General features: G+C 34.0%; 33 protein-coding genes and 2 pseudogenes. 32 read left to right on the forward strand and 3 right to left on the reverse strand.

Features of this window, described 5'->3' with window-relative positions; genetic code table 11:
* From CAAU_RS12205 to CAAU_RS12265, 13 genes and pseudogenes are all read left to right on the forward strand, one after another.
* Nucleotides 1–295: RNA-guided endonuclease TnpB family protein (locus CAAU_RS12205; RefSeq protein WP_040306673.1), on the forward strand; the 295-nt coding region annotated here is incomplete at its 5' end.
* Nucleotides 296–419: 124 nt separating this feature from the next.
* Complete coding sequence (gene rsmA, locus CAAU_RS12210) at nt 420–1,265, forward strand: 16S rRNA (adenine(1518)-N(6)/adenine(1519)-N(6))-dimethyltransferase RsmA (protein ID WP_008909744.1); 846 nt, start codon at nt 420–422, stop codon at nt 1,263–1,265.
* Nucleotides 1,266–1,353: 88 nt separating this feature from the next.
* The gene (locus CAAU_RS12215) at nt 1,354–2,337 is read left to right on the forward strand and encodes a hypothetical protein (RefSeq protein WP_008909745.1); all 984 of its coding nucleotides are present in this window, start codon (nt 1,354–1,356) and stop codon (nt 2,335–2,337) included.
* A gap of 171 nt (nt 2,338–2,508) precedes the next feature.
* Complete coding sequence (locus tag CAAU_RS12220) at nt 2,509–2,907, forward strand: hypothetical protein (RefSeq protein WP_008909746.1); 399 nt, start codon at nt 2,509–2,511, stop codon at nt 2,905–2,907.
* 68 nt (nt 2,908–2,975) lie between these two features.
* Nucleotides 2,976–3,679 (forward strand): annotated as a pseudogene (lgt, locus tag CAAU_RS12225) (prolipoprotein diacylglyceryl transferase).
* A gap of 22 nt (nt 3,680–3,701) precedes the next feature.
* The gene (locus CAAU_RS12230) at nt 3,702–4,451 is read left to right on the forward strand and encodes a YhfM domain-containing protein (RefSeq protein ID WP_008909749.1); all 750 of its coding nucleotides are present in this window, start codon (nt 3,702–3,704) and stop codon (nt 4,449–4,451) included.
* 66 nt (nt 4,452–4,517) lie between these two features.
* Nucleotides 4,518–4,706, forward strand: coding sequence for a ferredoxin (locus CAAU_RS12235; protein WP_008909750.1), 189 nt, complete (start codon nt 4,518–4,520; stop codon nt 4,704–4,706).
* A gap of 456 nt (nt 4,707–5,162) precedes the next feature.
* Entirely contained in the window at nt 5,163–7,772 is a 2,610-nt protein-coding gene (locus tag CAAU_RS12240) for a SwmB domain-containing protein (protein ID WP_008909751.1), read from the forward strand.
* A 345-nt stretch (nt 7,773–8,117) separates the two neighbouring features.
* On the forward strand, nt 8,118–8,666 hold the full coding sequence (locus CAAU_RS12245) for a sigma-70 family RNA polymerase sigma factor (protein ID WP_008909752.1): 549 nt from the start codon (nt 8,118–8,120) through the stop codon (nt 8,664–8,666).
* Nucleotides 8,667–8,964: 298 nt separating this feature from the next.
* Nucleotides 8,965–14,481 carry a S8 family serine peptidase gene (locus CAAU_RS12250; protein ID WP_008909753.1) on the forward strand — a complete coding sequence of 1,839 codons (5,517 nt, stop codon included), beginning with the start codon at nt 8,965–8,967 and terminating at the stop codon, nt 14,479–14,481.
* 50 nt (nt 14,482–14,531) lie between these two features.
* Nucleotides 14,532–16,469 (forward strand): Ig-like domain-containing protein, encoded by a 1,938-nt coding sequence (locus CAAU_RS12255; protein ID WP_008909754.1) that lies wholly within the window; start codon nt 14,532–14,534, stop codon nt 16,467–16,469.
* Nucleotides 16,470–16,594: 125 nt separating this feature from the next.
* Complete coding sequence (locus CAAU_RS12260) at nt 16,595–20,938, forward strand: CehA/McbA family metallohydrolase (protein ID WP_008909755.1); 4,344 nt, start codon at nt 16,595–16,597, stop codon at nt 20,936–20,938.
* Nucleotides 20,939–21,083: 145 nt separating this feature from the next.
* Nucleotides 21,084–22,400 (forward strand): D-glucuronyl C5-epimerase family protein, encoded by a 1,317-nt coding sequence (locus CAAU_RS12265; protein ID WP_008909756.1) that lies wholly within the window; start codon nt 21,084–21,086, stop codon nt 22,398–22,400.
* 20 nt (nt 22,401–22,420) lie between these two features.
* Here CAAU_RS12265 and CAAU_RS12270 read toward each other — a convergent pair whose 3' ends face one another.
* On the reverse strand, nt 22,421–23,041 hold the full coding sequence (locus CAAU_RS12270; protein ID WP_008909757.1) for an Ig-like domain-containing protein: 621 nt from the start codon (nt 23,039–23,041) through the stop codon (nt 22,421–22,423).
* Nucleotides 23,042–23,137: 96 nt separating this feature from the next.
* Between CAAU_RS12270 and CAAU_RS12275 the strand changes: the two genes are divergently transcribed.
* The 3 genes from CAAU_RS12275 to CAAU_RS12285 all read left to right on the forward strand — a co-directional run bounded on the left by CAAU_RS12275 (nt 23,138) and on the right by CAAU_RS12285 (nt 28,854).
* On the forward strand, nt 23,138–26,851 hold the full coding sequence (locus CAAU_RS12275) for a DUF5050 domain-containing protein (RefSeq protein WP_008909758.1): 3,714 nt from the start codon (nt 23,138–23,140) through the stop codon (nt 26,849–26,851).
* Between the two features lie 222 nt (nt 26,852–27,073).
* Nucleotides 27,074–27,514 carry a type II secretion system protein gene (locus CAAU_RS12280; protein WP_008909759.1) on the forward strand — a complete coding sequence of 147 codons (441 nt, stop codon included), beginning with the start codon at nt 27,074–27,076 and terminating at the stop codon, nt 27,512–27,514.
* Nucleotides 27,515–27,666: 152 nt separating this feature from the next.
* Complete coding sequence (locus CAAU_RS12285; protein ID WP_008909760.1) at nt 27,667–28,854, forward strand: CD0519/CD1768 family membrane protein; 1,188 nt, start codon at nt 27,667–27,669, stop codon at nt 28,852–28,854.
* Between the two features lie 321 nt (nt 28,855–29,175).
* Here the strand turns inward: CAAU_RS12285 and CAAU_RS14035 are convergent, their stop codons facing one another.
* Complete coding sequence (locus tag CAAU_RS14035) at nt 29,176–30,054, reverse strand: transposase (protein WP_008909761.1); 879 nt, start codon at nt 30,052–30,054, stop codon at nt 29,176–29,178.
* 147 nt (nt 30,055–30,201) lie between these two features.
* Here CAAU_RS14035 and nuoE point away from each other — a divergent pair, with 147 nt between their 5' ends.
* The 16 genes and pseudogenes from nuoE to CAAU_RS14700 all read left to right on the forward strand — a co-directional run bounded on the left by nuoE (nt 30,202) and on the right by CAAU_RS14700 (nt 45,762).
* Nucleotides 30,202–30,681 carry an NADH-quinone oxidoreductase subunit NuoE gene (gene nuoE / locus CAAU_RS12295; RefSeq protein ID WP_008909762.1) on the forward strand — a complete coding sequence of 160 codons (480 nt, stop codon included), beginning with the start codon at nt 30,202–30,204 and terminating at the stop codon, nt 30,679–30,681.
* Between the two features lie 12 nt (nt 30,682–30,693).
* Nucleotides 30,694–31,059, forward strand: coding sequence for a (2Fe-2S) ferredoxin domain-containing protein (locus tag CAAU_RS12300; RefSeq protein WP_008909763.1), 366 nt, complete (start codon nt 30,694–30,696; stop codon nt 31,057–31,059).
* A gap of 10 nt (nt 31,060–31,069) precedes the next feature.
* On the forward strand, nt 31,070–32,860 hold the full coding sequence (gene nuoF / locus CAAU_RS12305; RefSeq protein ID WP_008909764.1) for an NADH-quinone oxidoreductase subunit NuoF: 1,791 nt from the start codon (nt 31,070–31,072) through the stop codon (nt 32,858–32,860).
* A gap of 68 nt (nt 32,861–32,928) precedes the next feature.
* The gene (locus tag CAAU_RS12310; protein WP_008909765.1) at nt 32,929–34,668 is read left to right on the forward strand and encodes an NADH-dependent [FeFe] hydrogenase, group A6; all 1,740 of its coding nucleotides are present in this window, start codon (nt 32,929–32,931) and stop codon (nt 34,666–34,668) included.
* Between the two features lie 79 nt (nt 34,669–34,747).
* Entirely contained in the window at nt 34,748–35,623 is an 876-nt protein-coding gene (locus CAAU_RS14040; RefSeq protein ID WP_008909766.1) for a transposase, read from the forward strand.
* An 88-nt stretch (nt 35,624–35,711) separates the two neighbouring features.
* On the forward strand, nt 35,712–37,076 hold the full coding sequence (locus tag CAAU_RS12320; protein ID WP_008909767.1) for a S41 family peptidase: 1,365 nt from the start codon (nt 35,712–35,714) through the stop codon (nt 37,074–37,076).
* Nucleotides 37,073–37,867 (forward strand): undecaprenyl-diphosphate phosphatase, encoded by a 795-nt coding sequence (locus CAAU_RS12325; protein ID WP_040306679.1) that lies wholly within the window; start codon nt 37,073–37,075, stop codon nt 37,865–37,867. The genes CAAU_RS12320 and CAAU_RS12325 overlap by 4 nt, the downstream gene beginning before the upstream one ends.
* Nucleotides 37,868–38,272: 405 nt before the next feature.
* Nucleotides 38,273–39,010: an ATP-binding protein gene (locus CAAU_RS12330; protein WP_008909769.1), complete on the forward strand. Its 738-nt coding sequence runs from the start codon at nt 38,273–38,275 to the stop codon at nt 39,008–39,010.
* Nucleotides 39,011–39,130: 120 nt separating this feature from the next.
* Nucleotides 39,131–40,405 (forward strand): ArsB/NhaD family transporter, encoded by a 1,275-nt coding sequence (locus CAAU_RS12335; protein ID WP_008909770.1) that lies wholly within the window; start codon nt 39,131–39,133, stop codon nt 40,403–40,405.
* A gap of 16 nt (nt 40,406–40,421) precedes the next feature.
* Nucleotides 40,422–40,898: a hypothetical protein gene (locus CAAU_RS12340; RefSeq protein WP_008909771.1), complete on the forward strand. Its 477-nt coding sequence runs from the start codon at nt 40,422–40,424 to the stop codon at nt 40,896–40,898.
* 77 nt (nt 40,899–40,975) lie between these two features.
* Entirely contained in the window at nt 40,976–42,445 is a 1,470-nt protein-coding gene (locus CAAU_RS12345; protein ID WP_008909772.1) for a response regulator, read from the forward strand.
* 10 nt (nt 42,446–42,455) lie between these two features.
* On the forward strand, nt 42,456–43,568 hold the full coding sequence (locus tag CAAU_RS12350; RefSeq protein ID WP_008909773.1) for a HEAT repeat domain-containing protein: 1,113 nt from the start codon (nt 42,456–42,458) through the stop codon (nt 43,566–43,568).
* Nucleotides 43,569–43,573: 5 nt separating this feature from the next.
* Nucleotides 43,574–44,506: a glycosyltransferase family 2 protein gene (locus tag CAAU_RS15285; protein ID WP_242822590.1), complete on the forward strand. Its 933-nt coding sequence runs from the start codon at nt 43,574–43,576 to the stop codon at nt 44,504–44,506.
* The gene (locus CAAU_RS15290) at nt 44,464–44,976 is read left to right on the forward strand and encodes a glycosyltransferase family 2 protein (protein ID WP_242822591.1); all 513 of its coding nucleotides are present in this window, start codon (nt 44,464–44,466) and stop codon (nt 44,974–44,976) included. The genes CAAU_RS15285 and CAAU_RS15290 overlap by 43 nt, the downstream gene beginning before the upstream one ends.
* 149 nt (nt 44,977–45,125) lie before the next feature.
* Nucleotides 45,126–45,494: pseudogene (locus CAAU_RS12360) on the forward strand (CAP domain-containing protein); the annotation flags it as partial.
* A 124-nt stretch (nt 45,495–45,618) separates the two neighbouring features.
* A complete protein-coding gene (locus CAAU_RS14700; protein ID WP_008909777.1) occupies nt 45,619–45,762 on the forward strand; it encodes a PAS domain-containing protein in 144 nt (47 codons plus the stop codon).
* Nucleotides 45,763–45,826: 64 nt separating this feature from the next.
* On the opposite strand, the gene CAAU_RS14410 is transcribed toward CAAU_RS14700, so the two are convergent.
* The coding region (locus CAAU_RS14410) for a UPF0236 family transposase-like protein (RefSeq protein ID WP_192811224.1) at nt 45,827–46,228 on the reverse strand (402 nt) is incomplete at its 5' end.

The raw sequence follows: 46,228 nt of genomic DNA on the forward strand, positions 1-46,228 counted from the left end.
TTTAGAAAATTTACAGGTAAAGAATATGCAACAAAATCATAAATTAGCCAAAGCAATAACAGAAGTATCATGGGCAGAATTTAGAAGGATGTTAGAATACAAAGCAAGATGGTATGGCAGAGAAATAATAATAGCACCACAAAATTATGCATCAAGTCAAACATGTAGTGAATGTGGATATAAAAATTCTGATGTAAAGAATTTAGCATTGAGAGAATGGAAATGTCCAAAGTGTGGTGCAGTTCATGATAGAGATATAAATGCAAGCAAGAATTTGCTAAAATTAGCCATGTGATTGGTATATATGGGGAAGGAACAGCCCTTTGAGCGTGGGTAATCTGGTAACAGAAGTTACCTTGACCACGAAGCCACCACTTCTATAAGTGGGGGTAGTTCACAAAAAATAGAGGTGAAATTAGATGGGACTAAAGAGTAAAACCATGGAGATAGTTAAATATTTTGAGTTTAAATTCAACAAAAACCTTGGGCAAAACTTTTTGATAGATGAAAATATATTAAAAAAGATTATCGACGCTGCTGAGCTTGATGAAAACTCAACGGTAATAGAAATAGGACCTGGGATTGGAACATTGACTCAGGAGATGGCAAAAAGGTGCAAAAAAGTTGTTGCTGTTGAAATAGATAAAAACCTAATTCCAATCCTTGAAGAAACGTTAGGTAATTTTAAGAACATAAAGATAATCCACTCCGATGCCCTAAAGGTTGATTTTAATAAAATAATTAAAGAGGAAAACTTAGAAAACGTAAAGGTTGTTGCAAACCTTCCCTATTATGTTACAACGCCAATAATTGCAAAGCTTTTAAACGAGAGGGTTAAAATTAGCTCAATGATTATTATGATCCAAAAGGAAGTTGCAGACAGGATCCTTGCAAAGCCAAACACCGACGAATACGGAACATTATCCCTCCTTTGCCAATACCACTGCGATATAAAAAAGATATGCAAAGTATCCCCCAATTGCTTTGTTCCACCTCCAAGGGTGGAGTCTATGGTTATAAGGCTTGATATTAGGGATCAAAAAAGGGTTGAGGTTTTAGATGAAGAATTATTCTTTAACATAATAAAAAGCGCCTTTAACATGAGAAGAAAAACCCTTTCAAATTCACTTAAATCCATTGCAAATGAGGATATCCTTTTAAAGGCCCTTGAAGAGTTAAGTATAGACCCCAAAAGAAGGGGAGAGACTTTGAGCATAGAAGAATTTGCAAAACTTTCTAACATCCTTAGTAAACAAAAATCTTAAATTAAAGTGCCAGGCACTTAATATTAAGTAAATTCAAGTCACCCTTTTGCATATAATATATTGATGAATTTTTTTGGGAGGGGAAAGGGTGACTAATAAAAGGTCATATTCAAGATATTTTATAATCTTCCAAGAGGATGATAGGGGATTTGGGATTGCCATTGACAGACCACCGACGGGCTATGCAAAGATTGAAAATAAAAACGGAAGGGCAAAGATTAACTTTTATGTTCAAAATCTTTTACAAGAAAAGGGCCCCTACACTGCCTGCCTTATCGATGCTACTAAAAATCCCCCTGTCCTTGCAAAGCTTGGGGAAATAAATGTGGACGAAACAGGAAGAGGGGAAGTTTGGTGGGAATATAGGGAGGATGACATTGCCGACACAGGTATCCACATCGACAGGTTCAACGTTGCCTGCGTTATGACGGAGGATCAATACCCCTTATCAGGACAGATTGGCAAGGAGAGAATCGAGTGGAAGGAAAAACTAAAAAATCCCGTAAGGCAGGAAGATAAAGAAGAGGAGCTCGATGAGGAGGCTAAAAAGTTCATAGAATATGAAGAGAGGATCAAAAATGAAATTGAAAAGATAAAGGAAGGGGAAAAAGTAGAAGAAAAAGATGAAGTAAAAGTAGAGGAGGAAGAAATTCCAAGACAATTAAAGGAAGGTGCCTTTGCAAAGGTATTCCATAGAATATTAAAGGACCTTGAGGAGGTTAAACTCAGCACCGAGTTTAAGAATACAAGATGGTGGAAGGTGCCCCTTGAAAGGCCGGATTTCGAACCTAAGTTAATGCCCTACTACTGCATTATTTATCATCTAATATTTGCTTATCCATATGTAAACTACTTTATGTGGATGAGAAGGACGGGCTATTATTACTTTGGATTAAAATATGACGATGAAGGTGAGATTGAATACGTAGTTTACGGAATTATAGGAGAAAACAGCAAAAAAGATCAGCCCTTCTTTGGGGCAACAGGATTTAAAAAATGGATAGAAATCGATGGCAAGGGAATGTGGATTATGATCTACAACCCATGGACTGGAATGGTAATGGTTCCGTAATATAAAGCACGATGTATTGCATTGGCAATATATCGTGCCTTTTTATTTGCTACTTAACTTATCACATGAATTAGGGTATAATAATTAAGTATAATAAAATGTCGGCTTTGTGGAATTTTGTGGAAATGTCAAAAAGTCAAAATGTCAAGTGGCAGGCACTGGAGGTGAAGTATGAAAAAATACATTTTAAAGGGGATAAAGGAAAGTTTAATTTATAGCCTTATTACAGCAGTTTTTGTATCACTTATTGCAACAATTTTTTCCCTTATAAAAGGCATAAATCCTTTAAAATCCATATATATATCCCTTTATGCTGTTGGAATTTTTGCTTCTATTTTTTCAATCCCGCAGCTTTTTAAACGGGATGAGGATCCTAAAATTGCATTGTATAGGAGAAAAAATCCTTTGTTTGGATTTTATAATCTTTTTTACAACCCCTATGCCGAAAGGGCAGAGCTTGAATCAATTGAGGAGTTTAAAGGGGAAGGCTTTTGGAGGGGAATTTTTATAATCCTATATTCCATAACCATTCTTATTATAGCAGCAATTATTGAAAGGATCTATTACTAAGGGGGATTTTTATGCATCCAATACTTTTTAAAATAGGACCAATTACAATTTACACCTACGGCTTTTTAATGGCAGTTGCAATAATCTTGGCAATCCTTTTAACCGCCTATAGGGCAGAAAAAAAGGATATGATAAAAACATAATTTACGACCTCGCCTTTTATGGAGTAATAGGAGGTATCCTTGGTGCAAAGCTTCTTTATATGATAGCCGAAGCCCCAACGGTTTTTAAAAATCCAAAATCAATCATATATATGCTAACCTCAGGTTTTGTAGTTTACGGTGGACTAATTGGAGGGGTTTTGGCAGGATATATATACTGCAAAAAAAGGGGGCTTAATTTTTTAAAGATGTTCGACCTTGCAGCACCATCAATGGCCCTTGCCCAGAGCATAGGAAGACAAGGTTGCCACTTTGCTGGTTGCTGCTACGGAAGGCCAACGGACTCTCCCTTTGGCGTAATCTTTAAAGAGTCGCCCTTTGCACCAAACGGAGTTAAGCTAATTCCAACACAGGAAATATCAAGTCTTGGAAACCTTATAATTTTTCTAATCCTTCTTAATTACTCTAAAAAAGAAAGAAGTGACGGAAAGGTTGCAGGACTTTATATTCTTTTATACAGCGTAGGAAGATTTATCATAGAATTTTTCAGGGGTGACTTTAGAGGGAATGTAGGCCCCCTTTCAACTTCCCAGTTTATAAGCATAATAACCTTTGTAATTGCCCTTATATTTTTAAACCTTGATAAGATAAAGAAACAAAACTCAAACTAAGGGCCTCTTAGGAGGTGATATATTGAAAAAATTTTTAATAATTTTATCCTTGTTCTTTTTAACCTCCTGCACCAGGGTAAATCCTGCTTTAAAGGATAAATTTTCAAATCAGGATATAGAAAGGATAGTCGTAACCAACACAAGATATGCAGGAAGATACACGATAATAGACAAAAAAGCAATTACAAGGTTTAAAAATAAGGTTTTAAGGGCAAAGGAGGTTCAAAGGGATTCAAACTTAGAGCCCGACTTTATATTCGACTTTTACTCCGAAAACAAAAGGGTAGCAACCTTTAAATACATCGCAAAGATAAACGACGAGAATACTGCAAATCTTTATGATGAAGAAGGAAAGCTTTTTAACATTTCAACATCAATTGAAGATGAATTTATAAAACGCCTTTTAAAAACCAACAGAAACCAAAACGTTCCAGATTACTATGTTTCAGTTATAAACCTTATCCTAGACAAAATAGGCAAAAAGGACATAACCGTTGCCATCGACCTTAAAAAGGAGATAATGACTTTAAAGTATTTGACATCAATGGATATAAAAAACATATTTGAAGGAATCAACAGAAATGGCATCAACATAGTTCTTCTTCAGCAGGCAAAGGAGTATGATTATTTGATAGCAATAAACACAAAAAAATATTCAGGAAACAGGGTGGAGGCAGAAATAGCCGTAACAGATCCTAAAGGATTAAAAACAGTTTATGTTATTGAAGGAAATTATAATGGAAAATGGGAATTTTTTATAGCATATAAATAAAGCAAGGTATAAAATTGCCTTCAAGGGCAAAACTAATCCTTAGAAAACTAAAAAGGAGGTTTTACCATGAAGGCAAAAGTAGATCAAGATACCTGTATAGGCTGCGGTCTTTGCCCATCCATTGCACCAGATGTATTTGAAATGAAGGATGACGGCAAGGCCCATGTTATAGCAAATCCAGTTCCAGCAGGCAGCGAGGATGCAGCAAAGGAGGCAGAAGGCTCCTGTCCAGTAAACGCAATAGAGGTTGAATAATTGCTCGGCAAATGCCGAGCAATTTTTTTATCCTTGCGAATGTCTTTTTTTGTCGTTATTTGTTGGAAAGTTTTGCATTGAAATTTGGAACACTTTTATAAAAAAAGAGTCTATATAAATGAAAGCTGATTAAGATATGGCCAAAAAGGAAATGATATAAAAATATAAAACTTTTTTCTAATTTAGCGGAACTTTTCCATAGAAAACAAAGTCAATATTAGTGAATAAGTTGAAAAACAGAAAAATCATTGAAAAATTTACCTAACTTTAGCAGGAATTTTTAAACAAAGGAAGAATATATTATTAAGTGTGATGTAAATTTTATCCTTGAAAATTTTGACTTTTTGGTATATTATATTAAATAGTCACACTTAAATCCAATAAAGGAAAATTTAACTTAGTCGATGATTTTATTCATCATATATAAAATTTTAATTCTCGAGAGGAGGAGAAAATATGGCAAAAGCCAAGAAGATTCTAAGCTTAGCCCTTGCAGCTCTTGTAACATTTGGCTCAATGGGCTTAGCACCAGCGAGTGCGGCTACTAAGAAGGTAGACTACTACCAAATCGCACTCACAAACATCAACAAATATCTAAAGCCACAATTAACAATCACTAAGCAATCACAAAGCGAAGAGGATCTTAAGCTTTTACAAAGCTACTACAGATCACTAAAGATCCACATGAGCAGAATTACAAATCCAAGGCAGAAGGCAGCTATTTCAAAGCAGCTTATGGAATTAAGCCAAGAAATCGTTGCTGTAACAGCACAAGTTAAGGCACAAGTAGCAGCTGCAGATGCTGTTGAAGCATTCGAACTTGCAGCTCTTACAACTCAAGAAGAAATCGCTGCAGCAGAAGCGCTTTATGCAGATGCATTAGACAAGGTTCAAGATATAGCTGACAGAACAGTTAGAGTGGCTTTAATGAACAGAATCAACGACAAGAAGGCAAAGCTTGATGCTGCAAAGAAAGGCTTTGAAAACGTAGCAGCTACATTAAAGGCTGCAGAAGATGCAGTTAAGGCTTATGAAGAAGCAAAGCTTACAACTCTTGATGAAGTAAAGGCTGCAAGAGACCTTGAAAAGAAGGCAACTGACGCAGTTGCAAAGGTTACTGATGCTGATAAGAAGTCAGCTTTAGAAAAGAGAATAGCTGACCAAAAGAAAAAGGTTGATGAAGAAGAAATTAAGTTACTTCCTGTTGCAGTTAAGGAAGTTAAGTCAGATAACTTAATGGAAATATTAGTAGTATTTAATCAAGACGTATGCATGATTGATGACAATACTAATACAAATTGGGCTGCAAGTGCATTAAATACTGCAAACTACAAAGTTAACGGTAATGCACCAACAAAGGTTGAAAAGATAGATAGCAAGACTGTTAGATTAACAGCAGCTGCATTTACAAACGGAAGTTCAGTTGCAGTTGAAGTAAGCGGAATTAAGAACGTAGCTCTTGACAAGACAATGGCTAAGTTCACAACTGCATTTATAGCAGCTGATACAACTGCTCCAACAGCAACAGCTACAGTTGATGCTTTAAGAAAAGTAACAATCACATTTAGTGAACCAATGTCAACTGTTGGAACAGTTTATGTTGGAACAACCCAAGTTACTTTCGCATTAGATTCTTCGTTAAAGAAGGCAACAGCTACACTTGATGCTTCATTTGAAGCTGGAAAGGCATATGACGTAAAGGTATTTGGAGCAAAGGATATTAAGGGCAATTGGATAGCTCCAAACCCAACAGTAGCTACTATAACAATCCCTGTTGACAACGTAAAGCCAACAGTTGTTAATGTTGAACAAGTTTCAGGTGCTAACAATAATACAAAGATTAGAGTTACAATGAGTGAAAGACTAAAGAAAGATGCTAATAATAAGTATGGCGTAGTAGTGGTTAAGGATTTAGCAGGTAATACAATAGGCTCATTTGACTTAACAACAGAAGCAGATGCTGAAAAGTTTATATACGAAACAGCAGAACAAAACTTACTAGGTGGTTATGACTACAGATATGTTAACGTTCAAGTAAACGCTGGTTATGCAGACCTTGTAGGAAATGCAGGAGATGCATCAATTGTATATAGACTATACGTTGAAAAGGATAAGGTTGCTCCAGCATTCAAAGAAATCAAGCTTTCAGAAGACAGAAAGTTCTTAATTGTTGTATTAAGCGAAAAGATAGATGTTGCAACTGGAGCAAATGCTGTTATAGTTGAATATACTGCAAATGATGGTATAGTATATGATCCAGAAACTATATCATTAACACAAGCAAACTTACTTGATAAAGATGGAAAGACTACGGGAGATCTTGTAGCAATCAAGGTTGCTCCAACTAAGTGGTTAAATGATGATGGAACATTAAAGATAGGAACTTATACAGTTAAATTTGCAGCTAATGCAGTAAAAGACTTATCTGCGCAAGAAAACAAGAATGTTGCATTTACAGCAACAATCCAAGTTGGCCCAGCTACAACAACAGTTAAGGATACAACTGCACCTACATTAACATTTACTAAAGTTGGTGAAAGATTGTTTGAAATTACAAGTAACGAAGATTTAACATTACCAACAGTTGCAAACTTTAAGCTTGATGGTAATGCAATGCCAGAAGGAACAAAGGTTTACTTCTACCTCAACAAGAAGACTGTTAGAGTAGAATTACCATATGAATCAATCACATTAACAGCACCAAGACAATTCACTTATTCACTTGCAGATGTTGCAGGTAATGTAACTACTAAGACAGAAGAAGTTACTATAAAAGAAAATGTAAGACCGCAACTAACTTCAGCATTACTTGCTGATCCTAACTTAATAGTAATCACAGCTAGTGAAAACTTAACTGGAACTCCTGCAGTTACAGATTTTGAAGTATACGTAGATGGAACAAAGGTTACTGTAAGCAGCGTAACAGTAAACAACAATAAGATAAACATCAATCTTGCAAATGCTGTTAGCCAGACTGCGGTTGTAAAGGTTAAGTATGTAGGTTCAACATTAGCAGATACTAATGCTAACCCACTTGTAAACGCTGAACTTAATGTAGCAAGATAATAAAAGAAGGGCTTTTGCCCTTCTTTTATGCTTTTGGCTCTATGTCAATAGTTGGGGTGGGCAAAATATTCAGATGCCCGCCCTTGCTAATTTATAGGGCATTTTTGTGAGATTAAGATTATGTTAAGAAAAATTATTAAATTTGGGCATGACAAAAAGGCCAAGCTAAGGTTAGTTTTAGAGAATCTTGTATTGTATCTATTTCTCCACCGAAAAACATTTTTATACTCAAAAAAAAATCATTTTTCATCAATTTCAAAACGGAAAAGCTGCAGTGATGCAATTTTTCCGTTTTTAATTTTTTGCACATCCTCCCGTAAAATAAAGTGCAAGGGAGGGGATAGGATGAAGGATTTAGTGATAAAAGCAAGATATGATGAGGCTGCAAAGGAGAAGATTTTAAAGAGTTTTGAACCACTTTTGAAAAAGTGCTGCAGTTTGTATGTGAAAAATTCGTCGGATTTTGATGATGCAATACAGGAGGGAAGGATTGCCATATTAAAGTGCATAAAAAATTACGATGAAGATTCTAATGTTCCCTTTGAGGCTTATGTGAAAAGGGCAGTTTTAAATTCTATAAGGGAATATGCAAGGAAAATAAAAGAGTATATTAGCTTAGATGAAGATCTAACTGAAGATGGAGAAGATCTTTATGAAATAATTCCAAGCGAGGTTGACATAGAAAATGAAAGGATAAAAAGGGAAGATATAAAAAGATTATACAACGCTATAAATAATTTAAGCCCTAAGCAAAGAGAGGTTATTTTAGAGCATTTTTTTAATGGGAAATCTATGGTGGAAATTGCAAATAACAGAAGATGCCATTACATGGCTGTTGTAAGACTAAAGGATAGGGCAATTGAAAAACTAAAAAGGGAATTTAACAAGGCTTAAAAAATTCAATAATTTTTTGCATTGAAATAAAAATTTTTAGCTTGTTATTGGAAAATTTTGCGATAAATTATGCTTTATTTTTTTGTAAGTTTGGGATATTATTATTCATAAAGATAAATATGGATATTAATAGAAATTAACATAATTGTTACCATTTTGTTACCATAACGATAGTAAAATTAACTAAATTAAAATTAGAATGTTATGCCATTTAGATTCCTCTAAATGGCTTTAACTTAATATAAAGGGGGTGTTTAAAATTAATTCAATCTTTAATCAAAATAAAGGGAGGGGTTTCATGAAATTTAAAAGATTATTAAGCTATGTTTTATCCTTCTTGCTTATTTTTAGCCTATTTAATTTTAATGTAAAAGCACAAAATGGGAAGCTAAATATCGACGTAAAGAAATTTGTAAAGCAAAACCTTGTAAATGTTAAGGATGTTGATGAGCAAAGGGCACTTTATCAGAAGTTTGGCGGGGAATTCAATGACAATATAACAGAAAATAAAATTGACGATAAAGATCTTGTTAGAGTTATAGTAGAGCTTCAAGATCCTTCAGCAGTTGAAATAATTAAAAATCAAAAGCTATCAATGAAGGAGCTTTCAAAGGTTGAAAAGAACGTAGAAAAGAGCCAAGCTGCTGTAATTGAAAAGGCAAAAGCCTATGGTAAGATAAGACATGTTTACAGGAATGTTATTAACGGATTTAGCATGACAGTTGCCTATGGGGAGATTGATGAGCTTAAGAAAATACCAGGGGTTAAAAAGGTTACAGTTGCAAATATCTATTATCCAGATATAAACTATGCAAGGGATATAACAAAGGCAACTCAAGTTTGGCAACAATTTGGCCTTAAAGGCGAAGGCATGGTAGTTGCAATAGTTGATACAGGAATAGATTACAGGCACAAGGATATGAAGCTTACAGATCCAAGTAAGGCAAAACTTAATAAGGAGTTAGTTGAATCATTAGGTGGTCCAGGAAAGTTCTATACTGATAAGGTTCCTTATGGTTATAACTTTGCCGATTTAAACGATGAAGTTATTGATACAACCTCAAGCATGCATGGAATGCACGTTGGTGGAATAGTTGCTGCAAATGGTGATGTTAAAGGTGTTGCACCTGAAGCACAGCTACTTGCAATGAAGGTTTTCTCAAATAACCCAGAACTTAGGGGTGCATATACCGATGACATTGCAGCAGCAATAGATGATTCCGTAAAACATGGCGCTGATGTTATAAACATGAGCTTAGGTTCAACTGCAGGATATATAATGCCTGATGACCCAGAACAAAGGGCAATTAAAAATGCTACAGATGCAGGTGTTGTTGTAGTAGTTTCAGCAGGAAACTCATACTATTCAACATATAGTTATCCAGCATATGCACAGGACCCAGACATCGGTCTTGTTGGTTCCCCAGGGCTTTTCCCAGATACACTTCAGGTTGCATCATCAGAAAATACAACACAAACACTTCCTGCAATGGACTATAAGGCAGGAGAAGAGCAGGGTGTAATAGGTTATACAACTTCTGAAATAGACCCATACGGCGTCTTAAAAGGAGAATATGAATTAGTTTACTGCGGACTTGGGAGAACTACAGATGTTGCAAATCTTGATTTAACTGGAAAAATAGCTTTAATAGAAAGAGGAGCAATAACATTTATAGAAAAGAAGTTAAACGCACAGGCAAGAGGTGCTATTGGAGTAATTGTATATAACAGCGTATCTGGTGGAGACACTTATATAAACATGGCAACTGACCCAAGAGTAGTTATTCCTGCAATATTTATAAAAAGAAGCGATGGATTAAAGCTACTTAATCTTATTCAAAATGGAGTTAAGGTTTCATTTAAGGGTAAGATTGCAAGCACGCCAAATGTAAACGCTGGAAGAATGTCTGGCTTCTCATCATGGGGACTTGCACCAGACCTTACATTTAAACCAGATATTACTGCGCCAGGAGGACAAATTTACTCAACTGTCAATGATAATTCTTATGAAACGATGAGTGGAACTTCAATGGCGGCTCCCCATGCATCAGGTGCAGTTGCTTTGGTTGTTCAATATCTAAAGCAAAATAGTCCGAATTTATCAGGACGAGAACTTGTTGAAAGGGCAAAGATCCTTTTAACAAACTCAGCTATCCAGCTTTTAGACCCATCAACAAAAACTACACCAAAGCTTCCATATCTTCCAAGAAAACAGGGTGCAGGACTTATCCAAATAGATAAGGCTCTTAGCACAAAGGCATACGTTGTTGGAGAAGATGGAAAGGCTGTAATATCCCTTAAGGACTTTGAAGGTAATAGGACATTTAAGATAAAAGTAACTAATTTTGGAACTGAAGCTTTGACCTTTAATGTTAGCGATAAATATGGAGTAATGACAAACTTTAAGTCGAATTCATATATCTATCCTTATGCAATGCCTTTAACTGGTGCTGCATTAACATTTAGCCAAAATGAAATTACAGTAGACCCGGGTGAGACAAAGGAAATTGAAGTTACTGTTAAAATTCCAGAAACTACATCAAAGAATATATTTGTAGAAGGATTTATTACTCTAGAGAGTGCAAATAACCCAACCCTTACAATTCCTTATGTTGGATTCTACGGAAAGTGGGATGAGCCAAGAATATTAGACTCACCTATGTGGGAAGCAGATACTTATTATGGTGAAGCTGCTCTAATAGATGGAGAAGGTTATTACCTCGGGCAAGTTGGAGTAGATAACTATGGACACCCAATAATTGACCCAGAAAAGATTTCAATCTCAACTAATGAAGATGCTATGTTTAGAAGCCTGCTTCCTGTCCTTTCATTCTTAAGAAATGCAAAGGAATTTAAACTCCAGATATTAGATGAAAATAAAAATCTTTTAAGGGAAATTGCAACGGACATTTTCATTAGAAAGAACTATGCATCATCTTCAACAAGAAAGATTTACGCAAACTGGCTCTGGGATGGAATGCTCTATGATGGAAAGGGCAATTTCTATCCAGCAAAGGAAGGAAATTATATCTTAAGGGCAATGGCTAAGGTTGACTACATGGATGCTAAGTGGCAGGAGCTTTTGATCCCATTTAAGATAGATAATACTTATCCAGCATTAAGTGTAAAGGCAAAGAAGATAGATGGTAATTTATTTGAATTCGACTTTACAGGAAGCCAAGATAATGTTGGAATATACCAGTATGTTGTATTTAGAAATGAATATGATCAAAATCCTGTGTTTGTAGAAGGAAGTCAAAGTAAAGTTCAACTTGAATTACCAGGAATTAAAAACGATTGTTTAGTTTTTGCAATAGACTTTGCAGGAAATGTAACAGGCTCTTTAGTAAAGATAGATAACGATGTTATAAGATTTACTGAAGTTCCAAACTTTGTTTCAAATAATCCAAGCCCTACAGTTAAGTTTGAAGTAAATGAGATGATCAGTAACTTAGTTGATCATTTTGAGGTTGAAGTAATAGACAATTTAATAGGCCAAGCTATTGTTGAAAAGAAGTCAATAGAAACTAGCACAGAATATACAGTTGAGTTGCAGGATGGAAACTACACATTAAAGGTTTATGCTTATGATGCAACAGGAAAGGTAATAGGACAAAATGAAACGAGCTTTGTTATCGATACAACAAAGCCAGTTGTAACAATAACAAATGCAGAAGGAAACGTTGTTGTTAACGATACAAGAGAATATTATGATCTTGAATTTAAAGTAAAAGAGCTAACACCATATAAGGTTTACGTAAACGGACAGCTATTTGATGATAATTATACAGGATATGAATTAAGAGAAAATGTTCATGTATATTCAGTCAAACTAAATGAAGGAGATAATAGGGTTGAAATCAAAGTAGTTGATGAGCTTGGTAATGTAGAAACAAAAGAGGTAGTTATAACTAAAGTAATTGAAAGACCTACGATAATAGTTAATCAAGTTAATGGAGGATATCCTGTTTCAGGAAAGACTGTATTGATTACAGGAAAGGTTATTTATAAACAAGGGGAAAAGGTGGCAGTTTTAATTAATGATGAAGTAGCTACAGTAGACGACGAAGGTAACTTTGCAAAGGAAATTACATTGTCTAATTATGGTGTAAATCAGGTAGAAATATTTGCAAAGGTAAAGAATGTAAATACTGTGGAATATATAAACGTAAATGCTTCACCCATTAATTGTGAAAGATATGTTTTATCTAATGCTTCAAATTTAGAATTAAAGGCTAATATATTAGATAAAGAACAAATTACTAAAATAGAAACCTTCATGGATGGAAGAAAACTTGAAGAATATGACGTGATGAGCATGGAAGATAATGCCTTGAATATTTCCTTGAAGGATTTGTTTAAGGGATTAAACAGATTAGATATCATAATTACTATGAAGAATGGAGTTGTTGCAGACTATATAGATATATTAGTAGATAAAGATGCACCATCAGTTACAGTATTTGATGAGTTTGGTAACGCCCTTAAGAATGTTCCGCTTTACAACACAAATACAGTAAAGATTATGGGCTTTGTAGCAGAAGAGGTTAAGTATTTGAAGATAAACGGTGAAAAAGTTGAATTAAAGGATGAATCCTTTGAAAAGATATTGACCTTAAATGAAGGATTGAATAAAATAGCCTTTACATTAGAGGATCTTGCAGGAAACAAGAATGAATATGCATACAGGGTTTACTGCGACACTCAAAAGCCGATCATTGAAATGATTAGTTCAACAAAGGATAAGGTATTAGTTGATGATACATTAGAACTTAAGTTTAAAGCAATAGACAATGTTTATGGATATAGAGTATATGTAAATGGAAACCAAGTTGATACAGTAGAAAGCGAAGTTGGAGATGGCGCAGCTAAGGAGCATACAATAAATGTTAATGCTATAGATGGAGAAGGAAAGGTTATAATAAGCGTTGTTGACTATGCAGGAAATGTAGCGGTTAAAGAAATTACAACCTATAAGAATATCCAAAAGCCAGTTATACTTGAGGATGGGTATTTTGATAGGGCTTTGGCAGAGGATGTTGTAGTTGCTGTAGTATATCCAAAGGAAAACACATTTGAATTACAAAATATTAAATATGGTGAATTACAACTTGAAAAAGACAAGGATTATGTTGTTGATAATGGTCAAATAATTTTAAAGAAGGAATTTTTAAAACAAATGACAAAGGGAGAAAACGAATTTAAGTTAATATTTAACAACGATTATGAATTATCATATAAAGTCGTTGTAGTTGATGCTAGATCAAATAATACTAACTTAAGTTCTATATCCATTAATGGAAAAGCATTAGAAGGATTCAATCCAGAAAAATTTGAATATGTTTATGAAGTAAATCCGTTTAAGACTTATACAGTAGCAGCTCAAGCTGCAGACGAAAAAGCAAAAGTTGAAATTACGCAAGCAGTTTCTATAGAAGGCGAAGCTATAATTAAGGTAATAGCAGAAGATGAAACAGAAGCAGTTTACAAGATCAAGTTCATCATTCCAATACAGCTTACTGTAGAGGATAAAGAATTCAAAGCAGGAGAAGATGCAAAGGTTATTGTAAAAGCAAAAAATAATGGTGTTAATATTAAGACAGTTACATTAATAGTAGGAGTATATGATAAGAACGGAAAACTTGTTCATCTTGTATTTGGAAACTATAATGTAAAACCAGATGAAACAATAGACATGGGTGCTAACTTGTCAACAAAGGCAGAATACAAGGATTACACATTAAAGGTATTTGTATGGGATAATGAAAATGACATGAACCCACTATCAAAGGTATTAGAATATAAAATCAAATGATTGGAAGGTCTCCTTCCAATCATTTGATAATTTAAAAAGGAGGCTTTGGGATGAAAAGAAGGCTGTTCCCCATTTTTCTAATGGTTGCATTTTTAATTTCTAATTTATTTTTGAAAAGTGCAGCTGCAGCACAAACTAAGGTAAATATTACAGGGTTAAATCAGGAGTATGTCCAGGGATCTTCGCCTACGCTTTACTTAACAACTACGGGTGTTAAAGGTAATGTTAGATATAATGTTTTATTAGTGGATTTAGTTTCCGGGAAAAAGATCGATTTAACGAAAGGATATTCAAAACCTATAAAAAGCAATATAAAATATTCAGTTAAACTACCAAAATTAGACAATGGATATTATAGGGTATTTGCCTATGTAAAAGGTGAAAAGAGTAAGACCAAATATGATGGTTATGCTTATAAACAATTTATGGTTTTTGTTAAAGACATGAACATATCTAAGACTGGGAATTATGGTTCAAACAATGAAAAATATTTCCAAACTGTTAAGGGAAATATAAATATAACTGGAAATAATGTTATTTATAATAATGCAGTAGTTTTTAAAGATGTATTTGTAAAAGGAGATAACGTAACTTTAAATAATGTGAAAATCGAAGGTAAACTTGTATTAGATCCGGGAAAATATGGAAAGGCTTATTTAAATAACATTTCAGCAAAAGAAATTGAGGTTTTATCAGGGGCTAGTGAAAGTATATATTTAAACAACGTATTTGCTGATGAACTTAAAGTAGAAGCAGAAAATAAAGTTAGAATTGTGACAGATCAAAAAACAAATTTAAATAAAGTTTTTATTCAAAGTGCATTAATATTTGAAAATAAGGATGCCAATATAGGGAATGTTGAAGTTAATACAATAGATGATAATATTGTTGAATTTAGAGGTAATTTTGATACAGAAGTAAAGGTAACAAGTAGTGCTTATATAAAAACATCAGAAAACTCCTTAATTAAAGAAATTAAATTAGTTCCAGAAAATTCAAAATCAAATATTATACTTGAAGCAAATATTAAGAATTTAACTATATCTAAAGATTCAGCATTAGAAATAAAGAAAAATAGCAACATAGAAGATGCTATAAAGGTTGAGGCAAATGCAACTATAAAGGCGGATAAAGAAGCAAAAATCAATAAAATTGAAATTACTGGTGCAAACAAAAATGTGAAAATAGAGGCAAAAGTTGATACATTAGAGATAAAGGCTGAATCTAAAATTGAACTTGTAAATGTAGAAGTTAAAACATTAGTTGCATCGTCTAAGGGTGAAGTTTTGACAAATAAAGAAACAAAAATAGAAAAGATAGAAGGAAGTAAAAAGGATGAAGTCAAAGTAAGTGGAGAGGGACAATTAGCAAGTAAAGACAAAGACAGCAAGGAGGATAATCAATCAAGCGGCGGAACAACTGGTGGTTCAACTGGAGGAACAACAGGAGGTCCATCAGGTGGATCTACTGGAGGGACAACAGGGGGCACTCCTGTTATAATACCAGTTTCATCAATTGATTTTGATGAGATAGGAGTTGTTTTAAATAAAAATGATGAATTAAATCTTAACTGTATTGTTCATCCATTAACAGCTACAGATAAAAGGATAACATGGGACTCTGATAATATTGACGTTATAAGTGTTTCAAATGGTAAAGTTAATGCAAAGGCAGTCGGAGAGGCCACAATTACAGCAAAGACTTTGGATCAAAAGGTAAAAAAATCTCTAAAGATTAAGGTTGTAGATTCAGGCATATCTTTAATTGTAAAGAAGGAATCAGGAAAAATTTCTTTCTTAGTAAAAAGTGCTTATGATAACGATATTATTACCATGAAAGTTCTTCAGGATGGCAATATAAAATATATAGATCAGATTCAGACAGGTAAAAATTACAGTAAAGTATCTACAATGTTAGATAAGGGTAAATATATTGTTTATGTAAAGGGATTAAACTCTGATATTATTTCAATTGAATTTGAATATTAAAATTTTATATTATATCGACAAATAAAAGATAAAAGGGTGGCAAAAATTCCACCCTTTTTATTCCCTTTTAAATTGTAAAATTAATCTTTTTTCAATTTTTTGAAAATCATGAAAGGTGGGGGAAAATGAGTTTTAGAAAAACACATAAAAATATAATTTCGCTTTTTATGGTAATGCTTTTAGTATTATCAAATTTCAATCTTGCTTTCAAGAATAAAGTCTTTGCCCAAACAGGTCCAGAGCTTTTGATCACAGAGATTATGGTAAGGGCACAATCAGGGACAGACCCCTATGAATTCATTGAAGTTTACAACAACACAAATGTCCCAATCGATATTAAGGATTATAAGTTTAATTATCCTTCATCTGATATCGATGTTTCAAAGATAATACAACCTAAAGAGGTATTGGTAATTTGTTCAACTAGCACAACTACACTGGCTGATTTCAATGCGTTTTACGGAACAAATTTAACAGAAGATCAATTTGTAAACTTTAAGATAACAGCAGGAATAAGTAATACTCCACCAAAAACAATTGTTCTTGCAAAGGATACAGGTGAAGAAGTATGTAGGGCAACATATAATTCCGGAGATTTTGATATAAAACTCAGCACAACATATAAATATCCAGAAACAGGCATTGACATGATTTTACTTGGACAAAAACAACAACCGACACCAGGCTTTGTTTTCCCAAACCAAGTTCCATTGGATCAAAATTCAGATATACAGGCACCAACAATTACACACACGCCTATTACAGAGGCGGATAACACGAATGACCTAATAATAAGTGCGAATATTACAGATGATGTTCAAATATCAAATGCAAAGGTATACTACAGAAAAGTTGGAGACACTGCATATAAGAGTATAAGCATGCAAAAGAATAACGATTTATACACTGCTGTTATTCCAAAATCAGAGCTTTCAACGCAAGGTATTGAGTATTATATAGAGGCAAGTGATGGAATAAATACTGTAACTTATCCAAGCGATATAAATAATCCTTTAAAGGTAGTTATTAAAGAAGTTGATAATGTTCAGCCTAAGGTATCCATTATATCACCGCAAAGTGGTGAGTGGATTGAAAATAAAAGGCCACAAATAAGCGCAACAATTGAGGATAGCAGTGGATTAGATTTAACTACTTTAAAAATATATATAGATAACGTAGACGTTACTGATAAGACAAATTTAACCTATGAGGACGTTGAGCCTAAAAAATTTATTAAATTAGAATATAATCCAGCGGAAGATTTAGCTGAAGGAGAACATGTAGTAAGAATATTTATAAGGGATTTGTCTTCTTTAAAAAATGCTGCTGATTTTACTTGGAATTTTTATATTGGTCAAGAAACCTATAATTTATACTTCGGTCAAATTCATGCCCATACGAACTATTCAGACGGGTTAGGCACTCCAGAAGAGGCATATGATTATGCCAAAAATGTTGCAAAGGCAGACTTTTTTGCAATAACTGATCACTCTAATTCATTTGATAATGATACGCAAGCTACTATACTTGATGGTTCAGCAAGCAGTGAATGGAGACAGCTCCATCAAATAGCAGACCAGTATAATGAGGATGGGAAATTTGTAGCAATAGCTGCATATGAAATGACCTGGAGCGGTTCGACAGGTGGTTGGGGACATATTAACACCTTTAATACTCCAGGTTTTTTATCAAGAAACAGCAGAATAAACAACAAGGCAGTTGACCTTAAGATGTATTACGATGAACTTAAAAAGGTTCCTCAATCTATATCTCAATTTAATCATCCTGGCCCAACTTATGGTGATTTTGCAGATTTTGGATATTATGATCCGGATATAGATAAATTAATAACCTTGATTGAAGTCGGAAACGGGGAAGGAGCAGTAAGATCAAGCGGTTATTTCCCAAGCTATGAATTCTATACAAGAGCCCTTGATAAGGGGTGGCATCTTGCACCTACAAACAATCAGGATAACCATAAAGGAAATTGGATATTAGCTAATACAGCAAGAACAGTAGCTCTAGCAAAGAATTTAACAAGGGATGATATCTATGATGCCTTTAGAAATATGCGCGTTTATGCAACGGAAGACAATAATTTAAGGATAGTTTATAAGGTAAATAATAAATATATGGGGACAATTTTAAACAATCCCGATAAGCTAAATTTTAACATTAGCATTCAGGACCCTGATTTAAATGATAAAATTGGCAAGGTATCAATTATAGCGAACGGTGGAATAGTAGTTACATCAAAATATTTTGATTCAAACACTGCAGAGTGGAATTTTACTTTAAATCCAAAATACAGTTATTACTATGTTAGAGTAGATCAAGAGGATTTAGATATTGCTGTTACGGCACCGGTTTGGACTTCAGATGTTGTTCCTGTTGGCTTATCATCAGTTAAATCAAATTTAAAACTTGCTGAAACTAATAAACCTGTGACAATTGATGCGGTAGTTTACAATAATTCAACTACATCAATTTCAAATGTTAAAGTTGAATTTTATAGGGATGAGATAAAGGACGAAAATAAAATTGATGAAAGGATTATTACAAATTTAAATGCTGGCTCAACAGGATTAGCAAGCATTAATTGGACATCTAGCCAGGAAGGCAAATACACAATTTATGCAAAAGCCACGATAAATTATGGTGGAGTAGATAAAACATTCACATCTAGCACTGTAGTTGAGTTTATTGCACCAGAAAATGCTGTAAAGGTAGTAATTGATGCAGGACATTATAATCAATATGTAAGTGGAGATTACAAAGGAAAAGTTACGAAGTTTAAGTCTATGTTAGAGGATAGAAAGGTAATAGTTTACGAAGATTATGATGGACTAACTGATTCTGACTTAGAAGGAGTTAGGTTATTAGTATTGACAGATCCTCAAAGCAAGGATAACGCAAGTTATAATCTTTACAAGTCAAATTATACGGATGCAGAGATAGAGGTTATTAAAAGATTTGTTCAAAATGGAGGATCAGTAATTATTACATCAAGGGCAGACTATAATGACATAGGAGTTACTGACCCATCTTATCAAAATGCAAACCAGGGCAATAGAGTCCTTGAGGCAATAGGCTCTAACTTGAGATTTAATGATGATGAAGTAATAGACAATGTAAACAACAATGGTCAAAACTACAGGTTGTTATTTAATAGGTATGTATCAGATAAGTTTAATTTAACAAAGAATGTATCCCAAGATCAGCTTTATAGCTTCTTTAGTGGATGTTCAGTAATACCGAAGGATAACGCTGACCTTACAAATGTTGATTTTGTTGTAAAGGGCCATGACACGACAGAGATTTTGGATTCAGACAAACAAAACGATGCAAAACCAGTTCAAAAGGGAGAGGTTTATGTTCTTGCAGTAGAAAAACTAAACTCAGGTGCAAAGTTGATAGTTGCAGGTTCAACCTTCTTCTCTGATTTTGAAATGACAGGAGATAATCAATATGCTAATGTTCCAATAACTGAAAATATTTTGGATTGGATTCTTGCTGGTGAGAAAGTAATTACACCTATATTAGAAGTAAGAAAAGACATAAATAATGATAATATTCCAGACAATTTAGGCAAGATATTTACTGTAGAAGGCTATGTAACAGCAGAATCGGCTTCGATGGGCAATAGACACTCCTTCTTTGATGTTATATATGTTCAAGACGAAACGGGAGGAATAACTGTATTTGGAGTTTCAACAAGGCAAATACCTCTTGGGGTAAAGGTTAGAGTTACTGGAAAAGTTGATCAATATATGGGAGATACAGAACTTCAGATTTCAAATGAATTGAAGGATATAGAAATAATAGACCCAAATCCAATAAATGTTGAACCTAAGTTAATGTCAACTAAGGAGGCTATGCTCGAGGAAAACGAAGGATGGCTAGTGAAGGTAGAAGGAACGGTTACAAGAATAGTAGGACAAAATATATTCTTGGATGATGGTTCAGGAGAAGCAAGGGTATATGTAGAAGGATATATTGCAGGAGATGTAGGAAGCGAAGCAGGAAAATGGGATGAGAGGATTAAAATTGGAAGCAAGATAAGCGCTGTTGGATTAGCATCAGAGGATGCAGAGGGACACAGAATAAGGGTAAGAAATACGGCAGAGATAGTATTAATAGAAATGCCTGAAAATGAGAGCTTTGAAATAATATCGATAGAGAAACCAGAAAAGGTAATACAAGGCCAAGATATTAAAGTGACCATAAAAGCAATAAATAGAACTAAAAATACAAAAGATGCAACATTGATTGTAGCATTATATGATGATGATAACAGGTTTATAATTTACGGTGCAGCAAAGCAGAGTGTTGAATCAAATAAAGATGCTATATTAACAGTTATGATGAAAATTCCTGCAAATCAAAGAAATCTTAGAATAAGGTATTTTGTTTGGGACAGCATTGAAAATATGATGCCTTTATCTAATATGTATGAAATAGCCGAATAATTAGATATAATCAAAACAGGCCATTTGGCCTGTTTTGATATTTAGAGAGATCTTAGAATACTAAATTATAATTATAACAAGAAAACTTTATTTATTTAACGAAAATCCGATATAATATATATACCACTATTTAGGGGGCGTTTTTGTGAAAAGGGCTTTAGCTTTGATTTTGTTAATGATCCTGGCTTTTAATACAATTGCATATGCAGGAAGGGAATATATATTAAAATATGCTTATCCTGAAAATGTTAAAACTATTTCCATATATGATTTATTAGGGAACGGTTCTAAAATTTCTAAAAATAAGAAGGTTTTATACGCAAAAAAGGATACAGTAGCGCCCTATGTTGTAAGTTCTAATCCTAAGAATGGCCTTCAAAATGTTAAAGTTGGAAGTAGCATTACATTGAATTTTAATGAAGGTGTAAAACTAAATAATTTAAAGAGCATATCACTAATTGGCAATGGGAAAAGGGTAGGGTTTAGTATAAAGTTAAGCGGCAATAAGGCAACGATAAGGCCTAATACTTTGTTATCCTATGGGACAAACTATGTTTTGAGTCTTCCAAATGGTTCATTTAAAGACTTTGCAGGAAATTCAAGTAAAGCTTTTGTTTTAAGATTTAGAACGGAGGAAATAAAGCTTGCAGAAAACGATAAGAATAATGCCAGCAATTTTACGAGTTATTTTAGTTATATATTTGATGATGGAAAGAATATTGTAAAAAATTATTTATATAAAACCAATGGCGAATATCTTTTTTTTGCAGATATAAAGAATATAAGTAGAGTAAGTGGGATAAAGTTTGATGAGAATAATATCCCTATGGTAAATTATAGTGGATATAAATATAATCCTCTTTTAATAGCAGAGTGGGGGCTTCAAAACTATAGCTATTATAAAAGAAGCCAAAATGGTGAATATCTAAAAAGGGCAAAGGATGCAGCAGACTTTTTGGTTTATAACATAAATGATAGTGGTCTTTGGATAAACGATTTTGACTACAAGGAATCAAATATATCAATGAAAAGAGGCTGGTCATCCTCATTAACTCAAGGGTTAGGTATATCTCTTCTAGTTAGAATGTATAATGAAACTTTAGATGAAAAATATTTGAATGCTGCAAAGCTTGCCCTAGCACCGTTAAGGGGAGAGTTAAAGGATAGCTTAAATGGTTTTCCGATGTTCGATATGTTTAGTGTAAGAACAAAATATACCTTTAGCAGCTTTATGTTTGTTTTGTTTGGACTGTATGATATTTCAGGATATGATGATTCTGCAAAGGAAATGTTTTATGAAGGAGTTGAAATATTAAGATACTTGATGCCAAAGTTCTATGGGACGACGGATAAGTTTTATAAATCAATTCATGATGCACAAATAAGAGCCCTCTGCTCAATTTTGAATGTTGATAGTATTGATGAATACCTAGATGACTTTGAAGTTATTGATATAGAATGAAAATAGGCATCGCAGGATGCCTATTTTGTTATGACAAAACTTTTGGATGTTGCACTTTTTCCAACGTTTAATGTTGCTTTTCCTAAAAGGTTGTTCTTTTCATCATAAAAATATACGATAACAGTTTCCTTTGGAATTATAAGGCTTGCAGTTTCGCCTATTTTATAGAACTTTGCATCAACATCGTATTTATATTTTACATTTCCATTATAGTTTTTTAATCCATTTATAGTTATTTTTTTATATGCGGTAAATCCTCCAACTGTTACATCGTATGTCCCTGTTATAATTAAATCAGATATTGTAAATTTTAAGCTATAGGGATTTTTCAAAGTTTTACCTAAAGATGATTTTAAGTTTTCAACGGTTAGATAATATGTTTCTCCATAAGTGTAGCCGCCATCTGGAGGATTAATAAGTAAAGACTTTTGATTGCTGCCTATTTTAACATCAACGTTGATTTTGCTGCCTTTAGAGTCTACTATTTTGATTGAATTTAAAAGATCGTTTTTAGGATCAAGCTTTTGGTTAAATTTAATATTAAAGGTTTTGTAAGGTGAGATATTTGTCATTACTTTGTTAAATGCAAGGACATTTGTTGATAACGAAAAAAACAGAAAAAAGAAAAGAACCTTTTTCATAAAACCACCTCAGTTTAATTTTAGCTTAAATTTTATTATAAATAAAGTGTAAATTTTTTTTAAAATTATCCGATAACTAACATAGGGGGTGTTGTCATGAGGCGATTTGTAGCTTTTATTTTAACAGTGATTATGATAATAGGGATGCTGCCTAAGATGGCCTTTGCTGCAAAAGCAGTTAATTTGCCTAAAAATAGCATAATAATAGCCGACAGAATATATACAAGTTCCTATGTGAGTAAATTTCCTCAAGAGGTAAATCAATTTCAAAGCCTTCAGGGAAATGAAAACAAGATATTTTCTATAGATGCACAAGGCAATATAACAGATAAAGATGGAAGGGCTGCAACTGAAGAACAAATAATGCTTATATGTGGAAGAAAACTAACCCTTTATTCAGATAGTCCAGATGATCAAGGTAAGGTCTATATTGCAGATGGAAGTGGGATATTTAGAGAGTATAAACCTGGAAGCACAAAATATGGATATATAACAATAAACACATCCTTTAGTGCAGCAGGTTCGGGATACAATCTTGTCAGCGTTGTAATCAAAGAGATAGTTGGTGTTCCAAACAGCTATTATTTTGTTGTATCAGATAGTTCAACAATAGATCCTTCAGTTAAAAGAGCTACTAATGAGTCCTTTACATTAATAACAAACAGGGATGATTTTTATATAAATTTATATTCTGCAAGCGGAGATCTTGTTGGACAAGGGGAGATAAAGGATGTTTCTTCTTCCGTTACAGGACTTCCTGTTTTAATTAATTTAAAAACTTATTCCTTAGGTAATATTCCAACAAGGGTTGCAGGGAATATAAGTAATCTTGGGCTTGCAGCAACTGATGGAGAATTTTTATATTATGTTAATTTAGCAGATGGAGGAAAGATTTATAAAAAGAATATATATGGAGTTGAGGAGTATCCAATAGTTGAAGATAATGCAAGGTATATAAATGTTGTAGACGATTGGATTTATTATAGTAATATATCCGATGGTGGTAAGATCTATAAGGTAAATGTTGATGGAACGGGAAGAAAGAAGATAAATGATGTTTTGTCTTCCTATGTAAATGTGGTGGGGGATTATATATATTATTCAAATAGCAAGGATAAAAACAGGATATATAAACTTAGCAAATTCAATACAAATGCAAGTTATTCTGGACAAAGGCTTACCTATGATTCAGCTGCATATATAGTAGTTGATGGGGATAGAAATAAGATTTATTATAGCAATACCTCAGATGCAAGAAGACTTTATTCCATCGATTTAAACGGAAACAATAGAACAAAGTTTTTAACGGTTTCCTCCCAAACAAGTCCAGGGGTAAGATATTTAAGCTTAACAAATGATGGAATAGTTTATGCAACAGGGCTTGATGGAAAACTTTATAAAACTATATCATATAACAGAATTTCGCCGGTTTACTTTACAACTGAAGTTCAGGTAAAATCTAAAGGTGGAACTATTACAAAAAGTGTTGAAGATAAATTGAGCGTAATAAATGCAGTAACCAATAATGACATATTCTATTCAAGCTATGTAGATGGAAGAAAGATATATAAGCTCGGTGTTTCAAGTGGAACAAAGATAATAGATGACTTAGCAACGGCGATAAACATAGCAGGGGATTATATATTTTATTTAAAATCTGGAAAACTTTATAGATATAAGTTAGGCTCTCCTGAAGGAACAAAGCCAGAGGCAATAGCAAAGATTAAGTATGCCGATAAGATTGTAAAAATTGATGATTTAGATCCCGTTGAAATTACTGACCTTAAGAATATAGAGCTGCCCGATAAGGTTACTGCTATTATGAGCGATGGAGATATAAGGGAACTTTTAGTTAATTGGGATATGTCAAAATATAGTGTAAAGGATGGAGTATATACCTTCAGTGGAAAGGTTGTAGGATACGGAACTAAAGTAAGTGGTAAAGCTGTTATGTATTCTGCACCAATTAATATGAATAATGTTGTTGTAACTAACAATGAAGGAAGTAAAGCAGATAGTATAGTTATAAAGGGACTTGCTTTAGGAGATGAAGTTTATGTATACGATGAAAATGATATGACAAAGCCTCTTGGAAAGGCAAAGGCTGACAAAACAGGACAGGCAGTTATATCAAAGATAGACCTAAATCAAGAAGGCGGAGTAATTAAAGTTGCAGTTAAAAGAGCAGGAAGGGCGTTAAGTAAATTTACGGATGTTGCATACAGCTCTGAGGCACCGGTTGTAGTTAAGGTTGAATATACGGAATATAACAATAAGAAGGTTTATAAGGTAACATATAAGGGAATAAATGATAAAATAGGTTATAGACTATACAATGCAGACAATTCCATTGTTAAGGATTATACTGCATCACCAATAACAGCAACACCAGAAGGAAGCGGTTTATTCTCCTTTGAAATAGAAAGAAGTGTATTTGAAGGCTATGCGACGGATAAATTGTTAAAACTTGCCTATTATGACGCAAATAAGGGCTACCTTGATCCATCAAAGCCATATATTATGATAGCCCAAGCAAAACCAAATGTATCATACGATTTTACATCTGGAAGATTTGTAGGATTTAGCAGTTTCATAGAATGTTCATTAAACGGAATAGATTGGATGTCAAGCGATGAGATGTTAAGCCAAGCAAGCATGCTTACTGGAAAAACCTATATCCTTGCAAGATACAAGGCTATGTCCAATAAAATGCCAGGACAAATTGCATATGTTGCCCTTGTTCCAATGCCACAGGTGGTTATAAAGGCAGGAGGAGAAATTATACTTGATAGTAAGGATTATACGACTTTCATAATCGATGATATAACCGGCACATTAACTGCAAGATATATAGGCAATGCCGATATTACTGTTGATATAAAAGATGTTCCAAGCGGTATAAATGCAAGCTATGTTTTAACAAAGGGTGCAACTCAGGTTTCAGCTGGAAGTGTTGATAATTCGGCTATTGAATCAACAATCCAAAAGAACTCAAACAATACAGGTGAATATAAATTAGTGGTAACCTTAAATCAAGGTGGAACTGAAATTGCAAAACAAACGATTAAGTTTAGACTATTTGGAGAAAATATAGCACCACCACAACCATATCTTGCAGGTATTCTAGGAAAGACTATAAATGGAGTAACAACAGGATATAAGGTTAAGGTAATGGTTCCATTTACCGATTCAACTGTTTCTGCTGTTGGAACTATAAGATTAAAGGATAGTATAAGTGGACAATATGGAAATTCCAAGCCATATAATTTTGTTTTAAACAATGGAGTTTGGGAAGGAGAAGAAGTAGCAAACGTTGAAGGTGAATATGAGGTAAGTATAAGATATGAAAATTATGCTATGAAACCTTCTACATTTACAGCATCAAAGGAAATTAGGTTTACCATAGATACTTCAAAGGTTTATAAGGTTTATCTATATGATGGATATTTGAGAAAAATAGGTTTAGATGTTATTGAAGGATTGGTTTATCCTTATGGAGATGCAACATACTCCTTTGTAGGATATACAGATTTGTATTCCTTTGGGGTAGAAGGTAGAAGCATAACAGGTTTTGAATGGCTTGACGATGAAAATGATACAACAATAAATGATCCAGATGCTCAGTATGGTTTCTATGTAAAGTATAGGTTTATAGACGACAATACTTGGTCAAGTATAAAGCAAGGTGAAAGAATAAATTATAGAAACAACAGAACAGTTGAAAAATATAGAATAAAAGTGACAGTAATTAACTTTAAGAACGGTTATAAAGAAGATTTTGAATATGAATTTGAGATAAGCAATCAGTAGTATGTAACGTATGTTTAGCACAGTGCATTTTAGGATGCACTGTGCTATTTTTTTTGATTAAATTTACAAAAATTTTTGAAGCCCATGTTTAAAACAAGTAAAAATTGGAAAAAATCAAGCTGAAAATAGATTGAAGGGAGTGAGGAGTAAAGTTAAAGTGATTTCATTTAAAAATATGCATTTTTTATATATTTAAACCTTATGCTTAAAAGGAGGTATTCTATGAAGAAAAAAGGTTTTACACTACTTGAAATGATTATTGTAATTTCTATCATCGCCCTTTTAGTAGGCATTACAACCCCACAGATTTCAAAGGCTATGAAAAAGTCAAAGGCTATGGCGGATGTGGTGACTGCAAATACAATAGCAGCGACGATACAGGAAGTTGTACTTGAAGGAGGAGAGATAAAGGATACAGGAGGAATTTGGGTTAAAATATCGCAAACAGGTGTATTTACTGATAACACTATTGATTTATCTAAGTATTTAGAAGGTTTTGATAAGCTAAAACCTAAAATGAATTCATCCTATGTATTCTGCTATAAATACAATGCTGCTGAAAATAAATTAGAAATAGGAGCAGGTAGAAAAGATGCTGATAATAACATAATTCAGACTGAGGCTTATAACCTATATCCAAGTCTTAATCCTGCATATAAGTAAAATTTTGTTAAGATTTTTATTTTGTCCCTCACTTTAATATGGGGGACAATTTTTTGTGTTTTCATATTAATGATACAAAAATAAATCTTTGCAAAAAAGTTAATATTTTAACTTTTTCTGTCTTATTGTTTAGATCTTTGTAATTTGCTAAAATGGGAAATATAAGGAAGGATGGGAGGGATATTGTGGATAAGAAAATTGTAAAGGCTGTTAACAAAGAATCTTTTATTTTTCTTGGAATCATTCTATTATTTTTTGGTTTTTTAGCAAAAACAATGGGCCTTGCCAATATGTTTAGTACTATGATGAAGACGGCTCATGATCTACTTTTAAACACCGTATTTTTCATAATGGCCATTGCAGTTTTGGCAGGCGCCTTTGGGGCACTTTTAACGGAATTTGGTGTTGTAGCCCTTATAAACAAAATTTTATCGCCCCTTATGAAACCCCTTTACGATATGCCTGGGGCTGCAAGCATTGGAGTTCTTACTACATATTTATCGGATAATCCTGCAATTATTACCCTTGCAAAGGATAAGGGTTTTAGAAGATACTTTAAAAAATACCAAGTTCCAGCCCTTACAAACCTTGGAACAGCCTTTGGAATGGGGCTTATAGTTACTACATTTATGATTGCCCAAGCACCGGAGGGACAAAGTTTTGTCTTAGCAGCAATTGTTGGAAACATCGGTGCTATAATTGGAAGTATAGTAAGCGTTAGAATTATGATGCACTTTTCAAAGAAAAAGTATGGAAAAGAGGAAATGGCCCTTGATGGAGATGCCGAATTTGATATCACAAAATTTAGAGAAATAAGAAACGGAAGCACATTCCAAAGGACCCTTGAGGCTATATTAGATGGAGGCAAATCTGGAGTCGATATGGGCCTTTCTATAATCCCTGGGGTTATTGTTATATGCACATTGGTTATGATGCTAATAAACGGACCTAAAAATGAAGTATATACAGGTGCAGCCTATGAGGGAGTGCCTGTTTTAACCTGGATTGGAGAAAAGTTAAGCTTTATTTTAAAGCCCCTTTTGGGATTTAAAAGTCCAGAATCCATAGCCTTTCCTATAACTGCCCTTGGAGCTGTTGGAGCTGCAATTGGTCTTGTTCCAAAGCTTTTACAACAGGGACTAATTGGAGCAAGGGAAATTGCCGTATTTACCGCAATGGGAATGTGCTGGAGTGGTTATCTTTCAACCCATGTTGCAATGATGGATGCCCTTGAGGCAAGGGACCTTACAAACAAAGCAATACTTTCCCACACAATAGGGGGTCTTGTAGCGGGAATTGCTGCAAATTTAATAATGAGTGCCTGCCTCTTGACATTTTGACTTTTTGACATTACATAATTTTACCAACAAATATTGTAATTAATAAAATCTGTTTGATAGCGGAATTTGATTAATTTTGTAAATGTGTATAAATATTTTTTAACCTAATTAACGACATGCATAGCTAACTTTTGTAAGTTGGCAGTGCATGTCGTTTGACTTATTAAAGTGTTGACAAAATGGTATCAAAATCAAGCTAATTTAAACACTGTTCTAAAGCGGGGATAGAACATTTTTTGAAGGTGGAGAATTTAACATTTTAGGAGCATAGATTTTGAACCGCTACTTTAAAGTTTAGGTTAGCTTAAAGAACCCAAAAATTTAGAAGGTGGGGTTTATATCTTTTCTTATTATTATTTTTGATACTGCAGATGGTGATACATTTAAAAACTTTGCTATTTCAGTTATAGTATAATTTTGTTTTAATGCTTTTTTTATAAATTCTACTTTGTAATTGGTAAAATTTCTTCTTTTAAAACCTCGTCTAATTAAATGTAATTCATCTTTATTTGTATTAACCTCCAACCATATCTCATCTAAACTCGGTCTTTTGCCAGGTTCAGCTAAATCTTGTAGGTCTAAAAATGATAAGCTTGATTCAAGATTAAAGCTGAATTTTTTACAAATTATCTCTAAATCCTTTTTAAAATTGCAATCATCTCCTTCTTCCATCATGAGATTATTATAAATTTTAAGGGAATCTTTAAGATTATTAGACAAAATGTTCAAAATAAAAGAAGGATAAACGAAATTATTAATATTGTTTTTGTAAAAGTAATGACTAGTCCATCTATATTCATCAACACTTTTAACTATGTTCGCCCTAACGGGATTCCTGTGGATATATCTTAAAAGGCATATCAGATATGCGTCATCTAAAACGACTTTGCTGTTAAACCTAGATTCAAAAACATGTCCGCTGCGATTGAGCTTTTCGTTATAGTATTTCGCATAGATATTGTTTAAATTGAAAATAATATCACTTATGGGTGTATCACCTGTTTTGATTAGAAAATGGTAGTGATTACTCATGATTGCATAGGCTAAAATGTTAAAATCGAATCTTATATTTAGATTTTTTAGCTGTTTTAAGAAAAATTTTTTGTATTCCTCTTCTTTGAAAATGTCTTCTTTGTTGTTACCGCGCTGGTATATGTGATAGATTGCACCGCTATATATTATTCTTGGCGGCCTAGGCATAATGATACCTCCTTTTATGGAAAAAATTGAAAAAGTCAAAATGTCAAAATGTCAAGTGGCTGCCACTTATAATTATTAACAATTTTGTATGAATTTAATGTCTTTAGTTAAAAATATTTTTTAGGTAATTATTTAAGGAGGGATTATATGGCAAAGTATGATGTTGATGAAGTTAAGTTAAGACAGCTTGAGGAATATATAGACTCTATAGAACAAAAGGAAGGGGCACTGATTGGAGTTCTTTATAAGGCCCAGGAGATTTTCGGGTATCTTCCTAAGGATGTTCAGCTTTTTATCGCAAGAAAGCTTGGCATTTTTGCGGCAAAGGTATATGGAGTTGCAACCTTTTATTCTTACTTTACTATGGAGCCTAGGGGAAAGCATGTTATAAACGTTTGTATGGGAACGGCCTGCTTTGTTAAGGGGGCAGATAAAATTTTGGAGGAGATTAAAAAGGAGCTGGACATAAAAGATGGGAATATGTCAAAGGATGGCCTTTTTACAGTTGACACCTTAAGATGCGTTGGTGCCTGCGGCCTTGCACCGGTTGTTATGGTGGATGGTAAGGTTTATGGAAGGGTTAAGGTAGAAGAAGTTAAGGGGATACTTGATGAGTATAGAGAATAAGGAGGGTTTTAGATGATAAAATCGATAGAAGAGCTAAAGCAGATAAGGGATAAGTATAAGGATGTTTTGCAAAACAGGGAGGCGGAGGAGAATAAAATAAGGATTTTGGTTGGCATGGCAACCTGTGGAATTGCAGCTGGGGCAAGGGATACTATAAACGCAATAGTTGATGAGGTTCATAAGGAAAATATAAACAACGCTGTTGTTGTTCAAACGGGCTGTATGGGGTTTTGCTATGCTGAGCCCACCGTAGAGGTAAGATTTCCAGGAAAATCTCCAGTTCTTTACGGCAAGGTGGATGCAGAAAGGGGTAGGGAGATAGTAAGAAGGCACGTAAAAAATGGAGAAGTTATTAGCGAATGGGTATTAAAAGGATAGGAGGGATAATATGCCACTTAGGATGGAGCTTTTGGTGTGCGGTGGAACAGGATGCCAGGCGTCTAACAGTAGTAGGGTATTAGAGGTTTTAAGGGAAGGTATACAGGAAGCTAACCTCCAGGAGGAGGTTAGGGTTTTGATGACGGGATGTTTTGGATTTTGCGAAAAGGGACCTATTGTTAAAGTTATGCCTGACAATATTTTCTATGTAGAGGTAGATGAAGAATCGGCAAGAAAAATAGTTAGAGAACATGTTATAAAGGGAAGAATAGTTGAAGAAAAAATATATAAAGAACCTGAAACAGAAGAAAGACTCCCAGAACAGAGCAGCATCCCCTTTTATAAAAAGCAGATTAGAATTGCCCTTAGAAACTGTGGGAAGATAGACCCTGAAAATATAAACGAATACATAGCTTCAGATGGATACATGGCTCTTGCAAGGGTTTTGACGGAGATGACACCCGAGGAGGTTATTGATGCTGTTAAAAGAAGCGGCTTAAGGGGAAGAGGTGGGGGAGGTTTCCCAACAGGCCTTAAGTGGGAGGCAACAAGAAAGTCAAAGAGTGATGTAAAATATATAATCTGCAATGCCGATGAGGGGGACCCGGGAGCATTTATGGACAGAAGTATACTTGAGGGTGATCCCCATTCAGTTTTGGAGGGTATGGCAATAGCAGGATATGCAATAGGTGCCCAGTTTGGATATATATACGTTAGAGCTGAATACCCACTTGCTATACATAGACTAAGGATTGCAATAAGCCAGGCTAGAGAGATGGGACTTTTAGGGAAAAATATTTTAGGTACTAACTTTTCCTTTGATGTTGAGATAAAAATAGGTGCAGGTGCATTTATTTGTGGTGAAGAGACTGCCCTTATAAATTCAATTGAAGGTGGGCGTGGCGAGCCTACAGTAAAGCCGCCGTATCCTGCCCAGGTTGGACTTTGGAAAAAGCCGACTAATATAAACAACGTAGAAACCTTTGCAAACGTTCCGCCTATCATTTTAAACGGAGCCGAATGGTTTAGCTCAATTGGAACAGAAAAGAGCAAAGGAACAAAGGTTTTTGCCCTTGCTGGAAAGGTAAACAACGTTGGACTTGTTGAAGTTCCCATGGGAATAACATTAAGGGAGATCATATACGACCTTGGCGGTGGAATAAAGGGAGGTAAAAAATTTAAGGCCGTTCAAACTGGTGGACCATCAGGAGGATGCATCCCAGCAGAGCATCTTGATACACCAATAGATTACGATACATTAAACGCCCTAGGTTCAATGATGGGCTCTGGTGGAATGATTGTAATGGATGAGGATGACTGCATGGTTAATATCGCAAAGTTTTATCTTGAGTTTAGCTGCGATGAGTCCTGTGGAAGGTGCACAGCCTGCAGAGTAGGAAACAAGAGGATGCTTGAGATATTAAACAAGATAACCGAAGGGAAAGGAGAGATGGAGGATCTAGAGATGCTAAAAGAACTTGCAGAAACCGTTAAGGATTCCTCCCTCTGTGGCCTTGGTCAAACATCTCCAAATCCTGTTTTATCGACGATGAAATTTTTCTATGATGAATATCTTGCCCATGTTAAGGATAAGTCCTGCCCGGCAGGGGTATGCACTGAGCTACTTAAATACTATATAATCCCAGAAAAATGCGTAGGATGCACTGCCTGTGCCAAGGTTTGTCCTGTCAATGTAATACACGGTGAGCCAAGGAAAGTGCATGTTATTGATAGGGAAGGCTGCATAAAGTGTGGAGAATGCTACAGGACATGTAGATTTGGTGCAATAACAAGGAAATAGTATGGTAAAATATAGAAATGTCCAAATGTCAAAAAGTCAAGTGGCAGGCACTTGAAAGGAGGTTTAATATGGTAAATGTTACGATAAACGATATAAAGCTTCAAGTTCCAGAAGGGACGACAATCCTGCAGGCTGCTAAGATGGTTAACATAAACATTCCAACCCTTTGCCATCTTGATTTACACGACATAAAGATGGTAAATAGAACTGCATCATGTAGAGTTTGCCTTGTTGAGATAGAAGGAAGAAGAAATCTTGCTCCAGCATGTGCGACGGAATGCTTTGAGGGGATGGTTATAAAGACAAACACAAAAAGGGCGATAAGGGCAAGAAGGACAATGGTGGAGCTTTTATTATCCGATCACCCCACCGATTGCCTTGTTTGCGAGAAAAACGGGAATTGCGATTTACAAAAGCTCGCTGCAGATCTTGGAATTAGAAAAATTAGATTTGAAGGTGAAAAGTCCACATATACAAAGGATGGCTCCAGCGGTGCCCTCTATAGAAATCCGGATAAGTGCATAATGTGTAGACGCTGCGAGACCATGTGCAATGAAGTTCAAACCTGTGGGATTTATTCTGCCGTTGATAGGGGATTTGAAACTGTTGTAGCACCAGCCTTTAATCTTCCTATGATTGATACCCAATGCACCTTCTGTGGTCAGTGCGTATCGGTATGTCCTACAGCTGCTTTAACTGAGGTTAGCTATGTTGCAAAGGTTTGGGAGGCACTACACGATCCTGACAAGTTTGTAATAGCTCAGACGGCACCGGCTATTAGAGTTGCCCTTGGGGAGGAATTTGGACTTGAGCCTGGGACAATTGTTACAGGAAAGATGGTTGCAGCATTAAGAAGGCTTGGATTTAGGAAGGTTTTCGATACTGATTTTGCTGCTGATGTAACTATTGTTGAGGAGGCGAAGGAGTTTATAGAAAGATTAAAGGGCAAGGGAAGGCTTCCTATATTAACAAGTTGCTGCCCCAGCTGGGTTAAGTTTATAGAGCATCAATTCCCTGAGCTTTTGGATATTCCTTCAACCTGTAAATCACCCCACATGATGTTTGGGGCAATAGCAAAGACGTATTTTGCAGAAAAATTTAATATCCCACCTGAAAAGATAGTCGTAGTTTCAGTAATGCCATGTATTGCTAAAAAGTATGAAATTCAAAGAAAGGAATTTGAGGAAAACGGCATTAAAAATGTTGATTATGTAATTACAACAAGGGAGTTTGCAAAGATGATAAGGGAGGCTGGAATAGATTTTACGAAGCTTCCTAATGAGGATTTTGATGATCCACTTGGTGAATCTACAGGAGCATCAGTAATATTTGGCGTAACGGGAGGAGTTATAGAGGCAGCATTAAGAACGGCCTATGAGTGGATAACAGGTGAAACACTAGAAAAGGTTGAATTCCATGGAGTAAGAGGACTTGAGGACGGGCTTAAGGAGGCAACGGTAAAGATAAAGGATATGGAACTTAAAATAGGAGTTGCCCACGGACTTGGCAATGCAAGAAGGCTTCTTGAGGATATTAGGGACGGAAAAAGATTTTACCACGCCATTGAAATAATGGCCTGCCCCGGGGGATGTATAGATGGAGGAGGACAGCCATATCATCATGGAAATCTTGATATAGTAAGGGCAAGGCTTAATGCAATATATGAAGAAGATAGAAATAAACCAATAAGAAAATCCCATGAAAATCCAGCGGTTATTGCGATGTATAAGGAATATATGGGTGAAATAGGCGGAGAAAAGGCCCACAAACTTTTACATACCCACTATACACCGAGGGAAAGAATATAAAAAAAACTTAAACTTAAGTGCCTGGCACTTAAGTTTAAGTTTTTTTATTTTGGGAATAATCAGAGATGGAGGTGTTGATATGGCAAGACCAAGGAGAATAGAATACAAAGGTGCTATTTATCATGTTTATAATAGGGGAAATAATAAAGAAAATATTTTTGCTTACGACGCTGATAAAAAGTTTTTTATTATTCAGTTAAGGGATTATTTGATAAAGTTTGATTATGAAGTATTAGCATATTGTATTATGAGCAATCACTATCATTTGATGATAAAATGTAACGAAACCCCTCTAAGCAAAGTAATGTATAACATTAATAATGTATATAGCAAATATTATAACGACAAGCATGGAAGACGAGGTCATGTATTTGAAAATAGATATAATGCTAAAATTGTTGAAGATGAAACATATCTTTATTGGCTTTTTAGGTATATAAGCAGGAATCCTATAAGGGCAGGAATCGTAGAAAAAGCTGAGGATTATCCTTGGAGTAGCTTTAAAATATACAAATATAACATAGAAAGTTTTATATCAAAAGATACATTACTAAATATGATATCAGATGATAAAAAGCAAGCCATAAGGTTTTTAGTTGATATAACACAAGAAAAAGGTGATGATTCAAGTAGTGAAAATGACTTTACAATTTTTGTGGATAATTTCAAGAATTTTATAAATGGAACAAAGATTAAAATATTAGAAAAAGATATTTTGAAAAATAAACAATGCAATCAAAGGAAAACTTTGGATGATATTTTAGCTGAGCTAAAATTAAAAGATTCTTGGGATAAAATAAAAGGCACTTCGAAACGTAAAGACGCAATTGAATTTAAGAAAATGTTTATTAAAGCTGCTTTAGAAAATAAATATACTATAAAAGAAATAGCTGATTATTTAGGGATATCTGCTTCAGATGTATCACAACTTAAAAATAAGGTGCCTGGCACTTAAAATTAAGATTTGACTTATAGGCCAAAAAAGATTTATAATTTTAAAAAACTTAAATCTTAAGTGCCTGGCACTTGAAGGAGTTGATGATATGAAAAAGAGGTTGTGGACTGGACTATTAAGTCTTATTATTTTTATTACTTTTAATGTAACTGCCTTTGCAGCGACGGTTGATGAGGTTAAGGAAATATTAAAATATTACTATGTCGATGATATTCCACAAAGCGCATTAGAGGCAGATAATGTTTATGATGTAATAAAGGCTCTCAATGACCCTTATACTCAGTATTTTACTAAAGAAGAGTTTGATGAGTTTATAAATAGTGTAAACAATACCTTTTCAGGCATCGGGGTTCAAATTGAAAGGGTTGATGAAGGTATTAAGATAATGACAGTATTTGAAGGTTCACCTGCAAAGGAGGTAGGACTTAAAAGTGGGGATGTTATTATAGCAGCTGACGGGACAAGCCTTGCGGGCCTTCAGGTAGAAAACGCAGTTAAGCTAATAAGGGGTCCGGAAGGAACAATAGTTAATTTAAAGGTAAAAAGAGGAACAGACGTTTTAGAGTTTTCAGTGACAAGAAGAAAAATAGTTCTTCCAACGGTTGAATTTAAAAGAATGCATAACTTTGGATATATAACTATTTCAAGCTTTGGTGAAGATACAGATTCTTTCTTTAGGAATTACGTAGAAAAAAATTCTGATTTAGATGGTTTTGTAATAGATTTAAGAAATAATCCAGGTGGATTTTTGGAAACCGCAAGGGTAATAGGTGGATATTTTCTTGGAAAGAGAAATATAGTTTTATTAAAGGGTAAAGACTACACAGAAGAATTAGCATCACAGGATAGTGAGATTTTTAACGGCAAAAGAGTTATTATCCTTGTTAATGAAAACAGCGCATCAGCATCTGAAGTTTTAACAGGGGCAATTAGGGATTATAAAAGGGGGCTTGTAGTAGGTAACAAAACCTTTGGAAAAGGAACAGTTCAAGGTTTTGTTCCCCTTTCCGATGGAGGAATGTTAAAGCTTACGATACAAAAATTCTACTCACCCCTTGATAAACAGATAAATAAAATAGGAATAACTCCAGACGTTCTTGTAAAGGATGCTGATATGCAGTTAAATATTGCTGCAATACTTATGGGAAAATCTAAAACTAATGATAAACGCGGCTTTTCTATGGTTAAAATTGATAACTATTACTATGAAATAAATAAAAGCCTTCTTAACAACAAAAAATACTATGATGCATTTATATTCCTTTTAAACAATAATTATATAAAGGAATATTATGAAGGAACTTCAGATAAATATGTTAAAGTTGCAATGATAAAGCAAAATATAGAAAAATTGGCTACAAATAAAGCTTATATTGCCAAGATTAAAACTAAAAAGGGCTATTCATATACTATAAAGTTTAGAGCCGTTTCAGCAATGAAGAAAGGAGCATAAACATGATTTTAAAGGCTATAATACTTGGCATAATAGAAGGTCTTACAGAGTTCTTGCCTATATCCTCAACAGGTCACCTTATAATCGCCAACAAATATATAAATTTTACAGGTGAGTTTGCAAATGTATTTGATGTTGTAATACAGGTTGGAGCAATACTTGCAGTTATATTTTATTTTTGGAATAAAATCTTCCCAAGCTTTGACGATAAAAAACAGGCTAAAAGGGTTTATTCCCTTTGGTTTAAGGTTGTAGTAGGATTTTTACCTGCTGCAGTATTAGGATTTTTGTTTGAGGAAAAGATTGATCAATATCTATTTAATCCCACATCGGTTGCTATTGCCCTAATATTTGGTGCCATACTTCTTATTATTGCTGAAAATAGGCTAAAAAGGGTAAGAATAAATGATACGGATAAAATGGGCTATACAGATGCTGCATTGGTTGGATTATTCCAGTGCCTTGCCCTATGGCCGGGAATGTCAAGGTCAGCCTCAACGATAATAGGAGGTTTACTTATTGGTCTTTCCCGTGAAGTTTCGGCTGAGTTTTCCTTCTTCCTTGCAATTCCAACCCTTGTTGGAGCATCAGTTTTAAAGCTTTTAAAGTCCAGCCTTGCCTTTAGCTCAATAGAATGGATAACCCTTTTTGTAGGAACTTTAGTATCCTTTATCGTAGCACTGCTTGTTATAAAGCTTTTTATGGGTTATATAAAGAAAAAGGATTTAAAGCCCTTTGCATATTATAGAATTGTCCTTGCAATAGTAGTTCTTATAGTTGAACTTTTGTAGCACTATATAGTGCTACTGACTTTTGAAAAAGTTATTTTTGATAAGCCCCGTGAAGGATTTCCTTGGCATTCGCTCATTTCGCTAAGCAATTCTAAGCTTTTCTTTGTTTTCAAAAGTCCTACCCTCGTGAGCCGACATCCGTGTCGGCCACTCGGCTCTGCACGTCCGTGTGCAGAATTACGGACTTTTGAAAAGTCGAAAAGCAAGAATTGCTAAAGCTCATGAGAGATGCCTTTTTGAAATCCATTCACGGGGCTCCTGCAAAGTCTGAATACCAATTAGGGTTTGTCTACAATCTGTGTAGCACTATATAGTGCTACTTTTTTATGTAAATATGACATAAATCACATAAATTTTTAAAAAGCTTATGTATAATCTACTTAGAATTTGAAGGGAGGTTTTAATATGATTAGAAAAATTGTTCACATAGACGAAGAAAAGTGCAATGGATGCGGACTTTGCATACCAAACTGTGCAGAGGGAGCACTTCAAATCATTGACGGAAAGGCAAAACTTGTTAAGGATAGCTTTTGTGATGGACTTGGAGCATGCCTTGGACACTGCCCACAGGGTGCCATAACGATTATCGAAAGGGAAGCCGATGAATTCGATGAAAAGGCGGTTGAAGAGCATCTAAGCAGAATGAATCACAGGGAAAACCAAAAACCTGCTCATCATAATGCGCATCACCACATAGGGGGATGCCCTGGAAGCATGATGAGGCAGATAAATAGAGAGGTAAAGGATGAAAACGTAAAGGTAGCATCAAAGCTAAGACAATGGCCTGTGCAGCTTGCACTTGTGTCACCATCTGCACCGTATCTATATAGGTCAGACCTTTTAATCGCTGCAGATTGCACAGCCTATGCCTATGGGAACTTCCACAACGACTTTATAAAGGACAGAACTGTTGTTGTTGGGTGCCCAAAGCTTGATGATAACGACTACTATACAGAAAAGTTAACCGAGATTATTAAAAATAACGATTTAGAATCGATAACAGTTGTAAAGATGGAAGTTCCCTGCTGCAGCGGAATTGCTATGGCATCAAGGATAGCAAGGGACAGGGCAGGCGTTAATATACCAGTTAAAGTTGTTACAATAAGCATAGATGGTGAAATATTACAAAGGGAATATCTATAATTTTCTTTACAAATACCCCTAAGAGGGGTATAATTTTTTTGTTTAAAGAAGGATATGTAGTAAAAACTGGAAATGTCAAAATGTCAAAAAGTCAAGTGGCAGGCACTAAGGAGGGAGATTATGAACACTATACAATTGATTTCAATTGCAGTATTTTTAATTACTTTTGTCCTCATCGTTACAGAAAAGATAAACAGAACAGTTGCCGCTATGATTGGAGCTATGGTTCTTCTTATTATTAGAATAATAGATCAAGGTAATGCAACCGAATTTATAGATTATACCACCGTTGGGGTTTTAGTTGGTATGATGATTGTGGTTGCGATAATAAAAAGGACAGGACTTTTTCAATATCTTGCCATAAAGGCTGCTAAAATGGTTAAGGGAGATCCGATGAAGATAATAATCCTCTTTGGTATCATGACAGCAGTTATTTCAGCTTTTTTGGATAATGTTACAACCATCCTTCTTATGATTCCAGTGACATTAGTTATATCAAAATTATTAAAGCTAAGTCCCATACCCTTCATTATGTCGGAGGTTTTGGCTTCTAATATAGGTGGAACAGCAACCTTAATAGGTGACCCGCCAAACATCATGATAGGTTCAGAGGCAGGGCTTGGATTTATGGATTTTATTATTAATTTAACACCACCAATAATAGTTATTTTAATAGTCAGCGTATATATAATTAGAGCTATTTATAAAAAAGAACTTCATGTTGAAGATGAACTAAAAAGATATATAATGGAATTAGATGAAAAAACAGCAATTGTAGATAGAAAACTTCTTGTAAAGAGCCTTACTGTTTTATTTCTTATAATACTTGGATTTTTCCTCCATGAGCATTTAGGCTATGAATCTTCAACGGTTGCCCTATCAGGTGCTACAATTCTTCTTTTAATTAGTGGGATTGAAATCGATGAAATTTTAGTTGAAGTTGAGTGGCCAACTATATTTTTCTTTATATCGCTATTTATCATAGTTGGAACCCTTGAAAAGGTTGGAGTAATAGAAATGCTTGCAAAACTTGTAATTGAATTTACAAAAGGGAACTTAATATTTACGGGGCTTGTAATCCTTTGGGCATCGGCAATCCTATCAGCCTTCCTTGACAATATACCCTTTGTTGCAACAATGATACCTCTTATAAAGGGACTTGGGGCTATTGGAGGAATAAACATAACTCCTCTTTGGTGGGCACTTTCCCTTGGGGCATGCCTTGGAGGAAATGGAACATTAATTGGTGCCTCTGCCAATGTCGTTACTGCAGGAATTATGGAAAAGGAAGGCTATAAAATCACCTTTAAGGATTTTACTAAAATAGGTTTTCCACTTATGATTATTTCAATAATAATATCAACTGTCTATTTACTTTTATTCCAATTAAGATAGAAAAGAGGGTGTGGGTATGAAGGAGATTAATGTTAAAGAAACGATGCATGAGATGCTCCTAAGGCAAATGGGGGCAAATGTTGTCTGCTTTATTGGAAAGCAGTGCTTTGTGAAATTTAATATTGAAGGATATGAAATTAGCTATGCATATAACATAAATGCTAAGGAAAAATACTTTCTTCAAAGGGTAAAGCCGTATCCTATGATTGCAGGTGTTTTTGAAGATCTTAAGGATGTGGTTGAGATGATTGAAATAGACCTTGAACAGTTTAAAAATGTTATAAAAAGTGGAAAGTTTGAAAAGTTTTTAGAGCTGAATAAGAAGATTTTAGAAACGGCAAGAAATTTAGAGGATTTATTTTTCTATTATATTGTAGATGAAAAGATGTTTGATGATATAGACCATTGTATAGAAAGGGTTAGAGACAGAATAAAAAATAGTGCTACCGAGGACAAAAGGGTCTACTTCAAAAAGGATCCAGAAACTTTATAAAAGTATAGGATTTTTCCTATACTTTTTTTATATCTCAATAGTATAATAATACTAAGAGTTGTGTTGAGGGTGATAAGATGAAAAGGATGGAGGAATTTTTAAAAGATTTTAATAGATTAACAGAAGATTTTGATAAAATCAAGAAGGAGGAGCTTTTAGATAGAATTACAATTCTTTCAAAGGAGGCGGAGGATAATGCCTTATTTGAAGTTCATAAAGCTCTTTTGAATTTACTTGTTGATTTTGATATAGACAAAGCTAGTTTAGTCATTAAAGAATGCATAGATATTATTCAAAAATATTTTTTAAGGGAGGATGAATTTTTAATAATCACAGAAGATGAACCTTCCTTTAGTGAGCTTATAAAATCCCTTAAATTAGAGGGTTTTAAAGTTTCTATTAAAAACTATGATTTCGAAGTTGTTGATTATATTTATTCAAGAAGACCAGACGTTATATTAATCGATAATGATTTAAAAAGTCATGGGATTATTACTTTAAATATATTAAACGACGAAGAAATCCTAAAAAAGATGCCTGTTGTTGCCTTTGGTAAAGGTTCTAAAGAAGAAAAATTATATTTCTTAAGTTTAGGTGTAGTTGATTATATTGAAAAAAATTTTGATGTGGATGAGGTTTTGCTTAAACTTAAAAATATATATAGACTTTCTAACACCTATATTAAAAACAATATCTATGATGTGTTTACCGGAGTTTACTCAAGGTATCATGGCGATATAATTTCAAAAAAAGAATTTTTAAGGGTTAAAAATGCAGGGGATACCTTTTTATTCATGCTTCTTGATTTTGACAACATGGCTAAAATAAATTTATCCTTAGGAAAAAGTAAAGGAAATGATATTCTAAAGGAGAGTGCTCAGGTATTCAAAAAACTTACAGCAAATAGCGATATAATCTACAGGGTTCATGGCGATTCCTTTGCCTTTATGTTTTTTAACAGATCCCTTTTGGAAGTTCTAATGCTTGCCGATAAAATGCAGAGGGAGATAAGAAAACTTGGGGAAAAATATGGAGTAAACTTAACCTTCTCAGCAGGTATTGCAGAGTTTAGAAGGGATATGGAGGACATCGATGAGCTCTTTAGCCTTGCAGAAAAGGCCCTTATAAAGGCAAAACAAGAGGGCGGTGCAAGGGTATTAACATCAAAACAAATAGTAGAATATAATAAGAAAAGAATATTAATCGTTGATGATGATAGGATAATTTTATCTATATTGAATAAAAGATATAAAAATAAGGGTTACGATTGTTTGACTGCCCAAAATGGCGAAGAGGCTCTTGAAATATTTAATAACAATAAGGACATAGATCTTATAATTACTGATTTTTATATGCCTGGAATGAATGGCGATGAATTTACTAAGGAGATAAGGAAACTAAATAAAAACGTAAAAATTATAGTTTTATCGGGGCACAAATCAGAATCTCATGTCCAAAGGGCTTTAAATGCAGGTGCTGATGAATATGTGACAAAGCCTTTTTCACCCGTTGAGCTTGATATTAGAATAAAAAAATTAATAGGTTAGTGGTGATAGTGTGGAAAGATTTGTTATTTTATCGATAATTGTTTTCTCTATTTTTATTCTTATGCTTTATTTCTATCTACTTTTTGAAAAAATAATAGAGTTAATCAAATACAGACTAAGAAAGAAATACGAAGATCATATTTTTGATTTTGTTGATAACTTGGTTTTAAATCTCGAGGAGGGAATTGTAACTGAAAATCAAATTAAAGAAATAAAAAGAATAATAGATGATAAGATAAAGATGGATCTTTTCGAAGGAAGGATAATATATTATTTTAACATTTATAAAGGAGAAATTATTAAAAAGCTTATAAAGCTCGTAGAAGATATAGGAATCGTAGATATAGAATTACAAAACTTAAAATCCAAAAATATATATAAAGTTTCCCTAACCTTGAAAAAGCTTGGGGAGTTTAGAAGCAAAAGGGCAATAGAAGGAATTTTAGAAGCTTTAAAGATAGAATCTACGGATGTTAAATATAATGCTTTTTTGGCCCTTTCTAAAATAGGAGATGAAAAAGCTTTTATTAAAGCCTTTGAAAGTCTTAGTGGGAATATACTATTATCCGAAAGGAGCTTGATTGAGATAATAGATGATTTTGAAGGAGACAAGCAGTATGTTTATAAAAAGATGTTCAACTCAAAGGATAATTACCTTGCATCAATTTTTATAAAATCTGCTTCCAACTTTATGGACATTTCTTTAAATGAAATTGCAGTAAAGTTTTTAAAAGAGGACAACAAGGAAAAAAAGATTGCAGCGATAAAGCTTATTGGAAATACTGCGGATGTTAGATTTATTGATGAAATTATAAAATGCCTTGAGGATGAGACTTGGGAGGTTAGGGCAGTTGCTGCCAAGGTTCTAGAAAGATTTTCGGATGAGAGGGCAGTAATTCCACTGGTTAAGGCTTTATCCGATAAAGTGTGGTTTGTAAGATATAACGCAGCAATATCTCTTATTAAAATTCCCGGTGGTATTGACGCAATCGATGAGGTTATGAAGGGTGAAGATAGGTTTGCAAAGGACATAATACTATATGCAGCCCAACACATCGCAGGGGACGATAAAAATTATGAAAAAGAAAAGCTTGCAAACATCCTAGAAAAATATAAAGGGTGATGATAATGATTCGAGAGATAATTTTAAAATTTAATATTTTTATCATATATTATGTTATATCTATTAACTTTATATATTTTCTTCAACTTATTCTCTCAGCCTTTAGTTTATACAGATATATAAGAAAAATTCGCTATTCTGATTATCAAAATTATACAAAATCCTCCAATATGATTCCTATTTCTATACTAGTTCCTGCATATAACGAAGAGGAAACCATAGTAGATAATGTTAAAAGCCTTTTGTATCTTAACTATCCGGAGTTTGAAGTGGTTGTGATAAATGATGGTTCTAAGGATAATACTTTAGAAAAACTAATAGAATCCTTTGAACTTAAATTAATCGATCAGCCAGTAAGAACCCTTTTAAAAACACAAAAAATAAAGGGAGTATATAGAAATTTAGATATTCCTAATCTTGTGGTAGTAGATAAGGAAAATGGAGGAAAGGCAGATGCCCTAAATGCAGGAATAAATGTTTCAAGATATCCTGTATTTGCATCAATTGATGCAGATTCTATATTAGAAACCGACTCATTAGTCAGGGTTATAATGCCTTTTATAGAGGATAAGGAAACTGTTGCTGTTGGTGGAATAGTTAGAATTGCTAATGGTTCAAAAATTAGAAGGGGGCTTATACAAAAAGTTGATCTTCCAAAGAGTAGGATTGCCCTGTTTCAAATCATTGAATATTTAAGGGCCTTTTTAACAGGCAGGATGGGTTGGGATGCCCTAAATTCCCTCCTTATAGTTTCCGGTGCCTTTGGTGCCTTTAGAAAGGATGTGGCGATTGAAGTTGGAGGATATACAACAGGAACAATCGGAGAGGATATGGAGATTATCGTAAGGCTCCATAAGTTCATGAGAAAACAAAAAGAAAGTATAAAATTAAATTTATTCCGGATCCGGTTTGCTGGACTCAGGCTCCAGAGAATTTAAGGGACCTTAAAAGCCAAAGGAGAAGATGGCAGATAGGTCTTATGGATTCCCTTTTTAGACATAAGGAAATGTTCTTTAATCCAAAATATGGTGTGATAGGCCTTTATGCATATCCTTACTTTTTCTTTTTTGAAATGTTAGGCCCTATAATTGAAGTTGTTGGATATATTTTAATTCCTCTTTCATATATTTTTGGAATTTTAAATGTAAGATATTTTATTTTATTCTTTGCAGCAGCTGTTCTTTATGGAATACTTTTATCTATTGGTGCTATATTGCTTGAGGAATATACCTTTAATAGATATCCTTATCTTAGCCAGGTTTTAAAGCTTACTTTATATGCAATTTTAGAAAACTTCGGTTACAGGCAGCTAACAAGTCTTTATAGATTTGAAGGAATATTTAAGTTTAGACGATTGAAGCATAGTTGGGGTAAAATAAAAAGAACTAGCTTTACTAAATCCGCATAAAAAGAAAACCTCTACGCAAAATAAGCGTGGAGGTGATTTTTTTGAAAAGGCTATTTAAGAGCTTAAGTATATTGTTAATTTTTCTTTCTTTGAGCCCGGCGGTTTTTGCAAAGGAAAAATCTTATCAGGATACAAGGACCTTTGAAAGGGAAGTTATAAGGCTTGTTAATGTTGAAAGGGCCAAAGTAGGTTTAAAGCCCTTAAGTGAAAATGTTAAGCTTAGTAAAGTTGCAAGGATAAAGTCGCAGGATATGATAAATAAAAAATATTTTTCCCACTATTCCCCAACCTATGGTTCACCCTTTGATATGATGAAAAAGTTTGGAATAAGATTTAGAGCTGCAGGTGAGAATATAGCGATGGGACAGAAAACTCCAAAGGAGGTTATGAATGCCTGGATGAATTCTGCTGGCCATAGAAGAAATATATTAAATCCTAATTTTACTCAAATTGGTGTTGGAGTTGCAAAAGACTCTAAAGGAAGGCTATACTGGACACAGATGTTTATAAGACCATAAGTCGCTATCGACGGATAGCGACCTTTTTGCATAAATTTTCCATAAATTTTTTACAAATTTTAGAAGGAAAATGAAAATTTTAGTAGAATTATAGATATTGACACGTTAAATAGGGGTGGGGGATATGTTTAACATATATCTTGAAGAACTTTTGGAGGCAATGCAAAATGTTTTTTTCTTCATAGATAATTTTTGGAATATTATTTACGTTTCTCGTAATATAAAAAAAATATTAGGATATACTCCAGATAGTGTCAAGATATTGTAGGTTAATTTTTATAGACAACCCCTTAAATTAGCTAGTTTCAAGGCGTTTGTTAAATTTAAAAAACTTAAATTATATTTTCATATTTTATTGATTTTAATATCCTGTAAATTGGCGTTACTTTCCCTATGTTCAATATCGTTATATTATTCATAACTTCACGTGAAGATTTATTTATCTTTCTTATCGCTTCTTTTATTTTCTTCTTACTTACCTTGAAGGCTTTTTCATCTTCCTTAAACACACTTATTTCCCTTAAATTTCCTCCATTCTTGCTAAATACCCTTAGCTTTGCCATTATCTTTAATCCTTCCTTGCTCCATCCTAATGGCCTGCTGCTTAATCTCGCCGATAATACATGGCTTACATGCCCTTCTGCGCTGCATCCTATTACATCATCGTCATCTTTATATATTTCTATCCCTTCCCAGTTGTTTAATATATACCTTCTTACTTCTTTTATCCTTTC

This window comes from Caloramator australicus RC3 (genome assembly GCF_000297115.1).
Classification (GTDB): Bacteria; Bacillota; Clostridia; order Clostridiales; family Caloramatoraceae; genus Caloramator; species Caloramator australicus.

Bases quoted from the DNA above. Each gene is read 5' to 3' on its own strand.
- CAAU_RS14040 (WP_008909766.1), top strand. From the start codon at position 34,748: ATGGCAAGACCAAGGAGAATAGAATACAAAGGTGCTATTTATCATGTT.
- nuoF (WP_008909764.1), top strand. From the start codon at position 31,070: ATGCCACTTAGGATGGAGCTTTTGGTGTGCGGTGGAACAGGATGCCAG.
- CAAU_RS12330 (WP_008909769.1), top strand. From the start codon at position 38,273: ATGATTAGAAAAATTGTTCACATAGACGAAGAAAAGTGCAATGGATGC.
- CAAU_RS14700 (WP_008909777.1), top strand. From the start codon at position 45,619: ATGTTTAACATATATCTTGAAGAACTTTTGGAGGCAATGCAAAATGTT.
- nuoE (WP_008909762.1), top strand. From the start codon at position 30,202: ATGGCAAAGTATGATGTTGATGAAGTTAAGTTAAGACAGCTTGAGGAA.
- CAAU_RS12320 (WP_008909767.1), top strand. From the start codon at position 35,712: ATGAAAAAGAGGTTGTGGACTGGACTATTAAGTCTTATTATTTTTATT.
- CAAU_RS15285 (WP_242822590.1), top strand. From the start codon at position 43,574: ATGATTCGAGAGATAATTTTAAAATTTAATATTTTTATCATATATTAT.
- CAAU_RS12275 (WP_008909758.1), top strand. From the start codon at position 23,138: ATGAGGCGATTTGTAGCTTTTATTTTAACAGTGATTATGATAATAGGG.
- CAAU_RS12235 (WP_008909750.1), top strand. From the start codon at position 4,518: ATGAAGGCAAAAGTAGATCAAGATACCTGTATAGGCTGCGGTCTTTGC.
- CAAU_RS12345 (WP_008909772.1), top strand. From the start codon at position 40,976: ATGAAAAGGATGGAGGAATTTTTAAAAGATTTTAATAGATTAACAGAA.
- CAAU_RS12270 (WP_008909757.1), bottom strand. From the start codon at position 23,041: ATGAAAAAGGTTCTTTTCTTTTTTCTGTTTTTTTCGTTATCAACAAAT.
- CAAU_RS12240 (WP_008909751.1), top strand. From the start codon at position 5,163: ATGGCAAAAGCCAAGAAGATTCTAAGCTTAGCCCTTGCAGCTCTTGTA.
- CAAU_RS12280 (WP_008909759.1), top strand. From the start codon at position 27,074: ATGAAGAAAAAAGGTTTTACACTACTTGAAATGATTATTGTAATTTCT.
- CAAU_RS12310 (WP_008909765.1), top strand. From the start codon at position 32,929: ATGGTAAATGTTACGATAAACGATATAAAGCTTCAAGTTCCAGAAGGG.
- CAAU_RS12250 (WP_008909753.1), top strand. From the start codon at position 8,965: ATGAAATTTAAAAGATTATTAAGCTATGTTTTATCCTTCTTGCTTATT.
- CAAU_RS12255 (WP_008909754.1), top strand. From the start codon at position 14,532: ATGAAAAGAAGGCTGTTCCCCATTTTTCTAATGGTTGCATTTTTAATT.
- CAAU_RS12220 (WP_008909746.1), top strand. From the start codon at position 2,509: ATGAAAAAATACATTTTAAAGGGGATAAAGGAAAGTTTAATTTATAGC.
- CAAU_RS12260 (WP_008909755.1), top strand. From the start codon at position 16,595: ATGAGTTTTAGAAAAACACATAAAAATATAATTTCGCTTTTTATGGTA.
- rsmA (WP_008909744.1), top strand. From the start codon at position 420: ATGGGACTAAAGAGTAAAACCATGGAGATAGTTAAATATTTTGAGTTT.
- CAAU_RS14035 (WP_008909761.1), bottom strand. From the start codon at position 30,054: ATGCCTAGGCCGCCAAGAATAATATATAGCGGTGCAATCTATCACATA.
- CAAU_RS12300 (WP_008909763.1), top strand. From the start codon at position 30,694: ATGATAAAATCGATAGAAGAGCTAAAGCAGATAAGGGATAAGTATAAG.
- CAAU_RS12245 (WP_008909752.1), top strand. From the start codon at position 8,118: ATGAAGGATTTAGTGATAAAAGCAAGATATGATGAGGCTGCAAAGGAG.
- CAAU_RS12340 (WP_008909771.1), top strand. From the start codon at position 40,422: ATGAAGGAGATTAATGTTAAAGAAACGATGCATGAGATGCTCCTAAGG.
- CAAU_RS12285 (WP_008909760.1), top strand. From the start codon at position 27,667: ATGGGAAATATAAGGAAGGATGGGAGGGATATTGTGGATAAGAAAATT.
- CAAU_RS12335 (WP_008909770.1), top strand. From the start codon at position 39,131: ATGAACACTATACAATTGATTTCAATTGCAGTATTTTTAATTACTTTT.